Genomic DNA, 57,671 nt, shown 5'->3' with positions numbered 1-57,671 from the left:
GTGCTCCTGGTGATGGCCCTGCTCAGCACCGGCCTCGTCGCCACCCTCTGGCTGTCGACCGCGGCGGGCGACGACGCCTACTACCTCGAGCAGTTGCAGTCCGACGTGGACTCGCTGACCGAGGAGACGGCGGCGATGCGCCAGGACATCGCCCGGCAGGAGGCGGCACCCGCCCTCGCCGAGCGAGCCCAACAGCTGGGACTGGTCGCGGCGCGGGATCCGGCCCGCCTCGTCGTCGAGCCGGACGACTCCGTGCGGGTCGTCGGCACCCCGTCCCCCGTGGAGGCGCCCGTCGCGGCGGCCGGTGGCAGTGCGGGGACGGACGAGGACAGCACGACCGGCGAGGAACGGGACGGCGCCGAGGACCAGGCCCCCGACGGGGACGCCGATCCGCCCGGCGGTGCGGCCGGGGGCACCGGGGATCCGACCGGCGCGGCGGGGGACGAGGCGGCCCAGGACACCTCCCGGGAGGAGGCCCCCGGCCACCAGCCCGGTCGCCCGGTCCTCGACGCGGCGGCTCGTGACCAGGCTGGGGAAGGGGGCGAGGACTGATGCCCTCGAGCACCCGCCGCCGCCCCACCAGGAGCTCGGGGCAGCTGAGGTCCTCCCGGCCGCGCGGGCCCTTCGACGCGCGGCAGCACAGCCTCCGGCTGCGGATCGCCCGGCTGGGACTCGCCATCGCGTTGCTCGCCGCCGGGGTCAAACTCGTCCAGGTCCAGACCTTCGAGGCCGCTGCCCTGTCCGAGCAGTCGTTGCGGCAACGCGAGGTCTCCCAGCGCATCCACGCCGAGCGCGGCGCGATCTACGACAGGGAGGGCAACCCGCTGGCGCTCAGCGGGGAGGCGCGGATGCTCACCGCGAGCCCGAACCAGATCGAGACCGACCGGGAGGAGCTGGGGGAGGACCCCGCCGAGTACAAGCGGACCATGGCCGCCTTCATCAAGGACGCGCTCGGGGACGCCGTCGACGAGGACACCCTGCGCGAGGCGTTGTCCCGGGACGCCAGGTTCACCTACCTCACCAGCAGGCCCATCGAACCGAGCAAGGCCGACGAGATCACCGCCGAGTACCCCGAGATCGCCACCGAGTACCGGGCGACCAGGACCTACCCGGGCGGGCACCTGGCCTCCAACATCCTGGGATTCGCCAACTGGCGCCTCGACCAGGACGAGCCGAGGGTGCTGGGCATGGCGCACCTGGAGAACTCGGAGAACACCCTGCTCGCCGGCCGCGACGGCGAACGCATCCTGAGCCTCGACCGGGCCAGGAACATCACCATCCCCGGGTCGACCCGCGTCATCGAGGAGGCCACCCCGGGCTCCAGCCTGGCGCTCACCCTCGACTCCGACCTCCAGTACGTGTTGCAGGACGAACTCGCCTCCTACGTCGCCGAGACCGGGGCCGAGAGCGGCAGCGCCGTCGTGCTGGACGCCAGGACGGCCGAGGTCTACGCCCTGGCGAACGACGTCAGCTTCGACCCCAACGACACCAGCGGCGCCACCCGGGACGAGATGGGCAACCCGGCGGTCACCCACGCCTTCGAACCCGGCTCGGTCGCCAAGGTGGTGGCCGCCGCCGGGGCCATCGAGGACGGCCACCTGCGTCCGGACAGCGTGCTCGACGTTCCGGGGAGCATCCAGGTCGCCGACCGGGTGATCAGGGACGCCTGGTCGCACAACGTCGAGCGGATGACGCTGACCGGGGTGCTGGCGCGTTCCTCCAACGTGGGAACCCTCATGGTGGCCGACCAGCTCGGCAGGGAACGGTTCGCCGAGATGCTCGGCCGCTTCGGCCTGGGAGAGCGTACCGGAGTCGGTCTTCCGGGGGAGAGCGCCGGTTATGTCCCCCCGCTCAACCAGTGGTCCGGCAGCACCTTCGGCAACCTGCCCATCGGCCAGGGCCTCAGTGTGACCGTGTTGCAGATGGCCGGCATGTACCAGGCGATCGCCAACGACGGGGTGCGGGTGCCGCCGAGGATCATCCAGGCGGAGATCTCCCCGGACGGCGAGCGACTCGACCGGCCCCGGCCGGAGGGGGTGCGGGTGGTCAGCCCGGAGACGGCCCGCACGGTCCGCGACATGCTGCGGGCGGTGGTCCAGGACGCCCCGGGGCAACGGGGGACCGGCACGGCGGCCGCGCTCCCCGGCTACCAGATCGCCGGCAAGACGGGCACCGCGCAGCAGATCGACCCCGAGTGCGGCTGCTACAGCCGGGAGGACCACTGGATCACCTTCGCGGGCATGGTGCCGGCCGAGGACCCCCAGTTCGTGGTGGCGGTCATGCTCAACCGGTTGGGCACCGAGCACAGCAGTTCGTCCGCGGCGCTGTTCCGGGAGATCGCCTCCTACCTGACCCAGCGGTACGAGATCCCCCTGTCGGAGGAGCCCAGTCCCGTGGCCGAGCTGACGCTGCGCTGAACCGCGGCGACGGCGCGCACCCGCCGGGTGGACCCGGGACCCGCCCCTCGGGGTTCCCGGTCCCGACGGGCGGATCCTGCCATCTGGCGGGAAGATCCAGGAGAGGAGCCGTGTGTCAAGGGGCCGGTGGCCCGTCGGTAGCCTTTCGCCCGTGTCCGTCCTCTCCAATCCGAAAGCAGCCATGGCCTCGTTGCGACCACACCGAGTAGAGCCGAGGTCAGTTGCCGAGCTCGCCAGTCTGGTGGCGGCCCGCCCACTGGCCGAGACGGGTACACCGTCCACTGCGGACACCGCTGCCGCGGTCGTCACCGGGGCCACCCTGCGCGCGCAGGAGGCCCGGCCCGGGGATCTCTTCGCCGCGCTGCCCGGCGGCCGGGCGCACGGCGCCGACTTCGCCGGCCAGGCGGTGGCGGCCGGCGCGGTCGCCATCCTGACCGACGAGGAGGGCGCCGGCCGCGCCACCGCCGCCGGCGGCTCCGTGCCGGTGCTGGTGCACCCCGACCCCCGGTCCGCGCTGGGCCCGCTCGCCGCCAGCATCTACGGCGACCCCTCCCAGTCCCTCCAGGTGATCGGCGTCACCGGCACGGCCGGGAAGACGACCACGACCTACCTGCTGGACGCGGGCCTGCGGGCGGCGGGGCTGACGACCGGCCTGGTGGGCACCGTCGAGACCCGTGTCGCCGGGGAACGGCTCGGCAGCGCCTTCACCACCCCTGAGGCCCCCGACCTCCAGGCGCTGTTCGCCGTGATGCTCGAACGCGGCGTCCGGTCGGTCTCGATGGAGGTCTCCAGCCACGCCCTCAGCCTCGGCCGGGTCGCCGGCACCCACTTCGCGGTCGGCGCGTTCACGAACCTCTCCCAGGACCACCTCGACTTCCACCCCGACCTGGAGCACTACTTCGCGGCCAAGGCGAAGCTGTTCGACGGCAGGGCGCGCCGCGAGGTCGTCTGCGTGGACGGCCCCTGGGGTGCCCGCCTGGTCCGGGACGGCACGGTGACCGTGTCGACCGGCGGCGGAGCGGCCACCTGGACGGCACGCGACGTGGAGGCGATGCCCAGCGGGGAACAGCGGTTCGAGGCCGTCGGCCCGGAGGGGATCGTCGCCAGGGTCTGGCTCCGCCTCCCCGGCTCATTCAACATCGCCAACGCACTGGTCGCCGCCGCGTGCCTCCACGAGGCCGGGGTACCCGTCGACGCCATCGAACGCGGCCTCGCCGCCGTCGACGTGCCCGGGCGCATGGAACGGGTCGCCCTCGGCCAGCCCTTCGTCGCCATGGTCGACTACTCGCACAAGCCGGCGGCGGTGGCCGCGATGCTCGACGCCGTCCGGGCCCAGACCCGGGGCCGGGTGATCACGGTCCTGGGCTGCGGCGGGGACCGGGACACCGGGAAGCGCCCCGCCATGGGCGAGACCGCCGCGCGGGGCAGCGACCTGCTGATCATCACCGACGACAACCCGCGCAGCGAGGACCCGGCCTCCATCCGCGCGGAGATGCTGCGGGGCGCCTACGACGTCCCCGACGTGCAGCGCGGGGACATCGTCGAGATCGGCGACCGTCGCGACGCCATCGTCGAGGCGGTCAGGCGGGCCGCCCCCGGCGACGTGCTCGTCGTGGCCGGCAAGGGCCACGAGACGGGGCAGGACGTCGCCGGCGTCGTCCACCCGTTCTCCGACCGGGAAGTACTCGCGGAGGCCATCGAGGCCCGCGCTGTTGAGGAGGCACGGTGATCAGGCTCAGCCTGGCTGAGATCGCCAGGGCCGTCGGTGGACGGCCGCACGGCTGCGAGGGCTCGGTCGAGGTGACCGGGTCGGTGGAGTTCGACTCCAGGAAGGTCGGGCCAGGCGGCCTGTTCGTGGCGCTGCCCGGGGAACGGGTCGACGGCCACGACTTCGCCGCGCGAGCCGTGAGCCAGGGAGCGGTGGCCGTACTGGCGGCCCACGAGGTCGACGCCCCCGCCATCATCGTCCCGCCGGTCGCCGCGGGCTCCGGCCCGAGCGGCAACCCCATGGTGCTGGCCGCGGACGTCGCGGGGGAGGGCGCGGCGGTCCTCGCCGCCCTGGCCGCCCTGGCCAGGGACGTCACCGACCGGCTGACGGCACCCGGTCGACCCGAGGGGAACCTGACGGTGGTGGGGATCACCGGGTCCTCCGGCAAGACCTCCACCAAGGACCTGGTGGCCCAGGTCCTGGGACCCCTCGGCCCGACCGTGGCGCCGCCCGGCTCGTTCAACAACGAGATCGGCCACCCCTGGACCGTGCTGCGCGCCGACGAGCGCACCCGGCACCTCGTCCTGGAGCTGTCGGCCCGGGGCGAGGGGCACATCGCGGCCCTGTGCGAGGCCGCCCCGCCCCGGATCGGGGTCGTGCTCAACGTGGGCAGCGCCCACCTCGGCGAGTTCGGCTCCCGGGAGGCGGTGGCCAGGGCCAAGGGAGAGCTGCCCGCCGCGTTGCCGTCCGCCGCCGAGGGTGGCGTCGCCGTGCTCAACGCCGACGACCCCCTGGTGGCGGCGATGGCGGAGCGGACGACCGCCCGGGTCGTCCGGGTCGGGCTCGCGCCCTCCGCCGACGTCCGGGCGGAGGACGTGGTCCTCGACGACCAGGCCAGGGCCAGCTTCCGGCTGGTGACACCGCGCGGATCGGCACCGGTGCGCCTCGGCCTGCACGGAGCCCACCAGGTCGGCAACGCCCTGGCCGCCGCGGCCGTCGCCCTCGAGTGCGGAGCCGAGGTCACCGACGTCGCGGCCTCGCTGTCCTCGGCGGTCCGCCGGTCCCCGAGGCGGATGGAGGTCACCGACCGCGCCGACGGGGTGACCGTCGTCAACGACTCCTACAACGCCAACCCGGAATCGGTCCGGGCGGCGTTGAAGACCCTCGCCACCATGGCGCGGGACGCCCCCGCCGGTCGACGTCGCAGCTGGGCCGTGCTGGGGCCGATGGGCGAGCTGGGCGAGGACTCCACCACCGCGCACGACGAGATCGGCCGGTTGGCGGTGCGGCTGGACATCAGCCGCCTGGTTGTAGTCGGTGAGGAGGCCCGCCCCATGTACCAGGGCGCGTGCCTGGAAGGTTCCTGGGGCGAGGAGGCGGTACTGGTGCCCGACGTCGGATCGGCGGCGCGGCTCCTGGAGGAGGAGCTGCGGCCGGGTGACGTGGTCCTGGTGAAGGCGTCGAAGGTCGCCGAGCTGTGGCGGGTCGCCGAGAGCCTGCTGGCCGGTGAGCGTGGCGGCGCCGCGGGAGGTGCCGCGTGAGAGCGATCCTCATCGCGGCCGCCGTCGCGCTGGCCGTCTCCATCCTCCTCACCCCCTACCTGATCCGGCTGTTCTCCAAGCAGGGCTTCGGCCAGGAGATCCGGGAGGAGGGCCCGCAGAGCCACCAGAGCAAGCGCGGCACGCCCACCATGGGTGGCGTCGCGATCCTCGTGGCCATCTGGGCCGGGTACTTCGTCACCCACCTGACGGTCGGCGACGGCCCCACCGCGTCCGGTCTGATCGTCCTGCTGCTCACCTCGGTCCTCGGACTCGTCGGGTTCCTCGACGACTTCCTCAAGATCCGCAAGCAGCGCAACCTCGGTCTCAACAAGACGGCGAAGCTGGTCGGGCAGTTCGTCGCGGCCATCTCCTTCGCCGTGCTGGCCGTCAACTTCCCCAACTCGGACGGGCTGACCCCGGCGTCGACCCACCTGTCGTTCCTGCGCGACTTCGCCGCCATCTCCTTCGGCGTCGTCGGGTTCATCGTGTTCTGCAACCTGGCCGTCATGGCCTGGTCCAACGCGGTGAACCTCACCGACGGCCTCGACGGTCTCGCGGGTGGCACGGCGGCGATGGTGTTGGCCAGCTACGTGCTGATCACCTTCTGGCAGTTCCGCTACGACTGCGGGCTGCGGGACACCGCGGGCTGCTACGCCGTCCGTGACCCGCTGGACCTCTCGATCCTCGCCGCCGCGGCGATGGCGGGCTGCATCGGCTTCCTGTGGTGGAACGCCGCGCCCGCGAAGATCTTCATGGGCGACACCGGGTCGCTGGCCCTCGGTGGTCTGCTCGCCGGTCTGTCCATCACCACCAAGACCGAACTCCTCATGGTCATCATCGGTGGTGTGTTCGTCGTCGAGGCGGCCTCGGTCAGCCTCCAGGTGCTGGTCTTCCGGACGACGAAGAAACGGATCTTCCGAATGGCCCCGTTCCACCACCACTTCGAACTGGGAGGTTGGGCGGAGACCACCGTCATCATCCGGTTCTGGCTGATGGCGGGGGTGACCTGCCTGTTCGGGCTCGGCGTGTTCTACAGCGACTGGGCCGTGGAGTTCGGTCTCACCCCCTAGCCGGGCAGGTGAGACCCGAGACCGTTCGAGGAAGTGGGAGAGGCAGTGGACGCAACCGCCCTCGCCGGGAGGCGCGTGCTGGTGACCGGAGCCGGGGTCTCCGGGGTGTCGGCGGCCAGGGCGCTGGTGGCGGTCGGGGCCGAGGTGACGGTGGCGGACGGGTCGGAGCGGCGGTTGGCCGAGCTCGACCTCCCCGGGGTCGACACCCTGGCGGGCGCCGCCCGGCCACCCGAGGGGACCGAGCTCGTCGTCACCAGCCCCGGGTGGCGGCCCGACAGCCCACTGCTGACCGCGGCGGCCGCCGAGGGCATCGAGGTCGTCGGCGAGGTGGAACTCGCCTGGTGGATCGACCAGGCCAGGCCGGCCGGCCCGGCGACCTGGCTCGCGGTGACGGGGACCAACGGCAAGACCACCACCGTGGGCATGCTGGAGGCGATGCTGCGGGCCGCCGGGATCGACGCCGTCGCCTGCGGGAACGTCGGACTCCCGGTGGTGGACGCCGTGCTGGCCGGCCACCGGGTCCTCGCCGTCGAGCTGTCCAGCTTCCAACTCCACTGGTCGCCCTCGGTGCGGCCGGCGGCGGGGGCCGTGCTCAACATCGCCGAGGACCACCTCGACTGGCACGGGTCCCTCGCCGCCTACATGGCGGCCAAGGCGCGACTGCTCACCGGTGACGTCGCGATCGCCGGCGTGGACAACGAGCGCGCCGCGCGGATGCTCGCCGAGTCCCCCGCCCGCCGCCGTGTCGCCGCGCGGCTGGGGGAACCCGCGCCCGGCGAGTTCGGGGTGTCGCGAGGGCGCCTGGTCGACCGAGCCTTCGCCGCCAGCCCGGACGCGACCGCCGCCGAACAGGGACCGGGACCCGACGACGGCGAGGGCTCCGGCACCGTGGTGCTGGCCGAGGTCGAGGACGTCCACCCCTCGGGGCCGCCCGGTGTCACCGACGCGTTGGTGGCCGCCGCGCTGGCCAGGGCGCACGGTCTCGCCCCGGCGGCCGTGCGCGCCGGCCTTCGGGAGTTCCAGCCGGGGGCGCACCGCTCGGTGGTGGTGGCCAGGGTCGCCGGGCTCACCTTCGTCGACGACTCCAAGGCCACCAACCCGCACGCGGCCGCGGCCTCGCTCCTCGGGCACGACCGCGTGGTGTGGTTGGCCGGCGGTCTGCTCAAGGGCGCGTCCGTCGACGACCTGGTCCGGGAGGCCCGGACCAGGCTGGCCGGCGTGGTGCTCTTCGGCGCGGATCGCGACGTCTTCGCGGCGGCCCTCGCACGACACGCGCCCGAGGTCCCGGTTCGTACCGTCCTTTCGGGTGACGATAGTGCGATGGCGCGGGTGGTGACGGTGGCCAGGGAACTGGCCGGCGACGAGGAGACCGTGGTGCTGCTGGCTCCCGCGGCGGCCTCGATGGACATGTTCACCGACTACCGGCAGCGGGGTGACCGCTTCGTCGAGGCGGTGGAGTCCCTCGTCGCCGGGGAACCCGCCGGTGATCCGGGCCGGCCGGGACGGGCACCCGCCGCTGGAGGCGGTGGCGCCGGGCGGCGAGGGGCGCGGTGAGCACCACCACCACCGGCGGACGGGCGAAGTCGACGCGGTCCATCGACCGGCTCAGCGGCTTCGCGCTGCTCCGCAGCCTGTGGAGCGCGTGGCTGACCCGCCCGTTGACGTCGTTCCACCTGGTCCTGGCGGTCTTCGGGCTGCTCACCGCGTTCGGTCTCGTGATGGTGCTCTCCGCCTCCGCGCAGGACTCCATCCAGACCTACGGCTCCCCGTACCGGATCTTCCTCTCCCAGCTCGGGTACGTCGCCGTCGGGCTGGTGCTGTTCTACCTGGCCCTGAGGACCCCGCCCCGGCTCATCCGCCAGGTCAGCCTGCCGCTGCTGGTCATGTGCGTCGTCCTGCTGGTGCTGGTGCTCACCCCGCTCGGCTCCACCGGGGGCGGGGCGCAGAGCTGGTTCCGGCTCGGTCCCGTCGGGTTCCAGCCCGTCGAGGCCGCCAAGGTCGCCTTCGGCCTGTGGGGCGCCCACGTGTTGGCCACCAAACGCGCCATGCTCAGCCAGTGGCGGCACGTCCTGGTGCCGGTGGTCCCGGTGGCCCTGGTGATGTTCGCCCTCGTCATGCTCCAGCCCGACCTCGGCAGCACCGTCACGCTCGGAATCGTGCTGATGGGACTGCTCTGGTTCGCCGGTGCGTCGATGCGGCTGTTCGCCATCCTGGTGCTGGCCTTCGTCAGCGGGGCGATCGTGCTGGCCCTCACGGCGGGCTACCGGCTGGCGAGGATCACCTCGTTCCTCGGCGACGGCGACGACCACCTCGACGCCGGGTACCAGGCGCGCCAGGCGTTGTACGCGTTGGCGGACGGCGGGCTCTTCGGCCAGGGACTCGGGCAGGGCAGCACCAAGTGGTCCTACCTGCCGATGGTGCACAACGACTTCATCTTCGCCGTGGTCGGGGAGGAACTCGGGTTCGTCGGAGCGGTGCTGCTGCTGTGCCTGTTCGGCACCCTCGGCTACGTGGGCCTGCGCATCGCGGCCCGCAACACCGACCCGTGGATGCGCCTGGTGGCCAGTTCCCTGACCGTGTGGCTGGTGGGGCAGGCCGCGATCAACGTGGGCTACGTCGTCGGTCTCCTCCCCGTGACGGGGCTCCCCCTCCCGATGATCTCCTCGGGGGGCAGTGCGACGGTGACGACCATGGTCGTGTTCGGCATACTGGCCAACCTGGCCCGGCACGAACCGGAGGCCGTCGCCGCGTTGCGGGCCCAGCGCAGCACCCGGGTGAGCCGGTGGCTCCGGCTCCCCCTGCCCGACCCCTACCGGCCCCCCGCCGGTCGTCGCCGACCGGTCGGGCCGTCAGCCCCACCCCGGCGGACCGGCCAGAACACCGCGGCCCGGCGCGGCGGCGGCGCCCCGGCCACGGCGGGCCGCCGGCGGGTCAACCCGGCGAGGAGCACCGGAGGCGGACCCCGGCAACGGGGACGCCGGTCGCCCTGACCGGGTCACCACCGGGCTGGGCGGAGGAGAACCGGACGAACGCCCGGCCACACCAGACGACGGACGACGCGAACACGACACACACGAGAAGGACGTGCGCCGGCGCACCACCGCGACCAGCAGGGCGCGGCGGTGGACGCGCACGTCGGACGAGGACACCGGAGCCGGTGAGGGCCCGGTCGGAACGGGGAGGTCATTGTTGAGCGGTCAGGGCGGTCCTGGTGGTCCAGAGATGCCTCCGTACGGGGCCGGTGACCGGCGGCCCGGACACCACCCGGGGGCGGAACCGGCCCGCGCCGGGCTGTGTGTGGTGGTGGCCGGCGGCGGCACCGCCGGCCACATCGAGCCGGCGCTGGCGTTAGCGGACGCCGTCCGGCGCCTCGACCCGACGGCACGGGTCGTGGCCCTGGGCACCGAACGAGGACTCGAGAACAAGATCATCCCCGCGCGGGGGTACCCGCTCGAGCTCATCCCCCCGGTGCCGATGCCCCGCAAGCCCAGCCCGGACATGCTGAAGCTCCCCCTGCGCGTCCGGGACTCGGTGCGGCGCACCAAGGAGGTGCTCACCCGGGTCGGGGCCAACGTCGTCGTCGGCTTCGGGGGTTACGTCTCGCTGCCCGCCTACCTGGCGGCACGCGGACGCGTCCCCATCGTCGTCCACGAGGCCAACGCCCGTTCCGGCCTGGCGAACAAGGTCGGCGCCCGGTTCGCGACCAAGATCGCGGCGGCGGTCCCGGGCAGCGGCCTGCCCAACGCCGAGGTGGTCGGCATCCCGCTGCGCGAGTCCATCACGTCCCTCGACAGGGCGGCGCTGCGCGCCCACGCCCGGCAGCACTTCGGGCTGCACCCCACCGCTCCCACCCTGCTGGTCACCGGTGGCTCGCAGGGGGCGCGGTCGCTGAACACCGCCGTGGCCGGGGCCGCGGGGGAACTGGCCAGGGCCGGGATCGGCGTCCTGCACGCGTACGGCCAGAAGAACACCCTGGCGGTGCAGTCGGTGCCCGGCGCCGCGCCCTACGTGGCCGTCCCCTACCTGGAGCGCATGGACCTGGCGCTGGCCGCGGCCGACATGGTGCTCTGCCGCTCCGGCGCCATGACCGTCGCCGAGATCTCCGCGGTGGGCCTGCCCGCCGTCTTCGTCCCCCTGCCGCACGGCAACGGCGAGCAGGCGCTCAACGCCCGGCCCCTGGTGGACGCTGGCGGGGGACTCCTCGTCGCCGACGAGGACCTCACGAGCCAGAAGGTGGCCGAGACCGTCGTCCCGCTGTTGCTCGACGGCCACCGGCTCGCCACGATGTCGAGTGCGGCGCAGGGCTTCGGCCACCGGGAAGCCGCCGTGAAGCTGGCCAACATGGTGCTGGAGGTGGCACGCCGGTGACGGGCGGAGGCAGGGACGGGCGGCAGGACCCGACCCGGGAGGGGGGACCGCTGTCCCGGGTGCACCTCGTCGGGATCGGCGGGGCCGGGATGAGCGGTATCGCGCGCATCCTGCTGGCCAGGGGCGCGGAGGTGTCCGGCTCGGACGCCAGGGACTCGCGGACGGTGCTGGCGCTGCGCGCGCAGGGAGCACGGATCGGCGTGGGCCACGACGCCGCCCACCTCGACCAGTTCGAGGCGGACCCGACGGCCGTGGTCGTCTCCACGGCGATCCGGGAGGACAACCCGGAGCTGGCGGAGGCCCGCCGCCGCGGCCTGCGCGTCGTCCGGCGGGCGGAGGCGCTGGCCGAGCTGATGCGCGGTCACCGGGTGGTGTGCGTGGCGGGCACGCACGGCAAGACCTCCACCACCTCGATGCTCACCGTCGCCCTGCAACGGTGCCGTGTCGACCCGTCCTTCGCCATCGGGGGCGACCTCAACGAGTCGGGCGCGAACGCCCACCACGGCACCGGCGGGATCTTCGTCGCCGAGGCGGACGAGAGTGACGGGTCGTTCCTGGTGTTCGAGCCGTCGGTGGCGGTCGTGACCAACGTGGAGGCCGACCACCTCGACCACCACGGGACCGAGGCCGCCTACGTCGCGGTCTTCGACGAGTTCGTCGACCGCATCCCCGCCGACGGGGTCCTCATCGTCTGCCAGGACGACCCCGGCGCCGCGGCGCTCGGGGACCGCGCGGCGGCCAGGGGGGTCCGGGTCCGCCGTTACGGGTCCGCCGTGACGGCCCCAGGCGATGCCAGGATCCTGGGCCACCGCCCGGACGAGGTGGGCGGGGTGACCACCGTGGAGGTCCTGGGTGACACCGCCGGTGCCCCGGCCACCCCGGCCACCCCGGCCGGCGGGGACGGCGCGGCCGCCGACGGCGGTCAGGTCGGTCCGGAGGGGCCGGCGGAGCCGGCGGGCCGCCGCCTGGACGTCCGGTTGGCCGTCCCCGGGGAGCACATGGGGTCCAACGCGGTCGCCGCGCTCCTCGCCGGGATGGAGGCCGGTGGCCCGGAGGAGGACCTGCTGGCGGGGCTGGCCGGGTTCCGGGGGGTGCGCCGCAGGTTCGAGTTCAAGGGCGAGAGCGCCGGGGTCCGCGTCTACGACGACTACGCCCACCACCCCACCGAGGTGCGCGCGCAGCTGGAGGCGGTGCGGGGCGTGGCGGGCCAGGGCCGGCTCGTCGTCGTCTTCCAGCCACACCTGTACTCCAGGACCGAGCGGTTCGCACCCGAGTTCGGGACCGCGCTCGGTCTGGCCGACGAGGTGTTCGTCCTCGACGTGTTCGGCGCGAGGGAGGAACCCAGGCCCGGGGTGACCGGCGCGCTGATCGCCGAGGCCGTGCCCCTCCCACCGGAACACGTCCACTACGAACCCTCGTTCGACCGGGTGCCGGCGCAGGTGGCGAACCTCACGCGTCCGGGCGACCTGGTGATCACGATGGGCGCCGGCGACGTCACGATGCTCGGCCCCGAGGTGATCGACGCGCTCAGGCTGGGCGGCGCGGGAACGGACCGGTAGTGGCGGCGGCGGGTGGGCGCGGCGGGCGGGGGAGCGGTTCCGCCCGCGGCAGGGGCGGCACGAGCACGCGGCGGCCGCGTGACCGGCGCGGCGGGCGGTCCGAGACCACCCGCCGCCACGTGCCCCGCCGTCCCGGCACGCGCCGGAACACCACCCGTCGCCCTCGTCGCCGCCTCCGGCTCCGGAGCCTGCTGACCCCGCGGGGGCTGGCGATCGTGTTGCTGCTCGGCCTGACCTCCGCGGCCGTGCTGCTGTACACCCCGGTGCTGCCCCTGCGGACCGTCGAGGTGGAGGGGCTGGACGAACTCACCCGGCAGGAGGTCCTCGCGGCGGCCGCCATCGAGTCCGACGTCCCGATCCTGCGGCTGGACACCAGCGGGATCGAGGCGCGGATCGGGGACATCCCCCGGGTCGCGGAGGTGTCCGTGCGCCGGTCCTGGCCGGACACGGCCGTGATCTCGGTGACGGAGCGCGCACCCGAGGCCGTGGTGCGGCAGGACGACGGCCTCTGGCTGGTGGATCGCACCGGGCGTCCCTACGCGCGGGTCGCCGACCAGCCCGCCGAGGTGCCCGTCCTCGACGTGGCGAACCCCGGGGTGGGTGACGAGCCGACGTTGGCTGGCCTCCGGGTGCTGGAGACGCTGCCCCCCGAGGTCGCTCGCGAGGTGCTCGCCGTGGCCGTTCCCACCGCCACCGACATCCGGCTCCGGCTCAGCCTGGGCCGGGAGGCGCGCTGGGGCGACACCCGGGACTCCGAGCGGAAGGCCGCGACCCTGGCCGCGCTGCTGACCCAGGACGGCGAGGTCTACGACGTTCGCGCCCCGGAGCTCCCGACGGTCAGCTGACCCCCTTGCCGCCCCCGCGGCGCCGTGCGACAGCGGGTGGGCCCAGGCGCCGAGGGGAGACGAGAATCGGTGCGTCAGGATGACGATCACCACCCGACGCGGAAGGATCAGCACATGGTCAAGCTCGGATACAAGGCGTCCGCGGAACAGTTCGGCCCCCGACAGCTGCTGGAGTTCGGGGTGCTCGCCGAGCAGGCTGGTTTCGACAGCGTCATGGTCAGCGATCACTTCCAACCCTGGAAGCACACCGATGGCCACGCCCCCTACTCCTTCGCCTGGCTGGGCGCGCTCGGCGAACGCACATCGCGGATCACGATCGGTACCAGCGTCCTGACGCCGACCTTCCGCTACCACCCCTCGGTCGTCGCGCAGGCCGTCGCCACGCTCGGGGTCCTGTTCCCGGGCCGGGTACTGCTCGGGGTCGGGACGGGGGAGTCCCTCAACGAGGTGCCGGCGACGGCGATGGAGTGGCCCGAGTACCGCGAACGGCTGGGGCGGTTCCGCGAGGCCGTCGACCTCATCGAGAAGCTGTGGCGCGAGGACTTCGTCACCTACGAGGGCGAGTACTACCAGACCTCCAACGCGACGATCTACGACAAGCCCGACGCGCCCCTGCCCGTCTACCTCGCCGCCGGCGGGCCCAGGATGGCCCGGTACGCCGGCCGCACCGCCCAGGGCATGATCTGCACCAGTGGCAAGGGCGAGGAGCTGTACCGCGACTCGCTGCTGCCCGCCCTCGTGGAGGGCGCCGTCAAGGCCAGCCGGGACCCCCGGGACATCGAGCGGATGATCGAGGTGAAGGTCTCCTTCGACACCGACCACGAGCGGGCGCTGTCGGACACCAGGAACTGGGCCGCGCTCGGCCTGCCCGCCGAGTCCAAGGTCGGCGTCGAGGACCCCCGGGAGATGGAGCGGCTCGCCGACTCGCTCACCACCGAGGAGGCGGCGAAGCGCTGGATCGTCTCCAGCGACGCCGACGAGCACGTCGAGATGATCCGCCGCTACGTCGACCTCGGGTTCACGCACCTGGTGTTCCACGCCCCCGGCGATGACCAGGCACGGTTCATGGAGCTCTACGCGGAGCGGGTGCTGCCCCGGCTGCGGGACCTGACCCCCGGGCCCCTCCCGGCGCCGGCCAGCGACTGATGGAGCCGGCGACCGGGATCCCCACCAGGCCACGTGGCCGGGGCCCCGGCCGACAGGACCCGGGGACGGCAGGACGGCCCCGGTCGCGCGCCGGGACACGATGAGGAGGGTGTGATGGCCGAGGCCCTGCTCGGTGTCGACCTGGGCACGAGTGGCGTGAAGGCACTGGTGGTCGCGCTGGACGGCGCGGTGCTCGGCGAGGCGGTCGTCGAGTACCCCGTCCGACGGCCCGCCCCCGGTGCCGCCGAGGGGGACCCCGAGGAGTGGTGGCGGGCGACCGCGACGGCAGTCCGGAGCGCGGTGAGCCGCGCGGGCCCCGGCACGCGCGTCCTCGGGGTCGGCCTGGCCGGCCAGATGCACGGCGTGGTGCTCACCGGGCCCGGCGGCCGCCCCACCCGACCGGCGGTCCTCTGGCCGGACCAGCGGGCGCTGTCGGTGCTGGACCGGTGGAACGAACTGCCCACCTCGCTCCGGGTGCGGCTCGCCAACCCGGTGGTACCCGGCATGGCCGGTCCGCTGGTGGACTGGCTCACGACGGTGGAACCCGACGCGGTCGCGGCCGCCGAGTGGGTGCTGTCCCCCAAGGACTGGCTGCGGCTGCGGATGGTGGGTCGGGCGGCCACCGACCCGTCCGACGCGTCCGCGACCCTGCTCTGGGACATCCCCGCCGACCGGTGGTGCGAGGCAGTCCTGCGCGCGCAGGACCTCCGGGAGGATCTGCTGCCCCTGGTGTCGCGTTCGGCCGAGATCGCCGGGGAGCTCGGTGCCGAGGTCGCGGACGAACTCGGCCTGCGGGCCGGAACCCCGGTCGCGGTCGGCGCGGCCGACACCGCCGCCGGGCTGTTGGCCACCGGGCCCGCCCCAGGGGAGGTGCAGCTCACCGTCGGCACCGGAGCCCAGCTGGTGCGCCTGGTCGACGACACCTCACCCGCCTCGGAGGACGCCGTCGGTGCCGGCCGGCCGGTGGTCCACCGCTACCGCCGGGCGGAGGACACCGGCTGGTACTGGATGGCCGCCGTCCAGAACGCCGGGCTCGCCCTCGACTGGGTGCGCGCGGTGGTGCGGGCCGACCGGGAGGAACTGGCCGACGCCGCGCGCCACGGTTCCAGCGGCGGTGTCCTCTTCGTCCCTCACCTGACCGGGGAGCGCACCCCGCTGGTCGACCCCACCGCCACGGCCTCCCTGCGCGGTCTCCGACTGGACCACGACCGGCGGACCGTGCTGACCGCCGCCATCGAGGGCGTCGCCTTCGCGGTGCGCCACGCCGCCGGGGAGCTGCCCGGGCCGGCTCCGGACGCCCTGCGGCTGACGGGCGGGGGGCTCACCGAACCGGCGGTGCGGCAACTGGTCGCCGACGTGCTCGGCGTGCCCCTGCGGCCCGTCGAGGTGCGCAGCGCCGCCGCCGTCGGAGCGGCCCACCTCGCCGCCGGGGCACTCGGTCTGCCGTCACCCCCGGTGGCGGAGTCCGTGGGGGAGACCGTGCTCCCCGGCCCCCGGGCCGAGGAGCTCGCCGAGGGCTTCGCCCGGTACCGGGAGGCCGTCGAGCCTCCCGACGAGGACGATCACCACCACTGACGCCGGAGGACGTCGGCGTTCCGGGTGGCGAGCGGTGGTCTGGGGTGGACCTCGGCGCCGTACCCCGGGCCCGCCGGCGACGACCGGCGGGCCGGCGACCACGGGAGGGGAGTCGAGCGGGCCGTTCGGGCCGGCGGGCCCGGCTGGGTCCGAGGTGGACCGGAGAACGCTCCGGTGCGTCCCCGGCCCGACCGTGCCATCGCCGGGCGGTGCGAACGGCGCACTTGCCCGCCGCCGGCCAGCACCGCCCTGGTAAATTGATCTTGGTCCTGCCGGTCCGCCGGCGATCCCGATGTCGGGAACCTGACCACGAACCGCCGGAACGTCCGTCACCTGGGCGGGAATCCCGGTTCCGACCAGAGTCCACGCCGCCGGGGTGGGCCGTGCCGGTGCCGGCGCGCGGACCACCGGACGGACACGGTGGACACCGTGGGCGGTGGCGCCGTGGGGCCCGCTCGGAGGGGAGACCCGACGAGGGCGCACCGCGCGGGTGGGAACCCGATACCATCGGCGCCAGACCGCGGGCGCTGACACGTCGGGTGCACATTCACCAGCGCGCACGGGGCACAGCGTGTGCCGCCGTGCGGCGTGGCTGCTGGACCACAGGCGTTACGGTGCCTAACGTCCGCAATCGAGACACGGGTTGACTGGACGAGGCGCACTCCCGGTTCCGCGCCGGGGTTTTCCGGTCCAGGACGACCAGGTCCTGGACGCGCTGGTCCTGGCCAGCGCAGCACTCGAAGCACGAGCCAGATCAGGAAGGCGGATCCGATGACGCCCCCGCACAACTACCTCGCGGTGATAAAGGTCGTCGGCATCGGTGGCGGCGGCGTCAACGCGGTCAACCGAATGATCGAGGTCGGGCTCAAGGGCGTCGAGTTCATCGCGGTCAACACGGACGCCCAGGCGCTGTTGATGTCCGATGCGGACGTCAAACTGGACATCGGGCGCGAGCTGACCAGAGGGCTGGGCGCCGGCGCGAACCCGGAGGTCGGCCACAAGGCCGCCGAGGACCACCGCGAGGAGATCGAGGAGGTCCTCAAGGGGGCCGACATGGTCTTCGTCACCGCCGGTGAGGGCGGTGGTACGGGAACGGGCGGCGCGCCCGTGGTCGCCTCGATCGCGCGGAAGCTGGGCGCTCTGACCATCGGTGTGGTCACGCGGCCGTTCTCCTTCGAGGGCAACCGCCGGGGCAAGCAGGCCGAACAGGGCATCCAGGAACTCCGCAACGAGTGCGACACGCTCATCGTCATCCCCAACGACCGGCTGTTGCAGCTCGGTGACATCGGCGTCAGCCTGATGGACGCCTTCCGGTCGGCTGACGAGGTGCTCCTCTCCGGTGTGCAGGGCATCACGGACCTGATCACCACCCCGGGCCTGATCAACCTCGACTTCGCCGACGTCAAGAGCGTGATGTCGGACGCGGGGAGCGCGTTGATGGGCATCGGCTCGGCGCGCGGGGAGGGCAGAGCGGTGCAGGCGGCGCAGAAGGCCATCAACTCCCCGCTGCTGGAGGCGTCGATGGACGGCGCGCACGGTGTGCTGCTCTCGATCGCCGGTGGGTCGGACCTCGGTCTGTTCGAGATCAACGAGGCCGCGTCGCTGGTGCAGGAGTCGGCGCACCAGGACGCCAACATCATCTTCGGGACGGTGATCGACGACTCGCTCGGCGACGAGGTCCGGGTGACGGTGATCGCCGCCGGTTTCGACGGGGGCGTTCCCGCCCACAAGAGCCTGGAGCCCGCGCCGGTCACCTCCCGAAGCGCCGACCGGTCGGCACCCACCGGCGAGTCCGCGAGCACCTACCAGCCAGAGCCCGCGCAGCCGGCGCGGCCCAGTTCGCCTCCGGCGGTGGACCCGCCGCCCGCGCAGCCCCGGCTCACCCACGCCCACCCGACCGACCCGCCCCGCCCCGCCCCGGAGCCCTACCGGCCGCCCGCGTCCGCCGAGTCGGCGTTCCCGACCGGTCAGCCGGGCATCGGTGGGGTCGGTGAGCAGCAGCACCCCCACGTCCAGTCCGGGGGAGCGGAAGGGCTCCGGCCGGCCTTCCCCAACCGGGGTCTCGGTGGCGGTAGCTCCCTGCCGGGGCGGGCCGTACCCGTGGCCGACGACGCCGAGGACGACGAGGTCGACATCCCACCGTTCATGAGGCGGTGACGACGGGCCAGCACCAACGGCCGCCCCCCGGTCCAAGCCGGGGGGCGGCCGTTTCGCTGTTCGCGGGGCGGGTTGGTCGCCGTTGGCGGGACTCCCGCGTCCGGGCCACCCCGGCTCTTCCTAAGATCACTCTCGACAGTGCGACACCCGGGCGAAGGGAAGACCGACACGTGCGCGTCCGCCGCATCGTGACCACCAGGGAGGGCGGTCGCTCCTCCGGTCCCTACCAGGCCTTCAACCTGGGGGACCACGTCGGTGACGACCCCGCCGCCGTCGCGGCGAACCGCCGGCGCCTCGCCGACGAGCTCGGGCTGCCCCCGGACCGCCTGGTGTGGATGGAACAGGTGCACGGCCGCGGCGTGACGACCGTGGACGGCCCGCGCGCGGAGGCGGTGGAGGCCACCGACGCCCTGGTGACGGCCGAACCAGGGCTGGCACTGGTGGTGCTGGTGGCCGACTGCGTGCCGGTCCTGCTCGCCGACCCGGTCGCCGGGGTGGTGGCCGCGGTCCACGCGGGACGGATCGGTACCCGGGTCGGCGTGCTCCCGGCGACCCTGGCCGCGATGGAACGCGCCGGGGCGCGGGTGGGCGATGTCGAGGCGCTGTTGGGCCCGGCGGTGTGCGGGGACTGCTACGAGGTGCCGGAGGCGATGCGCGCCGACGTCGAGCGGCACGTTCCGGGTACGGCGTGCCGCACGCGCAGGGGAACTCCCGGTCTCGACCTCCGGGCGGGTCTACTGGGCCAACTGACCGAGGCCGGCGTGGGCCGGGTCGGCGCGGACCCCCGGTGCACGGTGGAGTCCCCGGAACTGTTCAGCCACCGACGGGGAGCCCCCACCGGGCGGTTCGCCGCGGTGACGTGGTTCGAACGGAGCTGACCGTGACCGAGGACCGCGCCAGCGAACTGGCGGAGCGACTGCGGACGGTGCGCCGTCGCCTGGCCGACGCCGAACGGGCGGCCGGCCGGGAGGCGGGTTCGGTGCGCCTGCTGGCCGTCACGAAGAACTTCCCGGCGGAGGACGTGGCTCTGTTGGCCGACCTCGGCCTCAGCGAGTTCGGGGAGAGCAGGGACCAGGAAGCCCGGCCCAAGATCGGACGGGTCGGCGAGCTGCGGCCCGCGCTCGACGTGAGCTGGCACATGGTCGGCCGGCTCCAGCGGAACAAGGCGCGGGCGGTGGCCCGGTGGGCGGACGTCGTGCACTCCGTGGACAGCCTCCGGCTCGTCGAGGCGTTGCGCGGCGGGGTGCGGGCCGCCCTCGACGAGGGCCACCGGAGCCGGCCGCTGGACGTGCTGGTCCAGGTGAGTCTCGACGAGGATGCTGACCGTGGTGGTTGCCCACCCGGGCAAGTGACAATTCTCGCGGAATCCGTAGCCCAGGCGAGTGAACTGAGGCTGCGCGGAGTGATGGCTGTCGCGCCATTGGGTGGTAATCCCCTGACGGCGTTCCATAGTCTCGCTACCGTGTCCGATCAGATCCAGCGCCACCACCCAGGAGCCACCGAAGTCTCCGCCGGGATGAGTGGGGACATGGAACACGCCATCGCGGCGGGGTCAACCCTCGTGCGTGTCGGAACCGGTCTGCTGGGTACCCGGAAGTTAGCCTCGCCTTGAGGTTGACGGGGAAACCACGGCGGCCGGATGGCCGTCGAGTCGTGTGGTACGGGGGGAAGCTGAGGCCGACGGCCTGGCGGACCGGGAGGCGGGGAAGGGCTGTCCATGAGCGCGTTGCACAAGCTGAAGGCCTACTTCGGAATGGTCCCCACCGACGACTTGGAGGCGTACGACGAGTCGTCGTCTGGCTACCGGGACGGGTACCAAGATGGTGATGACTACGACTCCTACGGCGACCGGTCGGCTACTCGTGGCCGCCGCTCCAGCTCCTACCGCGGCGGTTACCGCCCCGCCGAGTTCGAGGACGACGACGAGGACTACACCGAGGGCGAGCAGCGCCCCTGGCCCCGGCGGCAGTGGTCGGGCGGGGACGCGCCGACCCGGGGAGCGCTGGCCGTGGATCCGCAACGGGAACCCGTTACCCGGATCCGCCCGGCGCCGGAGCCGGCGAGCAGCGTCATGAGCAGGATCACGACACTGCACCCGAAGACCTACAAGGAAGCCAGGACGATCGGGGAGCACTACCGTGACGGCACCCCGGTCATCATCAACCTCACCGAGATGGCCGACGCGGACGCGCAGCGTCTCGTGGACTTCGCCGCCGGCCTCGCGTTCGCGCTGCGCGGGTCGATCGACAAGGTCACGACGAAGGTGTTCTTGCTCTCACCGGCCAACGTCGACGTCACCGCCGAGCAGCGCAAGAAGCTCGCCGAGGGCGGGCTGTTTGGTCGCGGCTGACTAGTGGCAGAGTGAAGAGCGTGGATGCGGTCCGGATCGTCCTGTACTACGTGTTGTTCTTCTTCTGGCTGCTGCTGATGGCCAGGATCGTGGTCGAGCTCGTGCGGTCGTTCGCCCGCGAGTGGCGACCCAACGGAGGGGTTGCGGTCGCGCTGGAGACCATCTACACAGTGACAGACCCACCCGTTCGTGCGCTGCGTCGGCTCATCCCGACCGTTCGGATCGGCGGCGTGGGGCTGGACTTGTCGATTATGGTGCTACTGCTGGTTGTCTTCATCGCGATGCAACTGGTTGTGCCTTCCTAACAGGTTTCGACTGGAGCACACGGGGTTACGGGGAGCCCAGGTGCCGCAGAGTCGAGGAGTGCGTGAGGTGATCTGACCATGCCGTCTCTGACCCCCGCCGACGTTCACAACGTCGCGTTCAGCAAGCCCCCGATCGGTAAACGGGGCTACAACGAGGACGAGGTGGACGCCTTCCTCGACCTGGTTGAGTCCGAGCTCGCCAGGCTCATCGAGGAGAACAACGAGCTCCGCAACCAGGTCGAGCAGCTCGACCAGCAGCTCGACAACGCCAGGGCCGACCTGGAGGACGCCAGGGCGAACGCCGGGTCGGTGACCGCGGTCCGGCCGGTGGACGAACCGCGTCGGCTCTCGCCGGTCCCGCCGCCCACCCCGATGGAGCAGACCTCCCCGGGCGGCGACCACCACGTGCAGGCCGCCAAGGTGCTGGGACTCGCCCAGGAGATGGCCGACCGCCTGACCGGCGAGGCCAAGACCGAGGCCGACGGGATGCTCTCGGAGGCACGGGCCAAGTCCGAGCAGTTGCTCTCGGAGGCGCGCACGAAGGCCGACAGCATGATCAACGAGGCCAGGACCCGCGCGGAGACCATGGTGTCCGAGGCCAGGACCCGGTCCGAGACGCTGGAGCGGCAGGCCAGGGAGAAGGCGACCGGCCTGGAACGGGACGCCCAGCGCAAGCATGCCGAGGTGATGGGGAGCATCACCCAGGAGAAGAACAGCCTGGAGAAGCAGATCGAGGTGCTGCGCACCTTCGAACGTGAGTACCGGACCAGGTTGAAGACGATGCTGGACTCGCAGCTCCGCGAGCTGGAGGACCGGGGCTCGGCGGTGCCCGAGGGGCGGGCCAACCAGTCCGGCTACACCTTCGGCACGCGGGCGGAGGCCGGCTGACCGGAGTTCCCACGGCTGTGGGCTGACTGCCAGCTGTCCGCCGGGCGACCCCCGAGGGGTCGCCCGGCCGCCGGTTGTTCACTCCTTGCGGTGAAAACGGACCGTGATCAGTGCGCACTCGGTCGGGGTTCTCTCACTCCGGAGAGCGAGGACGAGCTCGCCGGGCAGGTGTGACGTCGCCGGCGGAGCGGGTCGGGCCAGCGGAGGGCATCCGTGCGCGTTCCCGCTCGCGACCCTCGCTATGCTGGTCGTCACAGGCACCGATCCGGCCATCACCGGGGAGCCTCCGGAAGAACGGCGCCGCCCCTGGGACGGGAGCCAAGTAGAACCGGACGGGTGGGCCCGTCACAGCCCAGAAGAGAGGTCGTCGCGGCCGGTCGTACCGGCGACGGCGGCAAGCGGGGTGGTACCGCGGTGCGCCTGCGAGTGCGCGTCGTCCCCGTGGGGGCTGGAGTCCCTGAGACTCCGGTCCGTGCGCAGGACGCCAGCCACGACGCCCCAAGGAGCGACACCGATGGCCTACCCCCGGGTCCATCTCACCGGAACACCGCGATCCGAGGCCGACGGTTCGGCCGACGGGACCACGGCCGCCGACGAGCGGCGCGGCGTGCCGGCCCAGCCCTCCTTCCCCGACCTCGAACTCGCCGTCCTCGACTACTGGGCTGCCGACGGCACCTTCGCCGCCAGCGTCGAGGCGCGGCCGGCGGGCGAGAACGGGGCCAACGAGTACGTCTTCTACGACGGTCCGCCCTTCGCCAACGGTCTTCCGCACTACGGCCACCTGCTGACCGGCTACGTCAAGGACGTCGTTCCCCGCTACCGCACGATGCGCGGCAGCCGCGTCGAGCGCCGCTTCGGTTGGGACACCCACGGCCTGCCGGCCGAGCTGGAGGCCGAACGGCAGCTGGGCATCACCGACAAGTCGCAGATCGATGAGATGGGCGTGGCCGCCTTCAACGAGGCGTGCCGGTCCTCCGTGCTCCGCTACACCGACGAGTGGCGGTCCTACGTCACCAGGCAGGCCCGGTGGGTGGACTTCGACAACGACTACAAGACCCTCGACATCGGGTACATGGAGTCGGTGATCTGGGCCTTCAAGCAGCTCTGGGACAAGGGGCTGGTCTACGAGGGCTACCGGGTGCTCCCCTACTGCTGGCGGGACGAGACCCCGCTGTCCAACCACGAACTGCGGATGGACGACGACGTCTACCAGCGCCGCCAGGACCCCGCCGTCACCGTGGGCTTCCGCGTCACCGGCAACGACTCCGCCCTCGACGGCGCCTACCTGCTCATCTGGACGACCACGCCCTGGACCCTGCCGGCGAACCTGGCGACCGCGGTCCACCCCGAGGTCGACTACGTGCTGGTGGAGTCGGACGGGCGGCGGTTCGTCCTGGCCGAGGCGCGCCTGGCCGCCTACGCCAGGGAGCTCGGCGAGGACCCGCTGGTCCTGGCCCGCCACAGCGGCTCCGAGCTGCTCGGGCTGCGCTACGCACCGCCGTTCCCGTACTTCGTCGGGCACGAGGGCGCCCACCGCGTCCTCGCCGCCGACTACGTGACCACCGAGGACGGCACCGGCGTCGTGCACATCGCCCCCGCCTACGGTGAGGAGGACAAGGCGGTCACCGACGCCGCCGGCATCGAGCCGGTGACCCCGGTCGACGCCAGGGGCCGCTTCACCTCCGAGGTGTCCGACTACGAGGGCCAGCAGGTCTTCGAGGCCAACCCGAACATCATCCGCGACCTGCGGGACGGCACCGAGGGCGCCTCCGAACAGGGCGCGGTGCTCCTGCGGCACGAGACCTACGACCACGCCTACCCCCACTGCTGGCGGTGCCGCAACCCGCTGATCTACCGGGCGGTGTCCTCCTGGTTCGTGCGGGTGACCGCGTTCAAGGACCGCATGGTCGAGCTGAACCAGGAGATCACCTGGTACCCCGAGCACGTCAAGGACGGTCAGTTCGGGAACTGGTTGGCCGGCGCCCGGGACTGGTCGATCTCCCGCAACCGGTACTGGGGTACGCCGATCCCGGTGTGGGTCTCCGACGACCCGAGCCACCCCCGGGTGGACGTGTACGGCTCGCTGGACGAGTTGGAGCGGGACTTCGGGGTGCGGCTGACCGATCTGCACCGCCCCTACGTGGACGAGCTGACCCGACCCAACCCGGACGACCCCACCGGTCGGTCCACGATGCGCCGGGTCCCGGACGTCCTCGACGTCTGGTTCGACTCCGGGTCGATGCCCTACGCGCAGGTGCACTACCCGTTCGAGAACGCGGACTGGTTCGAACACCACCACCCCGGCGACTTCATCGTGGAGTACATCGGCCAGACCCGTGGCTGGTTCTACACCCAGCACGTGTTGGCGACCGCGCTCTTCGACCGGCCGGCGTTCCGCAACTGCGTGTCGCACGGGATCGTGCTCGGGTCCGACGGGCAGAAGATGTCCAAGTCGCTGCGCAACTACCCGGACGTCAACGAGGTCTTCGACCGCGACGGTTCCGACGCCATGCGCTGGTTCCTGATGGCGAGCCCCATCCTGCGCGGCGGCAACCTGATCGTGACCGAACGGGGAATCCGGGAGTCGCTGCGCAAGGCGGTGCTGCCGCTGTGGAACTCCTGGTACTTCCTGTCCTTGTACGCCAACGCGGAGTCGTTGACCGGGGTGTCCTACGCGGACGGGGAGGAACTGGCCGCCGCCGGGCGCGGCGTCTCCCAGCACGTCCTCGACCGCTACGTCCTCGCCAAGACCCACGACCTGGTGCGGCGGGTCACCGAGCGGTTGGACCACTACGACATCGCCTCGGCGTGCGCGGAGGTCCAGGACTTCCTGGAGGTGCTCACCAACTGGTACGTGCGTCGGTCCCGCGACCGGTTCTGGGCCGGGTCCCAGGAGGCGGTGGACACCCTGCACACGGTGCTGGAGGTGACCTGCCGGGTCGTCGCCCCGCTGCTGCCGATGACCTCGGAGGCGGTGTGGCGCGGCCTCACCGGCGGCCGATCGGTGCACCTGACGGACTGGCCGGACGCGGACTCCCTGCCCTCGGATCCCGACCTGGTCGCGGCCATGGACCAGGTCCGGCAGGTGTGCTCCTCGGCCCTGGCCGTGCGGAAGGCGGCGCGGCGCCGGGTTCGTCTCCCGCTCGCCAGGCTGACCGCCGTGGTCGCCGACCCGGGGGCCTTGGCGCCCTTCGCCGACCTCATCAAGGACGAGGTCAACGTGAAGGAGGTCGAGCTCACCGACGACGGCAGCTCGTACGGTTCCTTCGAGCTCGCGGTCAACGCCAGGGTGGCCGGCCCCCGACTGGGCCGGGACGTGCAGAAGGTCATCCGCGCGGCCAAGGCGGGGGAGTGGCACGAGACCGAGGACGGCACGGTGGTCGTCGCCGGTGTGGAGCTGCTGCCGGGCGAGTACGAGCAGCGGCTGGCGAAGAACGTGGACGACGTCGAGTCCCTGCCGGGTAACGCGGGGCTGGTCGCCCTGGACACCGAGGTGACACCGGAACTGGCGGCCGAGGGCGTCGCCCGCGACCTGGTCCGCGTCGTGCAGCAGGCCCGCCGCGACGCGGGTCTCGACGTCTCGGACCGGATCGGGTTGGCGGTCGAGGTGCCGGCGGACCTGGTGGCGGCGGTGACCGCCCACGAGGAGTTCGTGCGGGGCGAGACCCTGGCGGTGTCGCTGTCCACCGCCATCGAGGAGGGTGCGCCCGCGCTCACCGGCACGGTGGGCGAGGGGACCTCCGTGCGGGTCTCCGTGACCAGGGTGTGAGCCCTCGGGCGCCGTCGCCGGTGGGAACGTGTCCCGCCCGGCGGCGCCCGGCGGGACCACCGACGAGGTCCCGGCCGCCGGGCCGGTGACCGACCGGCGCGGCAGTCGGGGCCGTCGTGGCCGTCCCGCTCCCGCCGGGACTGGGCGAACCGGTCGTCCGCCGCGCCATGGGCGCCCCCGCTCGGGCGTGGCGAGCGGTGCGGGTGGGCCGTGGTGGTCGTGCGGGGGGACGGACGGGCCGTCCCGCCCTCCCATGCCGGGAAGGGGAGCCGGTGGGGCGCGGTCCCCGGTGCGGGGCCGTCAGCCGAGGCCCGTCGACGAGGGGTCGCAGGCCCCGGCGGCCGCCTGCCCGGTGTGGTGGCCGCTCCCGTGAGCCGGGACGCGTCTGTCCCAGGGGCGGTCCCCGCCCCTGTTCCCGCACCGCCACCTCGGTGGCACCGGGCCGTCGCGTACCCACTGGTCGACGCGATCCATCAGGTCAGTTCTGGTTGAAACCAGCCCTCCGTCCCGTAGGTGCACGCACCGCGACCGCGCCGGTGATCCACCGACGCCATCCAGCCGTCGGTGTCGCCGTCCGCGCGGATCACCTCAGCTTCCGGTCAGGTCCGCCCCTCGGCCAGGGCCGGCGGGCTCGCGGTCGCCGGAGTCGGGTTCCTGCTGCTGCCCGTGGCGCCCAATCCCTTCTCCTACCCGACCCTGGCGATCGGGCTGGCCCTGTTGGGCGCTGGCGCGGGATCACTGGCCATCGCCTCGGCCATCATCATGTCCGGAACACCCCCGGAGAAGGCCGGCAACGCCGCCGCCATCGAGGAGACCGCCTACGACCTCGGCACCGTGCTCGGCGTCGCCGTGCTCGGCAGTCTGGCCTCAGTGTTCTACCGCGCCCAACTGGAAGTCGGGCTGGGGGAGGCCGATGTCGGGGGTGTTGACGCCGGTCCGGCCGGGGAGCCCCTCGCCGCGGTCCTGGAGCTGTCCTCGGAGTCCGGGGTGCCCGAGGTGGGTGCGGCTGGCGAGGGCGGCGTTCGGCGAGTCGCTGGCGACGGTGACCCTCCTGGCGGTGCCAGTCGTGGCCTGCCTCCTGGTGCCCCGGTCCCTGGACCTGACGAGACAGCGGCACTGATTGGGCGGCTCGCCCGCCGCGGGCCCACCAGCACCCCGACCGCGCTCGGCTCGCGTGTCGGGGCAGGGTGGTCGGTGCGGGCGGCCGGTCGGGACGCCCGGCGGAGGAGGTGGACGGTCGTGTTCCGTTTCGCGGTGCGTGTCAAACCCGGCGCGCGACGAACCGTCGTCGGGGGCAGGTGGGACGGGGTCCTGGGGCCGGCGTTGGTGGTGGCGGTGGCCGCCCCGGCGGTCGAGGGCAAGGCCAATGAGGCGCTCCGCCGCGCGGTGGCGGACGCGTTCGGTGTCCGCCGCCAAGCCGTGCGAGTGGACGCCGGGGAACGCGGTCGGGACAAGTGGCTGGTCGTCGACCTCGACGAGACCGCGGCCGAGGACCGCCTGCGCACCCTGCTGGAGGGCTGATGCCGGCGGCGACCGAGGAGGGGCGGACGACGGTGCCCGGGCGGGTCCAGCGCGGGGGTGGCTGTTCCGGTGGGTGCGGTCGGGCCGGCTCCCAGTGGCTGGGAGGCCCGCTGGACAGGTCGGGCGGCGGCGGTTAGGTTCTGCCGCAGGTCATGAGCGCCAGCGCCAAGCCCCGGCTCGCTGGCCGGCAACCCTCCTCCGCGGTGGGGTGCTCCGGGTGAGGACCAGGCCCGAGCCGTGTGGTGTCGGGCAAGCGCGGGGCCTACCACCGGGTCCCCCCTGGATCCGAGGAGGTCGTGCCATGTCGTCCGCACCCACCACCGCCCGCCCGTCCCGCCTCGCGCCCCCCGCGTCGGCCCTGCCGCCGGTGGTCGGTGCGGACCTGCGGGTCCCGCTGGTGACCGGCGGGGATGTCCCGTACGCGAACCTCGACCACGCGGCGAGCGCCCCCTGCCTCGAGGCGGTGCGGGACGCCGTCGACGCGGTCCTGCCCTGGTACGCGAGCGTCCACCGGGGAGCCGGGTTGCTGTCGCAGGCGTCGACGAGGATCTACGAGAACGCGCGGGCGACGGTGCGCCGGTTCGTCGACGCCCCGCCCGACCACGACGTCGTGTTCACCCGCAACACCACCGACGCGATGAACCTGGTCGCCGCCGTGTTGCCGGTGGGGACCGTGGTGGTCACCTTCGACACCGACCACCACGCGGCGCTGCTGCCCTGGGCCGGCCGCCGGGTGCGCCGCGTCCGCGCGCCGCGTACCCGGGGTGAGGCGGTGGCGGCGCTGGAGGCGGAGCTGTCCGGGCTGGTCGCCGACGGTGACCGGGTCGCCGTGGTGCTCACCGCCGCGTCGAACGTCACAGGTGAACTGTGGCCGGTGGCCGAGTTGGCCGAGGTCAGCCGTCGGCACGGAGCCCTGTCCGTCCTCGACGCCGCGCAGTGGGCGCCCCACCGGCCCGTGTCGGTGTCCGAGCTCGGGGTGGACTTCCTCGCCTTCTCCGGGCACAAGGCCTACGCGCCCTTCGGCTGCGGGGCGCTGACGGGGCCCGCGCGCCTGCTGCGGTCGGCGCCGCCGTACCTGCGGGGTGGAGGAGCGTCGGCCCTGGTGGAGTCCGTGGGAGCTGATCTGCGGGTGACCTGGGCGGCCGGTGTGGAGCGCCAGGAGGCCGGGACGCCGAACGTGGTGGGAGCGCACGCGCTCGCGGTGGCCTGCGAGACGCTGTCGGGGCACTGGCGGGGGGTGGCCGAGCACGAGGACCGGCTGGCGGGAGCACTGCGGGAGGGCGTCGCGGCCGTGCCGGGGGTGCGTCCGCTGCGGCTGTTCGACGATGCCACCCCCTCGGTGGGCGTCGTCAGCTTCGGCGTCGACGGGATCGACCCGGGGTTGCTGGCCGCCGCGCTGTCGGCGGAGTACGGGATCGGGGTGCGGGACGGGGCGTTCTGCGCGCACGTCGCGACCGAGCGCCTGCTGGCCCGGGCGGGGGTCGGTGGGGGACGCGCGGTGCGGGTCAGCGTGGGCCTGGGAGCCACCGAGGAGCACGTCGACCGCCTGCTCGCCGCGCTCCGGGCGGTGGTGGCCTCGGGGCCGGCCTGGTCCTATGCCCAGCGGGACGGGCGCTGGGTGCCAGTCCCGGACCCCCGGCGGTTGCCGGTCGGGCTCCTGGGGGACGGGCCCGCCTGAGCGCGGGTGGCCCCACCGAGCGGCCCGGGGCTGCCCGACCAGCGCCCGCTGGCCGGTGTCGACGCCTGTGACCAGCGTCGATGCCGGTAGGTCACAATGACTGGGTGACCGAGACCGGCCCTGCGGGGTCCAACGCCGACGACGATCCCGCCAACGCCGACGCGGGAGCCGTCGGCGGACCCAGCGGCCCCGCCGTGCCCCCTGGTGGGGGGTCGCCGAGACGACGGGTGGGCCTGCTCGCGGTGGTGGCCGGGGTGGCGTTCGCCCTCGACCTCGTCACCAAGGTCGTGGCCGTCGCCCAGCTGGAGGGGCGGGAGCCGGTGCGGCTGCTCGGTGGCGGTGTGTACCTGGTGCTGCTGCGCAACCCCGGCGCCGCCTTCTCGATGGCGACGGGCATGACGTGGCTGCTGACCCTGGTCGCCGTCGGCGTGGTCGTGGGTATCATCTGGATCGCGCCCCGGTTGCGCTCGGTGGGTTGGGCCCTGGGGTTGGGCCTCATGCTGGGCGGTGCGCTGGGCAACCTCGCGGACCGGATCTTCCGTTCCCCGGCGCCCCTGCACGGCCACGTCGTGGACTTCGTCTCGTTGTTCGCTCCTGACGGCAGCGTGTGGCCGGTGTTCAACGTCGCCGACTCCGCGCTGGTGGGCGGGGTGGCGCTGCTGGTGGTGCTGGCCGTGCTCGGCCGGGACTACGACGGGAGCACCGTCCGGGGGCGCGCCGACCAGGAGAAGACGACCACCGCCGAGGGAGACGACCAGCGATGAGCGACACCCGCACCTTTCCGGTGCCCGACGGACTCGACGGGATGCGGGTCGACGCCGGCCTGGCGAAGCTGCTCGGTCTGTCACGGACGGCCGTGGTCTCGATCGCCGAGTCCGGTGGCGTGGTGATCGACGGTGCTCCCGCGGGCAAGTCGGACCGGCTGGTGGCCGGTTCGTGGATGGAGGTCCAGCTCCCCCAGCCGGAGCGGCCGGTCGTGGCCGCACCCGAGCCGGTGCCGGGCTTGCGGATCCTCCACGAGGACGAGGACGTGGCTGTCGTCGACAAGCCGGTCGGGGTCGCCGTCCACCCGAGCCCGGGCTGGACCGGGCCGACGGTCCTGGCGGGGCTGGCGGCGATGGGGTTGCGGATCGCGACGTCCGGTGCCGCCGAGAGGCAGGGGGTGGTGCACCGGCTCGACGTGGGCACCACCGGGGTGATGGTGGTCGCCAAGAGCGAGACCGCGTACTCGACCCTGAAGCGGGCGTTCAAGGAGCGGACGGTCTCCAAGATCTACCACGCGGTGGTCCAGGGTCACCCTGATCCGACCAACGGCACCATCGACGCCCCGATCGACCGGCATCCCCGGCACGACTACAAGTTCGCGGTGGTGGCGGGGGGCAAGCCCAGCGTCACCCACTACGAGGTGGTGGAGGCCTTCCGGGCCGCCTCGTTGGCCGAGGTGCGGCTGGAGACCGGGCGGACGCACCAGATCCGGGTGCACTTCGCCGCGCTGCGGCACCCCTGCGCCGGTGACCTCACCTACGGTGCCGACCCCACCCTCGCCCAGCGGCTGGGGCTGACGCGGCAGTGGCTGCACGCCAGGCGGCTCGGGTTCGACCACCCGGGCACGGGGGAGTGGGTGGAGTTCACCAGCGAGTACCCGGACGACCTCGCCGAGGCGTTGCGGCGGCTGCGTTCGGAGAGTTGACCGCCGGGCGGTGGTCCCCTGGCGCGGGCTGTCCCGGCCCGGGCCCAGCCGGTCGGGCGTGTGCCGACGCAACGGGTCGGCCACGACCTCGGGACGAAGTGACCGGAATGGGTGGATCATGCGCCGTCACCGTCTAGCGTGGTGGGGACGGCTGTGAGCCCGAACGGGACCGACTGGGGAGACGTCGTGCGGCAAGGACGAGACGAGCAGTACATCGAGGCGGGACGCGGAAGGCTGGCGGGGCCGGAGGAACCGCCCACCCCGCCGATGGGGTTCGCGCTGCCACCGGTGGCCGTGGGGGCCTCGGCCGGCGGCGCGTCGATGGCCGGGGGCGGTCGGCGGGACCCCTTCGACCCGCCGACCGAGCCGACCCCGCGACCGCTGGTGGACCAGACGGCGGCTGGCCAGGCGGCGCCGGCGGTGATCGGGGCCGAGGCGCCCGAGTCGGTCGAGGGCGAGACCCGGGACTGGCCGACGTTCAGCCGGAGCCGTGACGACGACCGGGAGGAGCCCGACGGCAGGGCTGGCTGGGTCGGCCGCATGTTCGGCCGCCGCGACGCCTGACCGGGCGGAGCTTCGCCGGCGTCACCCTCCGGGGCCGGCGCCGCGCGGGCGGCCCGCTCAGTCCTCGTCGACGGTCCAGGTCAGGGTGCGGTGGTCGGGGTCGGGTCCGGGGCTCCAGCGGACGGAGGTGACCCGGGTGCTGTCGGGCAGCACGTACACCGAGTGGCCGCCGGCGGTCTCCCCGGGTCCCACTCCGATGCGGTAGGCGGGCCGGGAGGACAGGGACACGGGGGCCTTCGACACCGGTTGGTCGTCCTCGGTCACCAGGACGAGGTACAGGTCGGGCAGGGCCGCGAACGGCAGGGGGCCCTGGTTGGTGATCTCGGTGTGGACGACGACGGCGCGTTCGCCCTCCTGGAGGGTGTACCCGGCTGCCTCGAACAGGAAGTTCGCCGGGTCGACGACCTCCAGGAGCTGGATGCGGACGCGTTCGCCCTCGACGCCGTGCGTCTCCAGGGCCGTCCCGACCTGACCGGCCCGGGGTGGGGTGGGGGTGGCAGCCGGAGGGCCGTCCCCTCTCGCCCACGACGCCGACTGCGGTGGACCCCACACGCTGGCGGGATCCGAGGGCGCCCCCTCCTGCGCGGCCGGAGCCGGGTGCGGGGGCGCGGCCGGGCCTGGCGGCGGTGCGGGGAACGGGCCGCTGGGTGGCGCCTGCCCCGGCGGTGGGAAGCCGGGTGCCGGGTGCGGGTAGGGACCGCTGGCCGCGCCGGGGTGGTGCGCCGGGGGGTAGGCCCCGCTGGCGCTGCCCGGCGGGGGGTAGGGGCCGCTACCGCTGCCCGGGGGAGGGTAGGAGCCGCTGGGCGTGCCGTGCACCGGGTAGCCGGGCGGGGCTGGCGCCGGGTAGCCCGGTGGCGGGCCGGGCGGGTAGGACTGGTACTGGTGCTGCGCCCAGGCTCCGGCCGCCATCAACACGTTGCGGATGGCCTGTTGGTCGCACTCCACCCCGACCACCAGGGGGAGGCCGGCGGCGGACAGGGCCGCCAGGCGGGCGGCCACCTCCCGCACGTCCATGCCCAACCGGTGCGCCATGTCGGTGACGGACGCGCGACCGGCCTCGGCGATCAACGCGAGTAACCGGGTGTCGACGGGATCAGGACCAACCACGTCAGGCACGCTACCTAATCATGGGGGCCGCCCACCGGGCGGAGCCGACAACGGTGGCTCGTTCCCGTAGCGGGACGGCGCGGGAACGGGGGTGCGGCGGCATCATTCCCACCAGAAGGTCCAGGAGTGGTGCCCCACGATCTGCCGGGCGTAGTCGCCCAGGTTGCCGACCCCCTGGTCGATGCTGTCGGGGCAGAACGACCAGTGCTCGGCCGCCACGGCCAGGGCGTGCTCCGGGGTCTTGGGCGGCGCCGCCACGCTGAGGTCCAGGGTGTCGAACCCGAGCCGGACGACGCGCACCCCGAACCGGTCCTCCCAGCTGCGCAGGATCGCCGACAGGGGGGCGGTGCGCTCCGAGTAGTTCACCGGCCCCATCCAGCCGATCTGGGCGAGCGCGTCCGCGCCGCGCGACGCCGCGACGAGCCCCAGCCGAGCCACCCCGTCGGTCAGTTCACCGGCCAGCCAGTCGGCGACCTCCTCCGGGGGTCGGTCGGGCACGGCCCTGGGGGCGAGGCCGGGGAAGTCGGGGCCGAAGGGCAGCAGCTGTTCGCTGACGTCGTGTCCGCCGCCGGACGGGGCGGCCGATTCGGCCCACCACTCCGCCATCAGGGCCCGCGCGTCGTGCCGGTCGACGCGGGACACCGGTTCGGGAGCGAGCTCCCCGGTCTCCCACGGCTCACCGCCCTGGAGGTCACTGGGGCGCAGCAGCAGCGGCCACAGCCCGGTCTCGGGGTGGAGGGCGCGGTACCGGGCCCACGTCCCAGCCCCGGCGGGGTCCCGGCTGAGCCACAGCGCGGGCCGCACGGTGGACAGCCGGTAGCGGGCGAAGCTCTCGTCGGCCCAGATGAGCTCGCCCGGCGGCAGGTCCGGTGGGAGGGGCCGCCCGTCCCCGCCCTCGGGGAACAGGGCCGCCAACTCGTCCGGCAGTGATCTCGTGTCCGCCTGATCCACCACGTCGGGTTCTCCCGGATGTCGTCCAGTGCTCGGGTCGCCCCTTGCGTTGGGCCTGCCGATATTCTCACGCCAAACCGACGACGAGCGTGATCATCAGATCGTGGGGGCCGCGGCCGCGCGCGACCACGCAGGGTGCGGGACGTGGCGGCTGTCGGACGAGGAAGATCACCCGCGAGGGGGCCAGTCGGGCAGGCCGGTGAACCTCGGCGAGGCGGTCCGGGCGGGCGTGCGACGGGGCCCGCCCCCGACGCGCGGGAACGGGCCCCTCGGTGGTGTGGCCTCAGGCGCTGATCGTGACGCCCGGGATCGCCTTCAGCTCTCCGAAGAAGGCCGGCGAGGTGGAGATCGGGTAGTCGTCCACGGCCAGCATGGCCGTCTTGTGCTGGTAGTGCAGCTTCAGCCGCACCGGGGTCTCCCCCGGGTGGGCGCGCAGCGCCTGCTTGAGGTCGCTGACCACCTCCTCGGTGATCAGTTCGGACTTGACCAGCAGCGTCAACGGTGGTTCGACGCCGGGGTTGTTCTCCGCCTCGCTGATGTCCAGCGGGATCACCCCGGAACCGAAGATGCTCATCTTGTCCTCGCGCCAGTTGACCCGGCCCTTGACCGCCACGGCGGTGTCCTCCACGAGGTCCTGGCCGAGCACCGCGTAGGACTTGGGGAAGAACAGCACCTCGATGGAGGCGTCCAGGTCCTCCACGGTCGTGATCGCCCAGGGCTCGCCGTTCTTGTTGACCCGCCGCTCGACCGAGGAGATCATGCCGGCGATGATGACCTCCCCCTCCTTCGGTGGGTCGTTGAGCAGGGCGGCGATGTCCCGGGGGGCCTGCTTGCGCAGGATGCGCTCCGCCCCGTCCAGGGGGTGCGCCGACACGTAGAGCCCCAGCATCTCCCGTTCGTAGGCCAGCTTCTGCTTGCGGGGCCACTCCTCGGGGGTGTAGGTGAGGTGCGCCAGCGGGGAGGCGTCCTCGCTGGCCGGCGTGTCGTCGCCACCGCCGAACAGGTCGAACTGGCCCATCGCCTCCTGCCGCTTGAGGCCGATCACGGCGTCGACGGCCGCCTCGTGGTGTTCGATCAGCGAGCGGCGCGAGTGGCCGAGCGAGTCGAACCCGCCGGCCTTGATCAGCGACTCGATCACCCGCTTGTTGCAGCTGACGATCTCCGACTTGGTGAGGAAGTCGTTGAAGGAGGTGTAGGCGCCCTTCTTCTTCCGCGTGTCGATGATCGACTGCACGACGTTGCCGCCGACGTTGCGGATGCCGCCGAGGCCGTAGCGGATGTCGGTCCCCACGGCGGCGAAGCGCAGCGCCGACTCGTTGACGTCGGGAGCCAGCACCTGGATGCCGAGGCGGCGGCACTCGGAGAGGTAGACCGCGGACTTGTCCTTGTTGTCGGCGACCGAGGTGAGCAGGGCGGCCATGTACTCGGCCTGGTAGTTGGCCTTGAGATAGGCGGTCCAGTAGGAGACCAGGGCGTAGCCGGCGGCGTGGGACTTGTTGAACGCGTAACCGGCGAACGGCAGGATCGTGTCCCAGAGCGTCTTGATGGCCTCGTCGGAGAAACCCTTCTCCCGCATCCCGGCCTGGAAGCCCTCGAACTCCTTCTCGAGCACCTCCAGCTTCTTCTTGCCCATCGCCTTGCGGAGCACGTCCGCGCGTCCCATCGAGTACCCGGCGACCTTCTGCGCGATGCGCATGATCTGCTCCTGGTACACGATCAGGCCGTAGGTCTCGGAGAGGATCTCCTCCAACGGTTCGGCCAGCTCGGGATGGATCGGGGTGATCTCCTGGCGGCCGTTCTTGCGGTCGGCGTAGTTGTTGTGGCTGTTCATCGCCATCGGGCCCGGGCGGTAGAGGGCGTTGACGGCGATGATGTCGCTGAACTCGGTGGGCTGCATCCTGCGCAGCAGGTCCCGCATGGCGCCGCCCTCGAGCTGGAACACGCCGAGCGCGTCCCCGCGCCCCAGCAGCTCGAAGGTCCTCGTGTCCGTCAGGCCCAGCACGTCGAGGTCGATCTCGTCGCCCCGGTTCGCCCTGATGTTGTCGATGGCGTCGTTGATGATGGTGAGGTTCCGCAGCCCGAGGAAGTCCATCTTCAACAGGCCGATGGCCTCGCAGGACGGGTAGTCCCAGCCGGTGATGATCGACCCGTCGTCCCGCTGCCACAGCGGGATGGCGTCCATCAGCGGTTCGGAGGACATGATCACCGCGCAGGCGTGCACGCCCGCGTTGCGGATCAGGCCCTCCAGACCACGGGCGGTCTCGAAGATCTTGGAGACCTCCGCGTCCGTCTCGATCAGGGTGCGCACCTCGGCGGCCTCGGGGTACCGCTCGTGCTCCGGGTTGACGATGCCGGCCAGCGGGATGTCCTTGGCGGCCACCGGCGGGGGCAGGGCCTTGGAGATCCGGTCCGCGATCGCGTAACCGGGCTGACCGAAGTGCACCCGGGCGGAGTCCTTGATCGCCGCCTTGGTCTTGATCGTGCCGAAGGTGATGACCTGCGCGACGCGGTCGGCGCCGTACTTCTCCGTGGCGTAGCGGACCATCTCACCCCGGCGGCGGTCGTCGAAGTCGATGTCGATGTCGGGCATCGACGCGCGCTCGGGGTTGAGGAACCGTTCGAAGAGCAGTCCCTGGGGGATCGGGTCCAGGTTGGTGATCCCCAGGGCGTACGCCACCAGGGAACCCGCCGCGGAACCACGACCGGGGCCGACGCGGATGCCGATCTCCTTGGCGTGCTGGACGAGGTCACCCACGACGAGGAAGTAGGCGGGGAAGCCCTTCTGCGCGATGACGCTCAACTCGAACTCGGCCCGCTCGTGGTAGCCGTCGGGCACGCCCTCCGGGAAGCGCCAGTCCAGCCCCTTCATCACCTCCCGGTGCAGCCAGGACTCCTGCGTCTCGCCCTCGGGCACGTCGAAGACGGGCATCCGGTCGCGGTGCTCGTAGACCTCGGCGTAGGACTCGACCCGCTCGGCGATCAGCAGTGTCGACTCGGACGCGCCGGGGACCTCCTTGTCCCAGAACGCCCGCATCTCCTCGGCCGACTTCAGGAAGTAGCCGTCGCCGTCGAACTTGAAGCGGTTCGGGTCGGAGAGAGTCTTGCCGGACTGCACGCACAGCAGGGCGGAGTGCGACTCCGCCTGGTCCTTGGTGACGTAGTGCGAGTCGTTGGTGGCCAACGGCCGCAGTTCGAGCCGTTTGGCGATGTCGAGCAGCCCCTCCCGCACCGAGCGTTCGATGGCCAGCCCGTGGTCCATCAGCTCGACGAAGAAGTTGTCGGCGCCGAAGATGTCCTTGTAGTCACTGGCGGCCTGGATGGCCTCGTCGAACTGGCCCAGTCGCAGCCGGGTCTGGACCTCGCCGGAGGGGCAGCCGGTGGTGGCGATGATGCCCTGGCTGTTCTCCGCGATCAGGTCGCGGTCCATCCGGGGCTTGCGGTAGTAGCCCTCGATGGAGGCCAGCGAGGACAGCTTGAAGAGGTTCCGCAGGCCGGTGGCGTCGCCGGCCAGCATCGTCATGTGGGTGTACGCACCCCCACCGGAGACGTCACCGCCCTCACCGAACTGGTCCGTGGAGCGCTGGTGGGACTGGCCCCAGAACACCGGCTTCTTGTGGAACCGGCTGCCGGGAGCGAGGTAGGCCTCGATCCCGATGATCGGCTTGATGCCCGCCTTCTTCGACTGTTGGTAGAACTCGTCGGCCCCGTACATGTTCCCGTGGTCGGTCATGCCGACCGCCGGCATCCCGAGTCTCTTGGCCTCGGCGAACAGCGGCGCCATCTTGGCCGCTCCGTCCAGCATCGAGTACTCGGTGTGGACATGCAGGTGGACGAAGGAGTCACCGGGCACGGGCAGGGACCTCCGGGGCGTGTCGACGGCGCGCGGGGGCGGCGGTGCGGGCCGCGCGGGAGAAGCGCCCAGCCTATGTCCTGGCCGTGCCGCGACGAGAGCACCCCACCCGGGGTGTCGCCCTCGGTTCGGGGTGTCCCACCGCACGGTGGGACGGCGTGGGGCGAGGCCACGACGCCCCTCGGGTGTGGCGGGGTGGCGTGGCTGGCGAGTCCCACCCGCCCCCCGAGGTTGATCGGGGGTCGCGACGGGTGGTAGTTGGTTGAACCGGCAACGTGACGTCCCGTCAGGCCCGGCGGGCACCGGTGATCGTCGAGGAGGGGTCGGAGCATGACCGGCGTGTCGGCCTGGGCCGGCCCATCGACCCGGTGCGGCCGGGGCGGTGACGACCGCGCGCCGGTGCTCGCCGTGACCGGCTCGGGTGGTGATCGAGGTGGCGGGGAGGCGTGGGACCAGCCGTCGGTTCCGGGGTCGCGGCGACCGGCCGCGTGCCTCGCCGGGAGAGCGCGCCAGCCCGGGCGAGGCCGGCGGGGAGGGCGGCTCGCGGGCGGACGCCCCCGCTGGTCCGGGCGCCCCATGCCCCCGCGCCCGAGCGGACCGCCGCACCCGCCAGGGGGAGTAGTGGCCGTGCCGCCCGCGGACCCCGCGCTGGGCCGAGCGGAGTAGTTCCGGCGGCTTCCCGTGATTGGCCGTTTACTCCGAGCCATCGAGACGGTTCACTCGTCACGCGCAAGATCATCTGAACGAGGAAGGATCTCCATGACCCAGTCGCTGACCGCCCCACGGCCGCTCGGGGACGACTTCTTCCAGGATCCCCACCGCGTCTACGAGGCGTTACGGACCACCGGACCCGCGCACGCGGTCCGACTACCCTCCGGTCTTCGGGCGTGGGTCGTCACCCGGTACGACGAGGCGAAGGAAGCGCTGACCACGCCGTCGCTGAGCAAGGACTACCGGGGCTTCTCCAGCCTCTTCCGGCACCTCGACCTGCCCGACGGCCAGACACCGGCCGAGCTGGCCGGCAGCTTCGCCGCCCAGATGGTCAACATGGACCCGCCGGAGCACACCCGGCTGCGGCGCCTGGTGCGGCAGGTCTTCAGCCCCCGCATGGTCGTCAACCTCCGCCCCCGCGTCGAGGCCATCACCACCGAGCTGCTCGACGAGATGGAGTCGAGGACGGAGGTCGACCTCCTCGACGCCTTCGCCTTCCCGCTGCCCATCAGGGTGATCTGCGAGTTGTTGGGCATCCCGCACGCCGACGCGGACGAGTTCCGGCGGTGGAGCGCCGACGTGGTCGCCAACTACGGACCGGCGGACGGCACCCAGTCCTCGATCAACGACATGCTCGCCTACCTCCAGCACCTCATCGCCGAGAAGCGCGCGCACCCGGGCAACGACCTGCTGACCGACCTGATCGAGGCCAGGGACGGTGAGGACCGGCTCAGCGAGGAGGAGCTGGTCGCGATGGCGTTCCTCCTGGTGGTGGCCGGTCACGAGACCACGGTGAACCTCATCGGCAACGGGATGCTGCACCTGATGCGCCACCCCGAGCAGCTGCGGGCGCTGCGGTCCGACCTGACCATGCTGCCGGCCGCCATCGAGGAGATCCTGCGCTTCGAGGGCCCGGTGCACCTGGCCAGCATCCGGTACGCCACCGAGGAGTTCCGCCTGGGCGACGCCCGGATCGGCGTCGGGGAGATCGTGCTGGTCTCGCTGCTCGCGGGCAGTCGGGACGACCAGTGCTACTCCCGCCCGGACGAGTTCGACATCACCCGCAACGCCAGCGGGCACCTGGCGTTCGGCCACGGCGTGCACTACTGCGTCGGAGCCGCGATGGCCAGGATGGAGGGCGAGGTGGCCTTCGGTGGGCTGCTGCGCCGGTTCCCGAACATGAGCCTGGGCACGCCCCAGTCAGAGATCCGGTGGCGCCAGTCGACCCTGGTCAGGGCCCTGGAGGAACTGCCGGTCCGCCTGCGCTGAGGCCACCCGCTCCACCCAGGTGGTCCCCGGTCCTCCGCCAGGGCGGGGGACCACCTCGGGCGGGGCGATCACCGCTCTACCCTGCTGGGGTGACGGTCGAACACCTGCTGGACCTGGACCGACGGCACGTCTGGCACCCGTACGGGCCCATGCCGGGAACGGTGGAGCCGCTGGTGGTGGACTCGGCGTCCGGCGTGCGGCTCCGCCTCGCCACCCCCGTGGCCGGGCGGGCGGAACTGGTCGACGGCATGTCCTCGTGGTGGTCGGCGATCCACGGCTACCAGGTGCCCGAGCTGGACGCCGCCGCGCGGGACCAGCTCGGGCGGATGAGCCACGTCATGTTCGGGGGGCTGACCCACGAGCCCGCGGTGCGGCTGTGCGCACGGCTGGCGGAGATCACCCCGGGGTCACTGCCCCACGTCTTCCTCAGCGACTCCGGATCGGTCGCCGTCGAGGTGGCCGCCAAGATGTGCCTCCAGCACTGGCGGTCCCGGGGACGACCGGAGAAGACCCGCCTGCTCACCTGGCGCGGCGGCTATCACGGCGACACCTTCCACCCGATGAGCGTCTGCGACCCGGTGGGGGGGATGCACGCGTTGTGGTCGGGGGTCCTGCCCGAGCAGGTGTTCGCCCCCGCACCGCCCCCGGGTGCCCACGCCGGAGTCGACCAGGACTACGTGCGGACCCTGGCGGACCTGGTGGAGCGGCACGCCGACGAGCTGGCGGCCGTGATCGTGGAGCCGGTGGTGCAGGGCGCGGGAGGGATGCGGTTCCACGACCCCCGCTACCTGCACGTCCTGCGTGAACTCACCCTCGCCCACGACGTGCTGCTCGTCTTCGACGAGATCGCCACCGGCTTCGGTCGCACCGGTGAGCTCTTCGCCGCCGACCACGCCGGAGTCGCGCCCGACGTCCTCTGCCTGGGCAAGGCCCTCACCGGCGGGTACGTGAGCCTGGCCGCGACGCTGTGCTCGGAGGAGGTCGCGGAGGGGATCTCCGCCGGTGCCGTGCCCGTCCTGGCGCACGGCCCCACGTTCATGGGCAACCCGTTGGCCTGCGCGGTCGCGGCGGCCTCCGTCGAGCTGCTGCTGGCGGGTGACTGGCGCGCCCGCGTCGCCCGGGTGGAGCGGGGCCTGCGGGCCGGCCTGGCCGCCGCTTCCGCGCTGCCCGGCGTGGTGGACGTCCGGGTGCTCGGGGCGATCGGGGTCCTCCAGCTCGACCGCCCGGTGGACCTCCCGGCGGCCAGGGAGACCGCCGCCCGGCACGGGGTGTGGCTGCGCCCCTTCCGGGACCTGGTGTACACGATGCCGCCCTACGTCAGCGAGGACGAGGACATCGCCGCGATCTGCGCGGCCATGACCGCGGTGGCCGAGGAGGCGTGAGGCGCGCCTGCCGCTAGGGTCGCCGCGTGCGACTGTTGGTGATCACCGGCACCGACACCGGTGTCGGCAAGACCGTGGTCACGGCCGGGGTGGCGGCGCTGGCGGCGGCGAGCGGTCGGAGTGTCGCCGTGCTCAAGGCCGCGCAGACCGGGGTGGCCGAGGACGAACCGGGGGATGTCGACGAGGTGGTCCGCCTCGCCGGTGCGGTCACCTGCCGGGAGACCGCGCGCTACCCCGATCCGCTGGCCCCCGCGACGGCGGCCCGCCGCCGGGGCCTGGCGCCGGTGTCCCCGAGCGATGTCGCCGACCTGGCCCGCTCCCTGTCCGCCGACCACGACCTGGTGCTCGTGGAGGGCGCCGGTGGGCTGCTGGTCCGCTTCGACGAGAGCGGGGGCCTCGCCGAGACGGCGGCCGAGCTGGCGGCTCCGGTGCTGGTCGTGACCAGGGCCGGTCTGGGCACGCTGAACCACGCGGCGCTCACCGTGGAGGCGCTGCGCGGGCGGGGCCTGCGTTGCGCGGGGCTCGTCGTGGGGGAGTGGCCGGCCCACCCGGACCTCGCGTGCCGGGAGAACCTCCGGGACCTGCCGTTGGTCACCGGGGTACCGCTGCTCGGCGTGCTGCCCACCGGGTGTGCGGGGCGGTCCCCGGCGGACTTCCTGCTCGCCGCCCGCGACGGTCTCGCCGGCGCACTGGGCGGGCGGTTCACCCCGAAGGGGATCACCGGGCCGGCCGGAGTGGGCGTCGCACCGGGCACCGCCCCCACGACGCCGTCCGAAGTGGAGGAGCCAGCACAGACTCGCCGACCGATTTTGTAGGTCTTCGGCAGTGCGCGCCACGTACCGTCACTGACATCGTGACAACTCGTGAGCGATGTCGACGGTAGGTCCACCACCAGCGCCCAGCCGGTGGACGTCCTGGCCAGGGCCGAGGCCGAGGTGCTGGAGGCCGGCCGGGGGCTGGGCGAGGGCGCGCTGCGCGAGGTGCTGTCCCTGCCGGACTCCCGGTTGCCCGAACTCCTCGACCTGGCACACCGGGTGCGGCTGCGCTGGTGCGGTCCGGAGGTCGAGGTCGAGGGCATCGTCAGCCTGAAGACGGGCGGTTGTCCGGAGGACTGCCACTTCTGCTCCCAGTCCGGTCTGTTCCCCACCCCGGTCCGGGCGGCCTGGCTGGACATCCCGGGCCTGGTGCGCGCCGCCCGGCAGACCGCGGCCTCCGGTGCGACCGAGTTCTGCGTGGTGGCGGCGGTGCGCGGGCCGGACGAGCGCCTGCTCCGGCAGGTCAGGGCGGGCATCGAGGCCATCCGCGCCGACGAGGTGACCCGCGAGCTCAACATCGCCTGCTCCCTGGGCATGCTCACCGGGGAGCAGGTGGAGGAGTTGGCGGCGATGGGGGTGCACCGCTACAACCACAACCTGGAGACCGCCCGTTCCCACTTCTCCCGGGTCGTCACCACCCACACCTGGGAGGAACGCTGGTCCACCCTCCGGATGGTGCGGGACGCGGGCATGGAGGTGTGCTGCGGCGGGATCATCGGGATGGGGGAGACGACCGCGCAGCGAGCCGAGTTCGCCAGCCAGCTCGCCGAGCTCGACCCCCACGAGGTGCCGTTGAACTTCCTCATCCCCAACCCGGGCACCCCGTTCGAGCACTACCCGGTCGTCGAGGGGCCGGAGGCGCTGCGCACGGTGGCGGCGTTCCGGTTGGCCCTGCCGCGCACCATGCTGCGCTTCGCCGGGGGCCGGGAGCTGACCTTCGGTGACCTGGGGGCCAGGCAGGGCATGCTCGGCGGGATCAACGCGATCATCGTCGGCAACTACCTGACCAACCTCGGGCGACCGGCCGGCGAGGACCTGGACATGCTGGCCGAGCTGAACATGCCGATCAAGGCGCTCAACAGCACCCTGTGAGCCCTCGGGGTTTCGGACTCGACGCACCCGGGGGTGGGAGGAGGGGGACGTGGACGGCACGGGCTACTGCGGGTGGTGCGGCCGGCCGGACGGGGCCTGCCCGGACCGGGCGGTCTGTGTTCGTCGGCGCGGCACCGACCCTCCCCGGTACTGTCCTTCCTGCGCCCGGCGCATGGTGGTGCAGGTGACCCCGGCCGGGTGGAGTGCCCGGTGCGGCCGGCACGGCAGCCTGGGGGTGGAGGCCGACGCACCCACCCCGCCGGTCGGTTGAGGCGTCCTGGGACACTCACCGCCCGGGAGCGGCGTCGCCCACGGCGCCCGGCCCCGGGACCGACCAGGGTGAACCGCGCGGCGGCCGGAACCCACCGAGAGAGCGGAGGTGCGGGTGTCGCGGCAACCGCGCAGCACCGGAGATGTCGGACCAGCACACCTCCCGGCCGTCCCGCCACCAGGTGCCGGGCACGTCGTGGCGATGCCGGCGCGGCGCCCCCGCCCGCCGTTGGTGCGGCCCGACCTGCTGCCCGCGCTGAACCTGCTGTCCCTGGTCGCGCTCACCGGCCTTCCCCTGGGGTGGTTGTGGTCCGCCCTGGCGCCCCCGGTGCGGCTGCGGGTGCTCGCCGACGGGCGCCTGGCGAGCCTGCCCGCCGAGAGCTACCACCGGTTCGACGCCCTGGCGCTGTTCGTCCTCCTCGGCCTGGGAGCGGGCGTGGTCACCGGCTTCGCGGCCTGGTCGTGGCGCAGCCGGCGGGGACCGGTCGTCCTCGTCGCCGTCGTCCTCGGCTGCCTGGCCGCGGCCTGGTTGGCCAACCGGATCGGCACGTCGTTCGCCATGAGCCGGTTCCCCCTGGCGGACACGGTGTCGGCCGGGGCCACGCTGGTGCGCCCTCCGGAACTCACGACCGCCCTCGCCCTGGTCGCGCAACCGCTCGGAGCGGCACTGAGCTACGGCATGGCTGTCGCCTGGTCGGGGACCGACGACCTGGGTCGACGGCGGGGCTGACACCGGCGGCGGGCGCCCGGCTGGCCTTCGCCGGGGGCGGGACGGTGCCGTCCGACCCCCCGCGGCGGGCGCTCAGCAGGAGCGGACGTCCTCCCCGCTCGGGGGTCGGAGCACGGCGAACGGATCGGTGACCCGCAGCCCCGAGCCGGTGAACCGGAACAGCGCCGCCGGCCGTCCTCCGCTGGGGCCGGACGGGGCGGTGCCGCCGGTCGGTTCGAGCAGGCCGCGTCGGGACAGGACCCGTTGCAGGTTGGTGGCCGAGACCCGGTAACCCAGCGCGGCGGAGTAGACGCGGCGCAGGGCGGACATGGTGAACTGCGGCTGAGCCAGGGCGAACCCGAGGTTGGTGTAGGACAGCTTGGCGCGGAGCCGGTCGCGCGCGCGCAACACGATCGACCCGTGGTCGAAGGCGGTCTCGGGCAGCGCGGAGACCGGGAACCACTCGGTGTCGTCGGGGATCTCCGGGTCGACGTCGCAGGGGACCAGGCCGAGGAAGGCGGTGGCGACCACCCGTCGCCCCGGGACCCGTTCGGGGGCGCTGAACACCGAGAGCTGCTCGACGTGTGTGAGCTGTCGCACGTCGACCTTCTCGGCGAGCTGACGCCGGATGGAGGACTCCACGTCCTCGGTGGCGCCCAACTGCCCGCCGGGCAGCGCCCATCTGCCGGCTTGCGGCGGCCTGCCGCGCCGCCAGAGCAGTACCCGCAGGGACTTCTCGCGGTCGCGGCCCCGGACTCCGAGCACCGCCGCCAACACCTCGTGACCGGTCTGACTCACCTGGTTGATAGTATCCACCCAGTTTTCGATCGGAGGGCGAAAACCGGCGGGTGGTGACCCACCTCCGGTTCCCTCGAGGAGGACAAGATGGTTGCGACCACCACGACCGACCTGGACCTGACCCCCTACGGCGGCGTGACCCCCGACGCCGCGTGGCGGGAGGAGGTGCTGCGCCTCGCCGAGGAGCGCGACGCGGTGCTGCTGGCGCACAACTACCAGCTCCCGGAGATCCAGGACGTCGCGCACCACACGGGAGACTCGCTGGCGCTGAGCAGGATCGCCGCCAGCAGCACGGCGTCCACCATCGTCTTCTGCGGTGTGCACTTCATGGCCGAGACGGCGAAGATCCTCAGCCCGGAGAAGACCGTGCTGATCCCCGACGAGCGGGCCGGGTGCTCACTCGCCGACTCCATCACCGCCGAGCAGTTGCGGGAGTGGAAGGCCCAGCACCCCGGGGCGGTGGTCGTCTCCTACGTCAACACCACCGCGGCGGTGAAGGCCGAGACCGACGTCTGCTGCACCTCCTCCAACGCGGTGGACGTGGTGCGTTCCATCCCCGAGGACCGCGAGGTGCTCTTCTGCCCGGACCAGTTCCTGGGCGCCCACGTCAAGCGGGTCACCGGCCGGGAGAACCTGCACATCTGGGCCGGCGAGTGCCACGTCCACGCCGGCATCAACGGCCCCGAGCTGGCGGAGAAGGCCGCGGCCAACCCGGACGCCGACCTCTTCATCCACCCCGAGTGCGGCTGCGCGACCTCCGCGCTCTACCTGGCCGGTGAGGGAGCCGTCCCCGCCGACCAGGTCAAGATCCTCTCCACCGGCGACATGCTCACCGCGGCCCGGTCCACCAACGCCAGCTCCGTGCTGGTGGCCACCGAGGTCGGCATGCTGCACCAGCTCCGCCGGGCCGCTCCGGAGATCGACTTCCGCGCGGTGAACGACAGGGCGTCCTGCCGCTACATGAAGATGATCACGCCAGCCGCGTTGCTCCGCTGCCTGCGCGAGGGCCTCGACGAGGTCACCGTGGACCAGGAGACCGCGGAACGCGGCCGGGACGCGGTCCGGAGGATGATCGCCATCGGGCAGCCCGGCGGCGGGGAATGAACACCGGCGACCAGGGAACGCCGCGCTGGGAGGCCAGCGCGGACCTCGTGGTCGTCGGATCCGGCGTGGCCGGACTGACCTCGGCGCTGCGCGCCACCAGCCTCGGGCTCCGAGTGCTGGTCATCAGCAAGGGCGAACCGTCCGAGGGCGGCACCGCCTGGGCCCAGGGCGGCGTGGCGGTCGTCCTCCCCGACGGCCCCGACGACGACACCCCCGAACGGCACATCGCCGACACCCTCACCGCCGGGGTGGGGCTCTGCGATCCCGGCACCGTGGACGCGGTCGTCCGCGCCGGCCCCGCCGCCGTCACCGACCTGCGGGACCTGGGAGCTGTGTTCGACCGGGGCGCCGACGGGCGGCTCGACCGCACGCGGGAGGGGGGCCACACCGCGTTCCGGGTCGTCCACGCCGGCGGGGACGCCACCGGGGCCGAGGTCGAACGCGCCCTGCTGTCCGCCGCCCGCGGCGGTCCGGCCCTCCTCACCGGCCACACCGCGGTCGAGGTGCTGCGGGGCCGGTCGGGCGGTGTCGCCGGCCTGACGGTGCTCGACGCCGACGGCGTGCCCGGCGTGGTCCGCGCCCCCGCCGTCCTGCTGGCCACCGGGGGCCTCGGCCAGCTCTACCGCGCCACCACCAACCCGGCGGTGGCCACCGCCGACGGGATCGCGCTCGCCCTGCGCGCCGGAGCGAAGGTCGCCGACCTGGAGTTCGTGCAGTTCCACCCCACCGTGCTCTACACCTCGGCCGACGCGACCGGCAGCCGACCGCTGGTGACCGAGGCGGTCCGAGGCGAGGGAGCGGTCCTCGTGGACGCCACCGGAGCCCGGGTGATGGCGGGCGTGCACCCGTTGGGTGACCTGGCCCCCCGGGACGTCGTGTCCCGGGCGATCGGCGCCCACCTGGCCGCCGCGCCCGGCGGCGTGGACGACCACGTCTTCCTCGACGCCACCCACCTCGCCGGCGGCGCCTTCGCCCGCCGGTTCCCCACCGTCAGCGCCGCCTGCCGCCGCGCGGGCATCGACCCCGAGGTTGAGCCCATCCCGGTCGCTCCGGCCGCGCACTTCTCCTGCGGCGGTGTCCTCGCCACGGTGCACGGGCGCACCAGCGTCCCCGGCCTCTACGCGGCGGGGGAGACCGCGAGGACCGGACTGCACGGCGCGAACCGGCTGGCCTCCAACAGCCTGCTCGAAGGGCTGGTCACGGGACGACTCGCCGCCGAGGCGGTCGCCGGTGACCTCGACGCCGGCCTGGTCGGCGGCCCCTGCGCCGTGGACCGGGCACCCCTGCCCGCCAGCGGCATCTGCGACCGGGACGTCGTGCAGCGGGTGATGACCCGGCACGCCGGTCTCGGCCGGGACGCGGCGGGACTGGCCACGGCCCACGCCGAGCTCGAGGCCCGCTCGGTGTCCCGCCCGCTGTCCACCCGGCGGCTCGCCGAGGACGCCGCCCTCACCCTGGTGGCGAGGACCCTGCTCGCCGCCGCCGCACACCGCACCGAGTCCCGGGGTTGCCACCAACGCCTGGACCACCCCGGACGCGAGGACGAGGTCTGGAGGCGGTCCACGGCGTTCCGGCTCGACGTGTTCGGCGAGCCCATCGCCGTGGACGCACCCGCCCTCGGAGCCGCCGCGTGAACCGCCGCGCCGCCACCGGTCCCCGCCCCGAGCCCCCCGGGGCCACCCGCACGAGGAAGGTGCGATCGTGAGCACTGCCCCAGCCGCCCCCGCCCTGTCCGACTCCGTGGCCACCGCCCTCACCACCGCCGGGCTGAACCCCTCTGAGATCGCGACGCTGATCGCCACCGCCCTGCGCGAGGACCTGCGGTACGGGCCGGACGTCACCACCGAGGCGACCGTCCCCGCCGACCAGTGGGCCGTGGCCGACATCGCGCCGAGATCGCCGGGGGTGCTCGCCGGGCTCCCCCTGGTCCGGGCCGTCTGCGACCTCCACCTCGGCCCCCGGGGGTACGAGGTGGTGGAGGCGCTCTCCGACGGTGACCGCGTCGTGGCCGGGCAGCCAGCGATGCGGCTACGCGGACCGGTGCGGGGGCTGCTCACCGTCGAACGGACCGCGCTCAACCTGCTCTGCCACCTCTCCGGCATCGCCACCGCCACCGCCGCCTGGGTGGACGCGGTGGCCGGCACGGGCTGCGTCATCCGGGACAGCCGCAAGACCCTGCCGGGGCTGCGTTCGGCGCAGAAGTACGCGGTGCGGTGCGGCGGGGGCTCGAACCACCGGATGGGACTGGGGGACGCGGTCCTGATCAAGGACAACCACGTCGTGGCGGCGGGCTCGGTCACCCACGCGCTCGCCGCCGCGCGGGAACACGCCCCCGACCTCCCGTGCGAGGTCGAGGTGACCACGCTGGAGGAGCTGGACGCGGTGCTCGCCGCGCGCGCCGACGAGGTGTTGCTGGACAACTTCACCGTCGAGCAGTGCGCCGAGGCGGTGCGCCGCCGGGACGCCGCCGGAGCCAGCGGCACCCGGTTGGAGGCCTCCGGCGGGCTCACACTGGCGGTCGCCGCCTCCTACGCGGCCACCGGCGTCGACTACCTCGCGGTGGGGGCGCTCACCCACTCCGCTCCGGCGCTGGACCTGGGGCTGGACCTGGACTGACCCCGTGCCCACCCGCCATCCGCTCGCCCGCGACCAGGTGGCCGTCGGTCCTCAACCGACGATGGCCAGTTGGGCGACGACCACCAGCACCAGCAGCAGCGGCCCCCGCGACAGTTCGCGGATCAGGTTCAGCGGCATCGGTCCGAGCCCGGTGTCGTAGAGCGTCAGGTCGTAGGACAGCGGGGGGCGGGTGGCGAGCCGGTAGGTGACCAGCACCGCGCCGAGCACCGACACCGCCGAACACCACCACGTCGAGGACGGCAGGGCGGGAGCCGTCAACAGCACCCACAGCAGCGCGCCCACACCCGGCACCACCAGATGGGCGAGCAGCAAGTGGCGATCGGTGCCGCCCAACGCCCGCCGCAGACCGGGCGAACGCGCCACCGTCCGCAGCCCCCCGGCGAGCCGGTCGGTGGCCAGCGCCGCGCCCAGTGCCTGGACCACCGCGACCGTCGCCTCGGGCAGCGCCACGCCCGCCACCGCGTAGGGCACGAGCAGCAGGACCGCCCACACCACACCCCGCGCCGGCCGACGCAGCAGGCGGAGGCAGTCGGCGCGGAGCGACACCGTCACCCGCGTCCCCCGCAGCCGCCGCGACCGAACCCGGCCCCGGCGTCGCATCGCCTTCTCGTCGAGAGCCGACGAGAGCACCGAGAGGTCCAGCCACCACACCGCCACGGACGCGGTGCCCGCGAGGTCGGCACCAGCGGTGAGGGTGGCCCGCCCCACCCGGGCCAGCCGAACCCACGAGGCGAGCGAGGCGACCACCGCCACCACCCCCAAGACGACCACCCAGGCCGACGAGGGCGCGGGCAGGGTGACCATCCACCCCGCCGGTGCGGCGAGGACCACCCCGCCCACCACGCAGGCGGCCAGCACCCCGTCCACGGCCCACCGCAGCCGACGCGGCCCGTCCGGAACCGATTGGCCCAGCACCGCGACCGCCACCGCCAGCGCACCACCGGCCACCCCGGCGGCACCGGCGAGCAGGACGCCCGGGCCGCGCAGGGACGCCAACGCGGCCAGCACCACCCCGACGAGCCCGCCCAGCGCCGCGATCCCGGATGACAGGGCGACCATCGTCGGAGCCAGGAAGCCCCGGCGGCTCACCGGCGCGCCCAACAGCCAGAACCGCTTCGTCGCGCCGACGACCACAGGTCCGATGGTCAGCAGGGAACGGACCACCCCCGCCCAGGCGGCGACCGCGCCCACCAGCACCAACCAGCGCAGCGACGCCAGCTCCTCGGGCTCCGGCACCGCCGGCCCCCCTGCCACGGCGGAGACGAAGCTGACCAGGGCACCGGCCACCACCAGAGCGACCAGGACCGGCGAGGAGAGGTCCCCCACCCGGCCCATCGCCCCACGCCCACCCCGCTCCCGCCGCGCCGCGCGCAACCGGGCCCGCAGCGCACGCGCCGTGGGAGGTGGGGAACCCACCGCCGGGACCGTCGTGCCCGGCCCACCGGCGCGCCGGACCGCGGTCACGGAGCGACCGTGACGACGTTGTCCGCCACCGCGTCCACCAGGGCGGAGTGGTGGGACGCGAAGAGCACCGCCGTCCCGGCCGCCTTCTCCGCGAGGAGCCTCTCCCGCAACCAGTCGTGCCCACTCTCGTCCAGCCGCTGCTCGGGCTCGTCGAGGACCAGCGCGCGCCGTGGCCGGACGAGGCAGGAGGCCAGGGCCAGCCGCCGCGCCTGCCCGCTCGACAGCGTCGCGGGGAGGTTGTCCCGCACGGACCGCAGCCCACAGTCCACGACGGCGGCGTCGACCACCGCCGGGTCGTCGACCCCGTGTGCCCAGGCCACCACCAGCAGGTGCTCCACGACGGAGAGGTCAGGGAAGGAGGCCGCGTCGTCCAGGGCGGCGGCGACCGAGGCGCGGAAGGCGGGCGAGGTCTCGTCGAGCGGAGCCCCGTCGAACAGCACCTCTCCCGAGGTCGGCGCCTCCGCGCCCACGGCACAGCGCAACGCCGTCGACTTGCCCGCGCCGTTCGGTCCGACCACCGCTACCGCCCGACCCGCCTCGAGGGCGAGGTCGAGGCGGTCCAGGACGACGTGGTCACCGAAGCGCACCGTCAGCCCCCGGAACTCCAGCAACGCCGTCCCCCGGCGTTCCGGGAGGGTGGGGGCCGGCGACGACGAGGTCGACGGTGGACGGTGCATGCGAGGACCTGCTCTCGGAGGCGGTGGGCATCCCCCCGACAACGGCCGGTGCGTCGCCCCGGTTCCGCCCCGATCCCCGTCCTGGGCTGGCACCGTCCTGTCAGGACGAGCCGCCCGTCGAACGCCCCGAGGCCGTCCGAGCCACGAGCCCGGCCCGGGTGGGAGCGGCACGCGCCCGCTCCCGCGCCCAGGTCGGAGCCGGTGCCCAGCACGGCGACCCGCGCACTGGTCGTCGCGGTCGTCAGAGCCGCTGGTTGGCCAACACCGGCACCGAGTCCCGGGCAGCGGCGACGCGTGCCGAGTCGATGCCGGCGAGCACCACCTCGGGAGCGGAGCCCGCCGCGACCCGCACGGTGCCCAACGGGTCGACCACCATGCTGTGCCCCACCCCGGTGGGCGCCCGTCCCCCGGCCTGCTCGACGTCCGCGCCATCGGGAAGGGCCTGGCCGCAGGCCAGCACCCAGCTGGTCGAGTCGAGCGCGCGGGCCCGCACCAGGAGCTCCCACTGCCGCAGCTTGCCCGGCCCGGCGCCCCAGGACGCGGGCACCACCACCGCCTCCGCCCCCTCCGCCGCCAACCGGGTGAACAACGCGGGGAAGCGCAGGTCGTAGCAGGTGGCGAAACCCAACCGCATGCCCTCGACCTCGACGCTGACCAGCCGATCCCCCGAGGCCACGGTCGCCGACTCCTGGAAGCCGAACGCGTCGTACAGGTGGATCTTGTCGTAGTAGGTGTCCACCCCCCGCCCGGTGACCAACAGGGTGTTGGTGACCCGGTCGTTCGGGGCCGGGGTGAACATGCCGGCGACCACGAGCAGCTCGTACTGGGCCGCGATCCGGCGGACCTCCGTCGCCCACGGCCCCTCCAGGCCCTCGGCGAGGGGGCGCAACGGGATCCCGAAGCACGCCATCGTCGCCTCCGGGAACACGACGACCTGGGCGCCGGCGGCGGCCGCCTCCGCCGCGCCGTGCCGGACCAGCTCCAGGTTGCTCGCGGGATCCGGTGTCGTGCTGAGCTGGCAGAGAGCCACCCGCAACGAGCCTGCCATCATCCACCTCGCCGTAGCCATCGTCGTGATCGGACACTCCGATCCTGCCCCACCCCGCGTCCACCGCGCCGGTTGGACCGATCGGGCGGGCGAGGAAGGCCACGCCCGGGGGAACCGAACGCCTCCGCCCGCGCCAGCCGGGGAACGCGGCGGACGGTCCGGCGGTCCGTCGGGTGGGCGGGCCGACCGGAGCGGAACCGCCGGTGGACCGCGCTCGCACCCCGCCGGGCACTCCGCGTGCCGGTCGTGGGACGCCGGTTCCTAGAGTTGGTGGGTGTTCGTCCGCCGCAGGCCCGTGGCCTTCCTCGCCCTGTCCGCCGTCGCGTTCTCCGCCGGGTGCACCACGCCGACCTCCGAGCGGACCGACGAGGTGCGGGCCGGCGACTCGATCGTGTTGGCCGAGGTCGCCGAACCGGCCACCCTCCACCCGTTGCTGGGCTATGCCGAACAGGGCAAGGGCAAGTTCTACGACGGCCTGCTCACCCACGACGCGGAACGGGTCACGCGCCCCGCCCTGGCCCTGGAGGAACCCGAACCCTCCACGGACGGGACCACCTGGACGGTGCGCCTCCGCGAGGACGTCACCTTCCACGACGGTTCCCCCCTCGGCGCGGAGGACGTCGTCGCGACCTACCGGGCCGCGATCGACCCGGCCAGCGGGTCCCTGGTGGCCGCCGGTCTCGACGTGGTCGAGTCGGTCACCGAGCTCGACGACCACACCGTCCAGTTCGACCTGCGCCACCCCCACGCGTCCTTCCCCGACCTGTTGGTGCTGGGCATCGTCCCCAGCGAGGACGTGGCCGCCGGCCCCCTCGTCGACTCACCCCTGAACACCCAACCCGTCGGGACAGGCCCCTACCGGCTCGTCGAGTGGATCCAGGGCGAGCGGATGGTGTGGGAGGCCAACGAGGACTACTGGGACGGCGCGCCCGAGATCGACCAGGTGACCGTCGTCTTCGGCCTGGGGTTCGAGGAGAGGGTCCGGGGGATGGGGGACCGGGAGCTCGACGGGGCGGTGCTGCACCCGTGGGAGGCCAGGGACCTCCCGGAACAGACCGAGCTGGAGGTCGTCCACCACGACAGCGGGGAGTTCCGGGCCGTGACGCTGCCCTCCGGTCACCCGGTCGCCGGGGACCCGGCCATCCGCCTCGCGTTGAACCTGGCCGTCGACCGCGCCGGCATGGTGGCCGACGTCCTCGGTGGGCACGGACAGCCGGCGCACACCCCGTTCCCGCCCACCCTCCCGGAGTTCGTCGACCCCGAGGCGTCCTTCGTCCTCGACGCCCCGCAGGCCCGCCGGATGCTGGAGAACGAGGGCTGGGACCTCGACGACGGCGAGGAGGTCCGCACCCGGGAGGGCACCCCCGCGCGCTTCACCCTGCTGCACCCGGTCGACGACCCGCTGAGCGCCGAGCTCGCCGCCGCCTTCGCGGAGGGGGCGGCGAGCATCGGCGTGGAGGTGGGGGTCGAGGGGCTGCCCTGGGAGGACATCCTCCCCCGGGCCGGGAGGGACGCCGTGGTGGTCAGCCACGGGAACCCGCTGGACCCCGACCTCCAGGGCTACCCGTCTCTGCACTCCTCCTCGGTCGCCGAGGCCAACCTGGGCCGCTACGACAACCCCCAGGTCGACGCCTCGCTCGACGCCGCCCGCCTCGGCCTCGACCAGGCGGAGCGCACCGCCCACTACCGGGCCGCGCAACGGGCCTACGTGGCCGAGCCGGGGCTGGTGTACCTGGTCTTCCCCCGCCACAGCTACCTCCTGGGCCCGGGGTGGGCCGGGTACCAGCGGGTCACCGAGCCTCGCGGCCACGGGATGACCTGGGGGCCCTGGTGGAACCTGGAGGACTGGTCCCGGAACTGAGCGCCCCCGGGGGACGGGTGCGTGGTGGGCGGGAGGACGCACCGGTCCACGTGGACCCGCTGGCGCCCGGGCCCGGTGCGCGGGGCGGCAGGTGACGTTCCGCCGAGGGCGCCTTGGCTCCCGGTCCGCGCCTCACCTGATCAGGGGGCTCGGGGGTGAACGTCTTCCTCCCCGTGATCAACACACCTACCGTGGTCGAACGAGGACGACGGTGAGCGCGCCCGACGGAGAACCACCCCAGCGGCTCGGAGGCAGGCAGGTGAGCGGCATGTGGAGCAAGGACCGCACCCGGGACCACGTCGTGGGCGATCCCGCCTCGAGAACTCGGCACCCCCTCGTCCGGGACCGCGGCGCGCCCCCCGGCCGGGAAGCGGGACCGTCACCCCGGCGGGGCCGGCGAGGCGGCGCCCGCACCCGACCGCCAGGGCCGATCACCGCCTTCCTCCTCGCCGCGTTGACGGCGGCCGCCGCCTGCGCACCTCCCGCGCCGCTGGTCGAGGACACCCGCTCGACCAGCGGTACCCCGGCCGACCTCGTGGGACCGCCGCTGCCCGTCGACGAGTTCCCGGACCAGGTGGGGCGGGCGTGCGGGACCTGGGCGGACCTGAGCTGGCCGGTCAACGACCAGGCGGTGGACCACCCGGCGGGCGGCGGACTCGTCATCCGGGGCGGGAACCAGTACCACAACTACGGGGAGGACCTGCCGCTCGACGGGTCCTACCGGGAGTACGACGTCAACCCGCGCCCGCCGGGTGAGCGCCGGGACGCCGAGCGGCTGGTCCGGGACCGCGACACCCACGAGGTCTGGTACACCGCCGACCACTACGAGTCCTTCCGGCTGATCTCCGGTGGTTGCGGATGACGACGGCCGTGCCGACCCGGCCACGGCCCGCCCACCCGCTCCGCGGGTGGCAGGACGACGACCCCCCACCGCGCCGGCCGGGCCCACCCGGCCAGCCCCAGCGCCCGAGGACACCCCCACCATGACCGAGCCACTGGACGCGCCCGTACTCCCCGGACACCGATGGGCGGAACTGGCCCTGGACGACGAGATCACGACCGCGAGCCGGGGTGGCGAGGGCGGCGGAGCGAGTCCCGGTCGCTGGACCGTCGACGGTCGCCACTGCGCCACCAGGGCGCAGCTCTTCGACGAGTGGGCCAGGGCGCTGGGGTTCCCCGACTACTTCGGCCGCAACTGGGACGCCTTCGACGAGTGCCTGTCCGACCTCCTCACCGGTGGCGCCGGAATCGGCGTTCGGGAGGGGGGCCCGGGGTCCCGTGAGGAGATCACCGTGCGGCACGCGGAGAACCTCCTGGTGGCCGAACCCGTCACCGAGCTGACGACCTTCATCCGGGTGTTGGACGCGGTGGCGGGGTCGACCGGACCGGAACCGGGCGGAGCCGGACTGCGCGTGCTCTTCCGGACCTCCACCGACGAGGCCGGGGACCTCCGCGACCGGCTGCGGACGGCGGCCCCCGGCCGGGCCTGAGAGAGGTGGCGCTCCGGGGGTGCCGGCTGGCGCGGGTGGGCGTTCCCACCCGTGGGCCGAGGCGAGGCCGGAGCGGCGTCCCGGCGCCCAGCCGCCGCGCCGTTCCCGGGGTCTCGACCCTGGTCCCGAGGCCGGAGCCGCACCGCCTTCCCCCAAAAGTGTGACCCGGTTAGGCTGCGACGAGGTCTGTCACCGCACCGAGGGGGAAAAGTGGAGTTGAACCGGGTGCGAGCCGACACCCCGGCCTGTGAGGACCTGGTGTTCCTGGACAGCGCGGGCTCCTCCCTGCCACCCTCCGTGGTCCTCGACACGGTCACCGGCCACCTCCGCCGGGAGGCCGAGATCGGCGGCTACCGGGCCGCCGGCGAGCGCACCGACGACCTCGAACGCGGCTACCACAGCGCGGCCCGGCTGCTGGGGTGCCGGCCCACCGAGGTCGCCTTCCTCGGCAGTGCCGCCCAGGCCTGGTTGACCGCGCTCGACGCGGTACCCCTCGTGCCCGGCGACCGGGTGCTGATCAGCGAGGCCGAGTACGGGACCAACGCGGTCGAACTCCTCCGGCGGCGGGACGAGACGGGCATCTCCGTCGAGACCGTTCCGTCGGCCGAGGACGGGCGGCTCGACCTCGCCGCGCTGCGCCGGATGCTCGACGAACGGGTCCGCCTCGTGTCGCTGGTGCACATGCCGACCAACGGCGGCCTGGTCAACCCGGTGCGGGAGGCCGCGCTGGCCGCGCACCAGGTGGGCGCGCTGGTGCTGCTGGACGCCTGCCAGACCGTCGGACAGCGTCCCGTCGACGTGGACGCCCTCGGTGTGGACCTGCTCAGCGCCACCGGCCGCAAGTGGCTGCGAGCCCCCAGGGGGACCGGCCTGCTCGTGGTCCGGGAGGAGGTCCTGCCCCGGCTTCGCCCTCGGCTCGTCGACCACACCGCCGCCCAGTGGACAGCGCCCGGGCGGTACCGGATGCGGACCGACGCCCGGGTGTTCGAGCGGTTCGAGTTCGGGGTGGCCAACCGGCTCGGGCTGATCGCCGCGCTGGACTACGCGTGGGATCTCGGGATGGAGGCCATCGCCAGCGAGGTGGCCGACCGCGCGGCCCGCCTCCGCGCCGGCCTGGCCGCCCTCCCCGGCGTGCGCCTCTGGGACCTGGGCCCGGATCCGGGCGGCATCGTCACCTTCACCGTCGAGGGCCGCCCCGCCGGTCAGGTGCGGGACGCGCTGTGGGACCAGCGGGTCGCGGTCACGGTGAGCCCGCCGAACTCGACCCTGTTGGACGCCACCCGCAGGTCCCTTCCCGACCTGGTCCGGGCCTCCGCCCACTACTTCGTCTCGCCGGACCAGGTGGCCACCGCCGTCGCCGAGGTGGACAGGCTGACCCGCTGACCGGTGCCACCGGACGGGGAGTCCGGTGCTGCTCGCCTGGTCGGGCCGTCCGCCACCGTGCGAGCCGCCGGACGCGGGGCGTGCCCCGGGGTGTCGGCCATCCAGGGCGCGGTATGACCAGCTCTGACGGGCGGCCGCGGGGCGGGCCCGGCCGCTCGGAACCGGACCCGCCCGCTCGCGACCGGACCCCGCTCAGGAACAGGTCTCCCCGATCACCCTGGGCACGCAGTCCGCGTAGGAGAGCAGCAGGTCCACCGCCTCGTCGTTGCGGGCGGTCTCCCGCTCGATGACCGAGTCCGGCGGGTAGAAGCCGCCGCCGCCGGCCCCCCTCGGGTACATCTCGAAGGTGTAGCTCCAGATCCCGTGGGCCGCCCACATCCAGTCGTCGATGCTCCCGTCGGTGATGTACAGCCCGCTGGCCTGCATGGGCGTGTACCCGTTGGTGGCCGCCAGCTGCCTGCCCAGGGTGGCGAACACCCTCGCGTCCCGCGCGGTGAGCCCGGGGCCGGTCTCGGCGTAGGTGTAGCCGTAGGGCCACAGCACCAGCTCCGAGTAGGTGTGCCAGTCGATGTGGGCCGTGATCCGCTGCTCACCCCCGACGACCCGGGACGCCACGAAGTCCCGCACCCTGGCGGTCTCGGGCGCGGAGAACGCCGCCGCCCCCCGGTAGGTGCTGCTGCCGGGGCTTCCGCTGGAGCCGCCGCAGCACCCCCACTGGTGTCCCCAGTTGCGGTTGAGGTCGGTGCCCTGCCCCTGGCGGTTCTTCCGCCAGCTCCGGAACTGCCCGGTGGCGATGTCGTACTCCTTGCCGTCGGGGTTGACCACCGGGACGACGTGGATCACGCGGCCGTCCACGACCCTGGTGATGTCCGGGTCGGTCCCGTAGCCGTCGGTGAACCGTTCGACGATGCGCAGGCACATCTCGGTGGTCAGGTGTTCCCTGGCGTGCTGGGAGCAGGTGAAGAGCACCTCGGGGACGTCGGGGCCGGGGGTGCCGATGCTGAGCAACCAGAGGTCACGCCCCTCGTGGGAGGCGCCGATGCTCGACATCCTCGCGATGTCCGGGTGCTCGCTCACCGTTCGCCGCAGCTCCGAGGTCACCTCGGCGAAGTCGTGGTAGCCCTGGTGGTTGGGGGGAAACGCCAGCGGATCGCTCGGGACGTCCTCCGTGCGCGGGGCCAGCGGTGCCGTGGGGAAACCGAGCCGTTCCACCTCGGCCAGCTGGTCCGGGGTGGCCAGCACCGTCAGCGCGTCGCCCTCCACCGCGAGGATGTCGACGCCGGTGCGGCTCACGGCGGTCCGGTCCCGGGCCTCGCCCGTGCCCTCGACCCGGTGCGGGGACGCCCCACTCCCGGGCTGGACCTCCTGCTGGGTCTCCTGTAGGGACGTGGACGCCGGAACGGCGGGTCGGGCGATGCCCGTCGCGCTGATCGGCGCGAGTAGCGCGAGGCAGCAGCCGGCCGCGAGTACCGCGGCGGACCGGCGAAGGGTGCGTGTGGTCGGGAACATCCTGCCTCCGGGTGATCGCGGAGCGTGATCCCCTGATGGTTCTCCACCTGGCCGGTGGTCCACAAGCAGGGAACCGCTCCCGGTTCCGTTCACTGTCAACAGCTGTGACCGGAGAGCCCCGTTCGTGGCCGCGTCCCGCCATCTACCCTTGGGGGGCGTTCCGGCCGGGACGCGGCCGGCGGGGCCTGGACCTGCCCGGACGGCCGCGAGCCCACCGCAGCCCCGTGCGCGGGACCCGGAGCGCCGCGACGGAACGACGAGTGCGAGGAACCCGATGCTCACCCGAACAGACCTGCGGGACCGCGTCCCGTCCGCCGCCGAGTTGCGCGCGGTGCTGCCGCGCGCCGAGGTAGACGTGGACACGGTGCTGCATCGGGTGCGCCCGCTCGTCGA

44 protein-coding genes, 2 pseudogenes and 1 riboswitch (2 of these 47 running past the window's edge) are annotated in these 57,671 nt (G+C 73.4%); of the genes and pseudogenes, 38 read left to right on the top strand and 8 right to left on the bottom strand.

Going from position 1 to position 57,671, the window contains the following annotated elements; all coding sequences use genetic code 11:
• The 25 genes and pseudogenes from ACOJVX_RS17825 to ACOJVX_RS17705 all read left to right on the top strand — a co-directional run.
• Positions 1-552: the 3' portion of a hypothetical protein gene (locus tag ACOJVX_RS17825; RefSeq protein ID WP_051314226.1), read on the top strand. The gene continues 180 nt to the left of window position 1, outside the view; 552 of the gene's 732 nt are visible here — the last part of the coding sequence; its start codon lies beyond the left edge, outside the window; it ends in the stop codon at positions 550-552.
• A complete protein-coding gene (locus ACOJVX_RS17820) occupies positions 552-2,417 on the top strand; it encodes a peptidoglycan D,D-transpeptidase FtsI family protein (protein WP_026420010.1) in 1,866 nt (621 codons plus the stop codon). The genes ACOJVX_RS17825 and ACOJVX_RS17820 overlap by 1 nt, the downstream gene beginning before the upstream one ends.
• Positions 2,418-2,598: 181 nt before the next feature.
• Complete coding sequence (locus ACOJVX_RS17815; RefSeq protein ID WP_030225480.1) at positions 2,599-4,146, top strand: UDP-N-acetylmuramoyl-L-alanyl-D-glutamate--2,6-diaminopimelate ligase; 1,548 nt, start codon at positions 2,599-2,601, stop codon at positions 4,144-4,146.
• Entirely contained in the window at positions 4,143-5,666 is a 1,524-nt protein-coding gene (locus ACOJVX_RS17810) for a UDP-N-acetylmuramoyl-tripeptide--D-alanyl-D-alanine ligase (protein ID WP_026420012.1), read from the top strand. The genes ACOJVX_RS17815 and ACOJVX_RS17810 overlap by 4 nt, the downstream gene beginning before the upstream one ends.
• Positions 5,663-6,736, top strand: a complete 1,074-nt coding sequence (mraY, locus tag ACOJVX_RS17805) for a phospho-N-acetylmuramoyl-pentapeptide-transferase (RefSeq protein ID WP_026420013.1) — start codon at positions 5,663-5,665, stop codon at positions 6,734-6,736. The genes ACOJVX_RS17810 and mraY overlap by 4 nt, the downstream gene beginning before the upstream one ends.
• A 45-nt stretch (positions 6,737-6,781) precedes the next feature.
• Positions 6,782-8,290, top strand: coding sequence for a UDP-N-acetylmuramoyl-L-alanine--D-glutamate ligase (gene murD / locus ACOJVX_RS17800; RefSeq protein ID WP_026420014.1), 1,509 nt, complete (start codon positions 6,782-6,784; stop codon positions 8,288-8,290).
• Positions 8,287-9,726 (top strand): putative lipid II flippase FtsW, encoded by a 1,440-nt coding sequence (gene ftsW, locus ACOJVX_RS17795; RefSeq protein WP_026420015.1) that lies wholly within the window; start codon positions 8,287-8,289, stop codon positions 9,724-9,726. The genes murD and ftsW overlap by 4 nt, the downstream gene beginning before the upstream one ends.
• A 232-nt stretch (positions 9,727-9,958) precedes the next feature.
• Positions 9,959-11,104: an undecaprenyldiphospho-muramoylpentapeptide beta-N-acetylglucosaminyltransferase gene (gene murG / locus ACOJVX_RS17790; protein ID WP_245588907.1), complete on the top strand. Its 1,146-nt coding sequence runs from the start codon at positions 9,959-9,961 to the stop codon at positions 11,102-11,104.
• Between the two features lie 50 nt (positions 11,105-11,154).
• Positions 11,155-12,663, top strand: a pseudogene (locus ACOJVX_RS17785) (UDP-N-acetylmuramate--L-alanine ligase); the annotation flags it as partial.
• 119 nt (positions 12,664-12,782) lie between these two features.
• A complete protein-coding gene (locus ACOJVX_RS17780; RefSeq protein WP_418153507.1) occupies positions 12,783-13,508 on the top strand; it encodes a cell division protein FtsQ/DivIB in 726 nt (241 codons plus the stop codon).
• Positions 13,509-13,622: 114 nt separating this feature from the next.
• Positions 13,623-14,654 (top strand): glucose-6-phosphate dehydrogenase (coenzyme-F420), encoded by a 1,032-nt coding sequence (gene fgd, locus ACOJVX_RS17775; protein WP_035274805.1) that lies wholly within the window; start codon positions 13,623-13,625, stop codon positions 14,652-14,654.
• Between the two features lie 114 nt (positions 14,655-14,768).
• Positions 14,769-16,229: a xylulokinase gene (locus tag ACOJVX_RS17770; protein ID WP_051314229.1), complete on the top strand. Its 1,461-nt coding sequence runs from the start codon at positions 14,769-14,771 to the stop codon at positions 16,227-16,229.
• A 771-nt stretch (positions 16,230-17,000) separates the two neighbouring features.
• A complete protein-coding gene (gene ftsZ / locus ACOJVX_RS17765) occupies positions 17,001-18,386 on the top strand; it encodes a cell division protein FtsZ (protein WP_026420019.1) in 1,386 nt (461 codons plus the stop codon).
• Positions 18,387-18,556: 170 nt separating this feature from the next.
• The gene (pgeF, locus tag ACOJVX_RS17760; protein ID WP_026420020.1) at positions 18,557-19,264 is read left to right on the top strand and encodes a peptidoglycan editing factor PgeF; all 708 of its coding nucleotides are present in this window, start codon (positions 18,557-18,559) and stop codon (positions 19,262-19,264) included.
• Positions 19,265-19,266: 2 nt separating this feature from the next.
• Complete coding sequence (locus ACOJVX_RS17755) at positions 19,267-19,998, top strand: YggS family pyridoxal phosphate-dependent enzyme (RefSeq protein ID WP_026420021.1); 732 nt, start codon at positions 19,267-19,269, stop codon at positions 19,996-19,998.
• 105 nt (positions 19,999-20,103) lie between these two features.
• Complete coding sequence (locus ACOJVX_RS17750; RefSeq protein ID WP_026420022.1) at positions 20,104-20,736, top strand: cell division protein SepF; 633 nt, start codon at positions 20,104-20,106, stop codon at positions 20,734-20,736.
• A gap of 20 nt (positions 20,737-20,756) precedes the next feature.
• A complete protein-coding gene (locus tag ACOJVX_RS17745) occupies positions 20,757-21,041 on the top strand; it encodes a YggT family protein (RefSeq protein ID WP_026065904.1) in 285 nt (94 codons plus the stop codon).
• Positions 21,042-21,119: 78 nt separating this feature from the next.
• Complete coding sequence (locus ACOJVX_RS17740; protein ID WP_026420023.1) at positions 21,120-21,929, top strand: DivIVA-like cell division protein Wag31; 810 nt, start codon at positions 21,120-21,122, stop codon at positions 21,927-21,929.
• A 514-nt stretch (positions 21,930-22,443) separates the two neighbouring features.
• The gene (gene ileS / locus ACOJVX_RS17735) at positions 22,444-25,698 is read left to right on the top strand and encodes an isoleucine--tRNA ligase (RefSeq protein WP_422646936.1); all 3,255 of its coding nucleotides are present in this window, start codon (positions 22,444-22,446) and stop codon (positions 25,696-25,698) included.
• A 678-nt stretch (positions 25,699-26,376) separates the two neighbouring features.
• A pseudogene (locus ACOJVX_RS17730) lies at positions 26,377-26,590 on the top strand (MFS transporter); the annotation flags it as partial.
• A gap of 347 nt (positions 26,591-26,937) precedes the next feature.
• Positions 26,938-27,219 (top strand): DUF167 domain-containing protein, encoded by a 282-nt coding sequence (locus ACOJVX_RS17725; protein WP_026420025.1) that lies wholly within the window; start codon positions 26,938-26,940, stop codon positions 27,217-27,219.
• Between the two features lie 148 nt (positions 27,220-27,367).
• Positions 27,368-27,481, top strand: a riboswitch (SAM riboswitch).
• Between the two features lie 39 nt (positions 27,482-27,520).
• Complete coding sequence (locus tag ACOJVX_RS17720) at positions 27,521-28,897, top strand: aminotransferase class V-fold PLP-dependent enzyme (protein WP_103056433.1); 1,377 nt, start codon at positions 27,521-27,523, stop codon at positions 28,895-28,897.
• A 104-nt stretch (positions 28,898-29,001) separates the two neighbouring features.
• Positions 29,002-29,661, top strand: a complete 660-nt coding sequence (gene lspA, locus ACOJVX_RS17715; protein WP_425475822.1) for a signal peptidase II — start codon at positions 29,002-29,004, stop codon at positions 29,659-29,661.
• Entirely contained in the window at positions 29,658-30,587 is a 930-nt protein-coding gene (locus ACOJVX_RS17710; protein ID WP_026420027.1) for an RluA family pseudouridine synthase, read from the top strand. The genes lspA and ACOJVX_RS17710 overlap by 4 nt, the downstream gene beginning before the upstream one ends.
• Positions 30,588-30,773: 186 nt before the next feature.
• A complete protein-coding gene (locus ACOJVX_RS17705; RefSeq protein WP_155886228.1) occupies positions 30,774-31,151 on the top strand; it encodes a hypothetical protein in 378 nt (125 codons plus the stop codon).
• A gap of 57 nt (positions 31,152-31,208) precedes the next feature.
• Here the strand turns inward: ACOJVX_RS17705 and ACOJVX_RS17700 are convergent, their stop codons facing one another.
• From ACOJVX_RS17700 to dnaE, 3 genes are all read right to left on the bottom strand, one after another.
• Complete coding sequence (locus ACOJVX_RS17700) at positions 31,209-32,258, bottom strand: AsnC family protein (RefSeq protein ID WP_026420029.1); 1,050 nt, start codon at positions 32,256-32,258, stop codon at positions 31,209-31,211.
• 102 nt (positions 32,259-32,360) lie between these two features.
• Positions 32,361-33,212 carry a DUF4253 domain-containing protein gene (locus tag ACOJVX_RS17695; protein ID WP_103056435.1) on the bottom strand — a complete coding sequence of 284 codons (852 nt, stop codon included), beginning with the start codon at positions 33,210-33,212 and terminating at the stop codon, positions 32,361-32,363.
• A 280-nt stretch (positions 33,213-33,492) separates the two neighbouring features.
• Positions 33,493-37,059 (bottom strand): DNA polymerase III subunit alpha, encoded by a 3,567-nt coding sequence (gene dnaE, locus ACOJVX_RS17690; protein WP_030105874.1) that lies wholly within the window; start codon positions 37,057-37,059, stop codon positions 33,493-33,495.
• A gap of 759 nt (positions 37,060-37,818) precedes the next feature.
• Here dnaE and ACOJVX_RS17685 point away from each other — a divergent pair.
• The 5 genes from ACOJVX_RS17685 to ACOJVX_RS17665 all read left to right on the top strand — a co-directional run bounded on the left by ACOJVX_RS17685 (position 37,819) and on the right by ACOJVX_RS17665 (position 43,328).
• Positions 37,819-39,039: a cytochrome P450 family protein gene (locus ACOJVX_RS17685; protein ID WP_030105875.1), complete on the top strand. Its 1,221-nt coding sequence runs from the start codon at positions 37,819-37,821 to the stop codon at positions 39,037-39,039.
• Between the two features lie 89 nt (positions 39,040-39,128).
• Complete coding sequence (locus ACOJVX_RS17680; RefSeq protein WP_103056436.1) at positions 39,129-40,421, top strand: adenosylmethionine--8-amino-7-oxononanoate transaminase; 1,293 nt, start codon at positions 39,129-39,131, stop codon at positions 40,419-40,421.
• Positions 40,422-40,447: 26 nt separating this feature from the next.
• Positions 40,448-41,236 (top strand): dethiobiotin synthase, encoded by a 789-nt coding sequence (gene bioD, locus ACOJVX_RS17675; protein WP_418153515.1) that lies wholly within the window; start codon positions 40,448-40,450, stop codon positions 41,234-41,236.
• Positions 41,237-41,284: 48 nt separating this feature from the next.
• Positions 41,285-42,328, top strand: coding sequence for a biotin synthase BioB (bioB, locus tag ACOJVX_RS17670; RefSeq protein WP_030105878.1), 1,044 nt, complete (start codon positions 41,285-41,287; stop codon positions 42,326-42,328).
• 385 nt (positions 42,329-42,713) lie between these two features.
• Positions 42,714-43,328, top strand: coding sequence for a DUF2567 domain-containing protein (locus ACOJVX_RS17665; RefSeq protein WP_051314230.1), 615 nt, complete (start codon positions 42,714-42,716; stop codon positions 43,326-43,328).
• 72 nt (positions 43,329-43,400) lie between these two features.
• Here ACOJVX_RS17665 and ACOJVX_RS17660 read toward each other — a convergent pair whose 3' ends face one another.
• Positions 43,401-44,105 carry an NUDIX hydrolase gene (locus ACOJVX_RS17660; RefSeq protein ID WP_081715623.1) on the bottom strand — a complete coding sequence of 235 codons (705 nt, stop codon included), beginning with the start codon at positions 44,103-44,105 and terminating at the stop codon, positions 43,401-43,403.
• 87 nt (positions 44,106-44,192) lie between these two features.
• Between ACOJVX_RS17660 and nadA the strand changes: the two genes are divergently transcribed.
• The 3 genes from nadA (at position 44,193) to nadC (ending at position 47,825) form a co-directional block, all read left to right on the top strand.
• Positions 44,193-45,209: a quinolinate synthase NadA gene (gene nadA, locus ACOJVX_RS17655; RefSeq protein WP_026420038.1), complete on the top strand. Its 1,017-nt coding sequence runs from the start codon at positions 44,193-44,195 to the stop codon at positions 45,207-45,209.
• Entirely contained in the window at positions 45,206-46,843 is a 1,638-nt protein-coding gene (locus tag ACOJVX_RS17650; protein ID WP_026420039.1) for an L-aspartate oxidase, read from the top strand. The genes nadA and ACOJVX_RS17650 overlap by 4 nt, the downstream gene beginning before the upstream one ends.
• 106 nt (positions 46,844-46,949) lie before the next feature.
• Positions 46,950-47,825 carry a carboxylating nicotinate-nucleotide diphosphorylase gene (gene nadC / locus ACOJVX_RS17645; protein WP_418153548.1) on the top strand — a complete coding sequence of 292 codons (876 nt, stop codon included), beginning with the start codon at positions 46,950-46,952 and terminating at the stop codon, positions 47,823-47,825.
• 51 nt (positions 47,826-47,876) lie between these two features.
• Here the strand turns inward: nadC and ACOJVX_RS17640 are convergent, their stop codons facing one another.
• The 3 genes from ACOJVX_RS17640 to ACOJVX_RS17630 form a co-directional block, all read right to left on the bottom strand.
• Complete coding sequence (locus ACOJVX_RS17640) at positions 47,877-49,310, bottom strand: DUF6297 family protein (protein WP_418153519.1); 1,434 nt, start codon at positions 49,308-49,310, stop codon at positions 47,877-47,879.
• Positions 49,307-49,987 (bottom strand): ABC transporter ATP-binding protein, encoded by a 681-nt coding sequence (locus tag ACOJVX_RS17635; protein ID WP_418153520.1) that lies wholly within the window; start codon positions 49,985-49,987, stop codon positions 49,307-49,309. The genes ACOJVX_RS17640 and ACOJVX_RS17635 overlap by 4 nt, the downstream gene beginning before the upstream one ends.
• A gap of 241 nt (positions 49,988-50,228) precedes the next feature.
• Positions 50,229-51,035 carry a carbon-nitrogen hydrolase family protein gene (locus ACOJVX_RS17630; RefSeq protein ID WP_103056441.1) on the bottom strand — a complete coding sequence of 269 codons (807 nt, stop codon included), beginning with the start codon at positions 51,033-51,035 and terminating at the stop codon, positions 50,229-50,231.
• A gap of 274 nt (positions 51,036-51,309) precedes the next feature.
• Here ACOJVX_RS17630 and ACOJVX_RS17625 point away from each other — a divergent pair, with 274 nt between their 5' ends.
• From ACOJVX_RS17625 to ACOJVX_RS17610, 4 genes are all read left to right on the top strand, one after another.
• Positions 51,310-52,896, top strand: a complete 1,587-nt coding sequence (locus ACOJVX_RS17625) for an ABC transporter substrate-binding protein (protein WP_422646935.1) — start codon at positions 51,310-51,312, stop codon at positions 52,894-52,896.
• Between the two features lie 211 nt (positions 52,897-53,107).
• Positions 53,108-53,758 (top strand): ribonuclease domain-containing protein, encoded by a 651-nt coding sequence (locus ACOJVX_RS17620; RefSeq protein ID WP_211237583.1) that lies wholly within the window; start codon positions 53,108-53,110, stop codon positions 53,756-53,758.
• A gap of 121 nt (positions 53,759-53,879) precedes the next feature.
• Complete coding sequence (locus ACOJVX_RS17615) at positions 53,880-54,386, top strand: barstar family protein (protein WP_051314231.1); 507 nt, start codon at positions 53,880-53,882, stop codon at positions 54,384-54,386.
• Positions 54,387-54,611: 225 nt separating this feature from the next.
• Positions 54,612-55,769, top strand: coding sequence for an aminotransferase class V-fold PLP-dependent enzyme (locus ACOJVX_RS17610; protein WP_337661843.1), 1,158 nt, complete (start codon positions 54,612-54,614; stop codon positions 55,767-55,769).
• 192 nt (positions 55,770-55,961) lie between these two features.
• Here ACOJVX_RS17610 and ACOJVX_RS17605 read toward each other — a convergent pair whose 3' ends face one another.
• Positions 55,962-57,278, bottom strand: coding sequence for a M14 family metallopeptidase (locus ACOJVX_RS17605; RefSeq protein ID WP_418153525.1), 1,317 nt, complete (start codon positions 57,276-57,278; stop codon positions 55,962-55,964).
• Between the two features lie 274 nt (positions 57,279-57,552).
• Between ACOJVX_RS17605 and hisD the strand changes: the two genes are divergently transcribed.
• Positions 57,553-57,671, top strand: the beginning of a protein-coding gene (hisD, locus tag ACOJVX_RS17600) for a histidinol dehydrogenase (RefSeq protein ID WP_026420047.1). 1,216 nt of this gene lie beyond the right edge of the window; 119 of the gene's 1,335 nt are visible here — the first part of the coding sequence; its start codon is at positions 57,553-57,555; the stop codon falls past the right edge of the window.

This window comes from Actinoalloteichus caeruleus (assembly GCF_049311605.1).
GTDB lineage: Bacteria > Actinomycetota > Actinomycetes > Mycobacteriales > Pseudonocardiaceae > Actinoalloteichus_B > Actinoalloteichus_B caeruleus.
Note: the sequence above shows the minus strand (reverse complement) of the source record. Positions and strands in the feature narration are given on the sequence as shown.

Coding starts and splice junctions, on each gene's coding strand:
- ACOJVX_RS17820 (WP_026420010.1), top strand. CDS start 552: ATGCCCTCGAGCACCCGCCGCCGCCCCACCAGGAGCTCGGGGCAGCTG.
- ACOJVX_RS17815 (WP_030225480.1), top strand. CDS start 2,599: ATGGCCTCGTTGCGACCACACCGAGTAGAGCCGAGGTCAGTTGCCGAG.
- murG (WP_245588907.1), top strand. CDS start 9,959: ATGCCTCCGTACGGGGCCGGTGACCGGCGGCCCGGACACCACCCGGGG.
- fgd (WP_035274805.1), top strand. CDS start 13,623: ATGGTCAAGCTCGGATACAAGGCGTCCGCGGAACAGTTCGGCCCCCGA.
- ACOJVX_RS17770 (WP_051314229.1), top strand. CDS start 14,769: ATGGCCGAGGCCCTGCTCGGTGTCGACCTGGGCACGAGTGGCGTGAAG.
- ftsZ (WP_026420019.1), top strand. CDS start 17,001: ATGACGCCCCCGCACAACTACCTCGCGGTGATAAAGGTCGTCGGCATC.
- ACOJVX_RS17750 (WP_026420022.1), top strand. CDS start 20,104: ATGAGCGCGTTGCACAAGCTGAAGGCCTACTTCGGAATGGTCCCCACC.
- ACOJVX_RS17740 (WP_026420023.1), top strand. CDS start 21,120: ATGCCGTCTCTGACCCCCGCCGACGTTCACAACGTCGCGTTCAGCAAG.
- ileS (WP_422646936.1), top strand. CDS start 22,444: ATGGCCTACCCCCGGGTCCATCTCACCGGAACACCGCGATCCGAGGCC.
- ACOJVX_RS17720 (WP_103056433.1), top strand. CDS start 27,521: ATGTCGTCCGCACCCACCACCGCCCGCCCGTCCCGCCTCGCGCCCCCC.
- ACOJVX_RS17710 (WP_026420027.1), top strand. CDS start 29,658: ATGAGCGACACCCGCACCTTTCCGGTGCCCGACGGACTCGACGGGATG.
- ACOJVX_RS17685 (WP_030105875.1), top strand. CDS start 37,819: ATGACCCAGTCGCTGACCGCCCCACGGCCGCTCGGGGACGACTTCTTC.
- nadA (WP_026420038.1), top strand. CDS start 44,193: ATGGTTGCGACCACCACGACCGACCTGGACCTGACCCCCTACGGCGGC.
- ACOJVX_RS17650 (WP_026420039.1), top strand. CDS start 45,206: ATGAACACCGGCGACCAGGGAACGCCGCGCTGGGAGGCCAGCGCGGAC.
- ACOJVX_RS17635 (WP_418153520.1), bottom strand. CDS start 49,987: ATGCACCGTCCACCGTCGACCTCGTCGTCGCCGGCCCCCACCCTCCCG.
- ACOJVX_RS17630 (WP_103056441.1), bottom strand. CDS start 51,035: ATGGCAGGCTCGTTGCGGGTGGCTCTCTGCCAGCTCAGCACGACACCG.
- ACOJVX_RS17615 (WP_051314231.1), top strand. CDS start 53,880: ATGACCGAGCCACTGGACGCGCCCGTACTCCCCGGACACCGATGGGCG.
- ACOJVX_RS17605 (WP_418153525.1), bottom strand. CDS start 57,278: ATGTTCCCGACCACACGCACCCTTCGCCGGTCCGCCGCGGTACTCGCG.